We start from the raw sequence: 56518 nt of genomic DNA on the forward strand, positions 1-56518 counted from the left end.
GGGCGGGCGGCTCAGCCGGCGGCGCGAACCGGGTTCGGAGGGGACGATGGCCCGGTGACCGCACTGCCCACCGTCGTCGAGCCCCCGGCCCTCGACCCGGCGGCCCTCGACGACCTCGCCGCGCTGGTGGACGACGGCGACATCGTCGTCCTCTCCGGCGCGGGGCTGTCCACCGACTCGGGCATCCCCGACTACCGCGGTGCCACCGGCTCGCTGCGCCGGCACACGCCGATGACCTACCAGACCTTCCTGCGCGACCCCCGCGGCCGGCACCGCTACTGGGCGCGCAGCTTCGTCGGCTGGCGGCAGATCCGCGCCGCCCGGCCCAACGCCGGGCACCGCGCGGTCGCCGACCTGCAGGCCGCCGGCCTGGTCACCGGCGTCATCACGCAGAACGTCGACGGGCTGCACCAGGCGGCCGGGGCGCGCGACGTCCTGGAGCTGCACGGCGGCCTGGACCGCACGGTCTGCCTCGCCTGCGGGGACGTCGCGGACCGGGCCGCGCTCGACGAGCGGCTCCGGGCGGCCAACCCGCACTTCGGGCCGCACGCCGACGAGGTCAACCCCGACGGCGACGCCGAGCTGCCCGACGAGGTCCTCGACGGGTTCGTGATGGTCGACTGCCTGGCCTGCGGGCGCGGGCCGCTCAAGCCCGACGTCGTGTTCTTCGGCGAGACCGTGCCCCGCGACCGGGTCGACACCTGTTTCGCGATGGTCGAGCACGCCGGTGCCCTGCTGGTCCTCGGCTCCTCGCTGACCGTCATGAGCGGCTACCGGTTCGTGCTGCGGGCGGAGAAGCTCGGCATCCCGGTGGGCCTGGTCAACCTCGGCCCCACCCGCGGGGACGCGAAGGTCGACGTCCGGGTCGACGCCCCGCTCGGCACCGTCCTGCCCGACCTGGCCCGCCGCCTGGTCGCGTGAGCCGCGAGGCCGGCCGCACCGCCGGGCGGTTGGCCCCACGCCGGCCCGGGAAGGACCGACGGCGATGCAGACCTTCCTGCCCGTCGCCGACTTCGAGGACAGCGCCCGGCTCCTGGACTCGCCCCGCCTCGGCAAGCAGCGGGTCGAGACCCTGCAGGTGCTGCGCGCCCTCGAGCTGCCCGACTACGGCTGGGTGTCGCACCCCGTCGTCCGGATGTGGCGGGGGCGGACGCCGGCGCTGGTCGCCTACGGGCTGGCGATGGTCCGGGTGTGGCGCGAGCGCGGGTTCGCCGACAGCACGTACCCGCTGATCTCGGAGTTCGCGCCCGACGTCGCCGGCGTGCCCCAGGCGGAGCTGGCCGGCGCCGGGTTGCTGCCGTCGTGGGTGGGGGACGAGGCGCTGCACCTCTCCCACCGGTCCAACCTGCTGGCCAAGGAGCCGGACTTCTACCGGCCGCGGTTCACCGAGCGCTTCGGTCCGGAGCCGGACGACCTGCCCTACGTCTGGCCCGAGCCGGACGACGTCCCGCCGGCGCCCGCACCGCAGGGCGTCCGGGTCTGGGTGGTGCGACCCCGGGCGCACAACGAGCTCGGCGCGTGCCTGGCCGCCGGGGTCGTGGGGCTGGGCACCCAGTCCGGCATCGACGTCGACGCCACCGGTCTCACCCCGGCCGAGCTGCGGGCGCTGTCGAAGGAGATCTCTGGGCGGCGCCCCGCCAAGGACCTGCGCCAGCTGTCGGCCTTCCTCGACGAGGTCCGCCCCGGCGACCGGGTCGGCCTGCCGATCGAGCACGGCGCCGGCCTGCTGCTCGGGGAGGTGGTGGGGGAGTACCTCTTCCAGGGACGGGAGCTGCTGCCGCACCGCCGTCCGGCTCGCTGGGACCGTGTCGTCCCCCGGTCGGCGGCCCGCCCGCCGGCCACCCTGCAGGACCCCCGCGCGCTGTTCGAGGTCGTCCTCGACCCCGCGCACGTGCCCGCGTAACCGGGCGGCGCGCCCCCGGCCCGCCGTGCCAGGGTGCGCGCGTGGCCAGACCCTCCGTGCTCACCAGCCAGTCCGCCGACTTCCCGCGGTGGTACCAGGACGTCGTCGCGAAGGCGGAGCTGGCGGAGAACGGCCCCGTCCGCGGGACGATGGTGATCCGGCCCCACGGGTACGCCATCTGGGAGCGGCTGCAGCGCGAGGTCGACGACCGCATCAAGGACGCCGGCGCCCGCAACGCCTACTTCCCGCTGCTGATCCCGGAGCCGTACCTGCGCCGCGAGGCCGAGCACGTGGAGGGGTTCAGCCCCGAGCTCGCGGTGGTCACGCACGCCGGCGGCACGGAGCTGGAGGTCCCCGCCGTCGTGCGGCCGACCAGCGAGACGGTCATCGGCGAGTACATGGCCAGGTGGGTGCAGAGCCACCGCGACCTGCCGCTGCTGCTCAACCAGTGGGCCAACGTCGTCCGGTGGGAGCTGCGGCCCCGGTTGTTCCTCCGCACGACCGAGTTCCTGTGGCAGGAGGGCCACACCGCGCACGCCACCGAGGCCGACGCCGCCGCCTACGCCCGGCGGGTCCTGCGCGAGGTCTACGCCGACGTCATGACCGGGGTGCTCGCCATCCCGGTGGTGCCGGGGCGCAAGACCCGCCGGGAACGGTTCGCCGGCGCGGTCAACACGCTGACCGTCGAGGCGATGATGCGCGACGGCAAGGCCCTGCAGATGGGCACCAGCCACGAGCTGGGGCAGAACTTCGCCCGGGCGTTCGGCATCGACTTCCTGGGTGCCGACGGCGAGCGGCGGCTGGCCTGGACGACGTCGTGGGGTTCCTCCACCCGCATGGTCGGCGGGCTGGTCATGAGCCACGGGGACGACGCGGGCCTGCGGCTGCCGCCCCGGCTGGCACCGGTGCAGGCAGCCGTGGTGGTGGCCCGCCCCGGGGAGGGCGTGACCGAGGCCGCCGGGGCACTCGCCGGCGACCTCCGGGCGCGCGGCGTGCGGGTGGAGGTGGACGACCGGGTCGACGTCCCCTACGGGCGCCGGGCCGTCGACTGGGAGCTCAAGGGCGTCCCGGTGCGCATCGACCTCGGCCCGCGGGACCTCGCCGAGAGGCGGGCCGTCGTCGTCCGCCGGATCCCCGGCACGTCCACGCCGGCCCCGCTGGCCGACGTGCCCGAGGTCGCCCTCCGCGCGCTCGGGGAGGACCAGGCGCGGCTGCTGGACGAGGCCCGCGCCCGGCTCGCCGAGCGGACGGCGGACGTGGCGACGGCCGAGGAGGCCCTCGCCGCCGCCCGCGACGGGTGGGCCCGCATCGGCTGGGACCGGCTCGGCCCGGAGGGCGAGGCACGGCTGGCCGAGCAGGGTGTCACCGTCCGCTGCCTGGTCCGGCCGGACGGCGGGCTGCCGGACGACGACGACGAGCCGGGCTCCCTGGCCGTCGTCGGCCGCGCCTACTGAGCCGGCCGGCGCGCAGGGGCCGGGTGGCTCACCGCTGGGACGGCGCCCGCCGCCGCTCCTCCTGGTCCAGCCGGCCCTGCACCCACAGGATCAGGCAGCGCAGGGCGGCGTGTCCCTCGGGGGAGGCGAAACCCTGCTCGAACCTGGCGGCCTCGACCAGCTCGCCGCTCCGGACCGTGCCCCCGCCGTGGAACCGGTCGAGGACCTGGCCGGTCAGCGAGGGACTGCGGAAGAGCCCCGCGATGCCGAGCGCCACGGAGTCCGAGACGGTCATGCTCACCGGGGGGTGCGGCAGCGCCGCTCGCCGCTCCAGCAGCCGGGTCACCTCGGCGGCGACCTGCAGGTCCGGGGCGGGGCGCGCCCGCACGGTGATCATCACGTGGAGCTCCCTCCCGGTCCGGTACGTGCTCACCGAGCATCCGTGGCCGAGCGGGATCGCGGAAGACGACGCGGGGGTGGCTCCCTCCGAACGGGTGGAACGGCGGGGGACGGGCCGGTGCTCACGCGTCCGGCAACGGCACGTTCTGCAGCCGCACCTGACCACGGGCGACCAGCTTGCCGTCGGCGCGGGTGAGCAGCACCTGCCACAGCTGCTGCGTGCGGCCCTGCTGGACCGGTTCCGCGACGACGTCGAGCCGCTCCTCGGTGCAGGCGCGCAGGAAGTCGGTGTTGTTGTTGACGCCGACGGCGAACTGGCCGCGGTCGACCACCGCCGCGCTCGCGCCGATGCTGGCGGCGGACTCGACGACGGTGCAGTACAGCCCGCCGTGGACCACGCCCCACGGGGTGTGCTGGTCCGGCCCCACCTCCACCGTGCCGGTCACCCGGGTGCCGCTGACCTCGTCCACGGTGAAGCCGGTCGCGGCGACGAACCGGCTGGCGGAGGTCAGGTCGACGGCGGGCAGCTCGGCGCTCACGCGTCCCACACCAGGCAGAAGGGGTGGCCCACCGGGTCGGCGTAGACGCGGAAGTCGCCGCCGCTGCCGGGCAGCCTCCGCGCGCCGAGCGCCAGCGCCTTCGGCTCGGCCTCCTCGATGTCGGCCACGCGGACGTCGAGGTGGAACTGCTGGGGCCGGTCGGGGTCGGGCCAGTCCGGCGGCTGCAGGTCGGGCGCCTGCTGGAACGCCAGGCGGTGGCCCTGCCCGGTGACGACCACCCAGTCGTCGCCCGGCTGGCCCTTGCTGACCTCCATGCCGAGCAGCTGCGCGTAGAAGGTGGCGAGCGCGTGGGCGTCGGGTGCGTCGATGACGACGGAGTGCAACTGGCCGATCATGACCCCATCCTGACCGGCTGTCCCGGCTCCGACCAGCGCGGTTCCGGCCCGTTGCCGCCGTGATCCGGCCAGCGGGGCAGGATCGGGGGCGTGGCCCCGTCTCCCTCCCCCGCCCCGCAGCTGGGCTCCCTGACCTGGCTCCCCGCCGCCGACCGCCCCGATCTGCTCGCCGCCCCGGTCGCCGCGGCGCTGGGAGACCTGGCCGCGCCGTCCTGGGTGGCGGAGATCGACGACGCGCTCGCCGACACCGCCGCGTTCACCGAGGCCTACGGGGTGCCACTGGAGGCCTCGGCCAACTGCGTGGTGGTCGCGGCCCGCCGGGCCGGTCAGACGATGCTGGCCGCCTGCCTGGTGCCGGCCAGCACGCGGGCCGACGTCAACGGCCTCGTGCGCCGCCACCTCGGGGCGCGGAAGGCCTCGTTCGCACCCCAGGACGTCGCGGTCGCCGAGAGCGGCATGGCCTACGGCGGGATCACGCCGATCGGCCTCCCGCCGTCCTGGCCGGTGCTGGTCGACCCGCTGGTCGTCGCCGCGGACGTGGTCGTGGTGGGCTCCGGTACGCGCGGCAGCAAGCTGGCGCTGCCGGGAGCGGCGCTGGCCGCGCTGCCGGCCGCCGTGGTGCTCGACGGGCTGGGCCGCCCGCCGGTCGAGCCGCCCCCGCCGGCCGCCGCGGCCCGCACCGAGCGGGCGCCGGACGACCGGGACGTCGGCTGGGGCGAGCGGCCCGACGACCGCTCCGCGGACGACCGGCGCTACCTGGAGGACCGCCCTCCGCACTGGGGCAGCGTCTGACCGGTCACAGCTGCCCGGGCAGCGTGGTGGTGCCGGGGCCGGAGGGATCGGAGCCGGGGCCGGCGCCCTGCTGGGCGCGCAGCAGGTCGCGGATCTCGATCAGCAGCTCCACCAGGGTCGGCTCGGCCGGCCCGGCCTCCTCGCCCCTCTTGCGCCGCTCGATGATCGTCTTCATGGGCAGCACCACGGCGAAGTAGACGACGGCCGCGGTGATCGCGAACGTGATGACCTGGCTGAGGAACGCGCCCCAGGTGAACGTCTGACCGTTGACCTCCAGGGAGCCGCCGAGTTCCCCGCCGCCACCGACCAGGCCGATCAGCGGGGTCAGGAACGAGTCGGCGAACGAGGCCACCACGGCGGTGAAGGCGGCGCCGATCACCACCGCGACCGCGAGGTCGACCACGTTGCCGCGCAGCAGGAAGTCCTTGAAGCCCTTCAGCATGGCTCCCATCCAGCCACAGGGACGCGGTGGCGGCGTCAGGCCGCGTCGGCGCGTCCGGGGCGCGGCCGCGGCGGCGGCCGGTGGGTGGGCTCACGCCGGCGGGAGGCTGAGGGTGAGCGTCGCGCTGCTCGCCGCGGCGGCCAGGAGGGCGGCGGTGGCGTCGTCCACGGCGAGCAGGAGCAGCCCCTCGCCGGTGCCGTCGGGCCCCGGGGCCGCCAGGACCAGCGCGCCGGCGGCCACGACGGCGGCGCGCTCGGCCCCCGGGGTGGTGGCCAGGACGTCGACCCGGTCACCGGGGCGGACGAGGGCGCTGACCGCGAGGTCGGCCGGCCGCACCGGCGCGGCCACCTGCCCGCCGGGGAGCAGTGCGGTGAGGCCCGCGCCGACCAGGCGGGCGTCGGTGACCGGCTCGCCGGCCCGCAGCCCCGCCGCGAGGGTGGCGCCGACGAGGCCCTCCGGGCCGGCCGCGGCCCCGCCCGGTCGCAGCGCGGGTGGATAGCGCGCCAGCGTCAGGTCGCCGGCGGTGAGCACGGCCCCCGGCGGCAGGTCGTCGGCCGCCACGACCACCGGGACGGTGGCCGGCGGGCCGGCTGCCGCAGGCTCGGGGGCCGGCCGCAGCGCCAGGACCAGGGCGGTGCCCGCGAGCAGAGCGGCGAGCAGCTGCCGGGCGGCGTGCAGGAGGGAGCGGGGACGGCGGAGGCGGACCATGCACACACGCTGACGGCGGCCGGGCCGCGGAGGACCGGCTACCGGGCGGTTGTGGAGGAGCGGTCGGCCTGTGGACGGCGCCCTCGCGGGATCAGCCGGCGGCGGCCTTGCTGGTGGAGGCGCCGGAGGACGACGAGCTGCCCGACGTCGAGCTGCTCGAGGAGCTGCTGGACGACGAGGCTGCCGCGGCCGGCTCCTTCTTCGACGAGCTGCCGGCCGACTCGCCGGCCGAGGAGCCGGACCGGCTGTCGGTGCGGTAGAAGCCCGAGCCCTTGAAGACCACGCCGACCGAGCCGTAGACCTTCCGCACCGGGCTGCCGCACTGCGGGCACTCGCTCAGCGCGGGGTCGGTGAAGGACTGCACGACCTCGAACTCGTGCCGGGTCTCGGCGTTGGTGCAGGCGTACTGGTAGGTGGGCACGGCGGAGCGCTCCTCGTGGGACGGGCCGGGCTGGCACTCGTGCCCGGCGACTGCCAATGATGCGCGCCGATCCGCCGTCCGTCCACGTCTGCCGGCGAGCGTCACGATCGCGCCACCCGAGGGTGTGGGTGCCGCCCGGGGCTCGGCCCCTGTGCTCGGCCCCTGTGCTCGGCGCCGGTGCTCGGCTACGAGGCCAGGGACCCCTCGGCCGGCTCGTCGATCGCGGCGAGCCGCTCCAGGGGCAGGTCCAGTGCCCGGGCCAGAGCCGCGACGGTGAAGAACGCCGGCGTCGGGACCCGGCCGGTCTCGATCTTGCGCAACGCCTCGAGGCTGACTCCGGAGACGGCGGCGATCTCCGCGGGGCTGCGGTCGCCCCGCGCCGTCCGGAGCAGTGCACCCAGCCGGCGTCCGCGCTCGCGTTCGGCTGCCGTCAGCGGCGGTCGCACCATGGCCGTGATAGTAATACCGGGATAGGAATACCAACTCGAGGAGCCGGTCATGGTCGAGCTGCGCACGCCGGGCGAGATCGAGGCGATGCGGGCGGCGGGCGCGGTCGTGGCGCGCGTGCTCGCCGCCGTGTGCGCAGCCGCGGCGCCGGGGGTGCGGCTGCGCGAGCTCGACGAGGTGGCCCGGCAGGTGCTCGCCGAGGCGGGCGCGGGGTCGCCGTTCCTGCACTACCGGCCGAACCGCTCGATGCCGCCGTACCCGGGGGTCGTCTGCACGTCGGTGAACGACGTCGCGCTGCACGGCATCCCGACCGCGCGGCGCCTGGCCGACGGCGACCTGCTGAGCGTCGACGCCGGCGCCACCCTGGACGGCTGGGTCGGGGACTCGGCGGTCTCCCTGACCGTGGGCGCCGGCCGCGCGCAGGACGAGGCGCTGATCGACACCACCGAGCGCGCGCTGGCGGCGGGCATCGCCGCGGCCGTGCCCGGCGGCCGGCTGGGCGACGTCTCCGCCGCGATCGCCGCCGTCGGCCGCGCCGCGGGGGTCGGCATCGACACCACGCACGGCGGGCACGGCGTCGGCCGCCGCATGCACGAGGAGCCGCACGTGCCCAACGAGGGCCGGGCGGGGCGGGGGCTCCGGCTGCGCCCGGGGCTGGTCATCGCCATCGAGCCGTGGTTCATGGCCGGCGGCGACGACACCTCGTGGACCGACGACGACGGCTGGAGCATCCGCACCGCCGACGGCAGCCGCGCCGCGCACGTCGAGCACACGGTCGCCGTCACCGAGGACGGCCCGCGCGTGCTCACCGCGCCCCTCCGCGCGGCGACGACCCCGGGTCATCGCTGAGCGAGTCGCCTCGTCTGCTCCCTGACCGCGGCCAGGAAGGTGTCGAGCGCGGGGGCGGTGGGCTGGTCGCGGGTGAGGACCACCAGCCGGCGGCCGACGACGGCGCCGGCGACGTCGCGGACGGCCAGGGCGGGATCTGCGGCCGGGAGCGTGAGGGCGGGCATCAGCGCGACGGCCCCCGCCGTGCGCACGAGCTCGAACTGGACGTCGGCGTCGTTGGAGCGGTGCCGCAGGTCGGGCTCGTAGCCGCCGAGGGAGCGGCAGGCGCCGACGACGAGGGCGTGGTGGCCGGTGCCCGCGGCCGCGGAGACCCAGACGTCGTCGCGCAACTCGGCCACCGCGACGGGTCCGCCGTGCCGGGCGCAGGGATGCGCGGCGGGGAGCACCAGCTTCAGCGGCTCCTCGTGCAGCAGCTCGGACCTGATCCCGGCCGGCCGCGGTCGCGGGTGGCCGTCGTACTCGTCGCTGATGACGACGTCGAGCGTGCCCAGTCGCAGCTCGGGCAGCGCCTGCTCGAGTTCCAGCTCGGAGATCTCCACCCGTACCCGGGGGTGGTCGGCCAGCAGGCGGACCACGGCGGGGATCAGCATGCGGCGGGTCGCCGACTGCAGGCCGCCGGCACGCACCGTGCCGCGGACCTCCCCGGTCAGGGACGCCAGGTCCGTCTGTGCCGCCTCGGCGGCCGACAGGAGGACGTCGGCGTGCCGGGCGAGCAGGCGGCCGGCGTCGGTCAGCCGCACCCCGCGGCCGGCCTTCTCCAGCAGTCGCGCCCCCGTCTCCCGCTCCAGGACGGCGAGCTGTTGCGACACCGCGGAGGGGGTGTAGCCGAGGGCCGTGGCGACCGCGGCGAGGGTGCCGCGTTCGGCCAGCTCGCGCAGCATCCGCAGGCGGCGGAGGTCGAGGCTGACCATGCAGCAACGCTAACGTGTCAGGTTCAGAAACCGTCACTGGACGTGAACGACGAGGACGTCGAGTCTCACGTCGTGGGTCCCGCACTGTGCCTGCTCTCGGCGGCGTGCTTCGGCGCCATGGCGGTCTTCGGCAAGTTCGCCTACGCCGCCGGCGTCTCGCCCGACGCGTTGCTCCTGCTCCGCTTCACCTCCGCGGCGGTGCTGCTCGGCGGCGTCCTGCTGGTGCGACCGGAGCTGCGGTCGGACCGCGAGGCGCCGGCGTCCGGGGCGCTGACCCGGCGGTTCGTGCTGACCGGTCTGGGGCTGGGGGTGTTCGGCTACGCCACGCAGGCGACGCTGTTCTTCGCCGCGCTGGAGCGGATCGACGCGTCACTGGTGGCGTTGGTCCTCTACACCTACCCGGCGCTGGTCACCGTGGCCGCCGTCCTGCTGGGGCGGGACCGGCTGACTCCGGCGCGCGCCCTCGCGCTGGTCGTCGCGTCGGGCGGCGCGCTGCTGGTCCTGCTCGGTGCCGGCGCGCTGCGGTTCGACGCGCTCGGTGTCGGGCTGGCCCTCGGCGCCGCGGTCACCTACACCATCTACATCCTCGTCTCCGACACGGCGGTGCACCGCGTTCCGCCGGTGGTCCTGTCGGCGCTGGTGATGACCGGGGCCGCGGCGGCACTCGCCGGACGGGCCGCGGCGACCGGTGGCGTGGACCTCGGCTTCGGCCCGGGCGGGTGGCTGTGGGTCTGCTGCATCGCCGTGGTGTCCACCGTCGTGGCGATGCTCGCCTTCTTCGCCGGCCTGCGCCTGACCGGCGCGTCGACCGCGGCGATCCTGTCGACGCTCGAACCCGTCGTCACCACCGTGCTGGCCGCGCTCACCCTCGGGGAGTTCCTCACCCCGGTGCAGCTCCTCGGCGGCCTGCTGGTGCTGGCCTCGGTCGCCGTCGTCCAGCTCCGGCCCCGGCCCGCCGGCTCAGGGCCGGCCGACGTCCCGCCCCGCCCGCCGGACGCCTCTGACGCCTGGGCGGGCGGTCAGCGGCCCGTGCGCTCGCGGTAGCGCGCAGCCCGCTTGGCGGCGGCCGCGCGGCGGCGCTCGCTGTCGCGCAGGTCGCGCTGGTGGGCGGAGCGCTCGCGGTGGGCGGTGGCGGTGCCGACCGGGTAGCCGGCCTTCACGACCCGGTTCTCCGTGGTCTCCGGCATGTAGGCCAGCGAGTAGAGCAACCCGAGCGCGATGCCACCGCCGGCGACCGCGGCGCGCAGACCCAGCGGGGCCGGCAGGAAGACCACGATCAGCGCGATCGGGATCGACATCTGGACGAACGTCCGGGCGATGTGCCGCGCCCACCACGTGCCGGTGGTGGTGTCGAACAGCACCCAGCCGCGGTGGCGGGCGGGAAGTCCGCCACCGAAGGCGTACCAGAGCCAGCGGTGGGGAGCGGGCCGGACGACCGGCTCGGTCGTGTCCTGCTCGGGCGCTGTCATGAGGCCTGTGTGCTCCTGCTCGACGACGGTCACCCCATCATGGTCCCGCGAAACGATGGGTGTGCAAAGGGTTGGGGCACCAATCATCGGCGCCCCGGCCGTGCTCCTCGTCACGCAGCGGGCCGGCGTCAGGCGACCCCGGCCTCCGGTCCGGCCTGCCGGCCGGCGTCGGGGTGCGCCAGTGCCTGCTGGGAGGCCGCGATGACCTGGGTGAGCGCCTCGTGCAGGCTCATCAGCCGCTCGACCGGCATGCCGAGGCGCTCGACGATGCCGGCCGGGATCCGCTCGGCCTGCTCGCGCAGGGCCGTGCCCTTGTCGGTGAGCGCCAGTGCCAGGTTCCGCTGGTCCTTCGGGTCGCGCTCCCGGCGCAGCAGCCCCGCCGCCTCCAGCCGCTTGAGCAGGGGCGAGAGCGTCCCGGGGTCCAGTTGCAGGAGGCCGGACAACTCCTTGACGGAGAGGGTCCCGTGCTGCCAGAGCGCGAGCATGACCAGGTACTGCGGATGGGTGAGGCCCAGCGGCTCGAGCACCGGCCGGTAGACGGCGACCACGTTGCGGGCGGCCACCGACAGGGCGAAGCAGACCTGCCGGTCCAGGGCGAGCACGTCCTCGGGTCCGGGGAGGGCGGCGGGCGTCTGGCGGGTCGTCACCACCCCAGCCTAGGACTCGCGGCGCCCAATGGTTGGGCCACCAACCGTCGTCGGCCGACAGGGAGTGATCCGACCGGCGCCCGCACGGCGCACCGTTGTGTACGTTTGTTCTCATGAGCTCCCGGCCCGACGCGGGCGACTCCCGGGCCATGTGCGAGCGGATGCTCGCCGGCGACCTCTCCATCGCCGACGACCCGGAGCTCGCCGAGGCCGGCAGCCGCGCGCTGGACCTGGCCGCCACGCTGGACGCGTCCGGCCGGTGAGCGCCGTCCCCGCCCCGGCGCGCCGGGCCCGCCGGGCCCGCCGGCACGATCCGGGACGACGCGACCGGCTGGTCGACACCACCCTCGACGTCATCGCCGCTCATGGCGTCGCCGCCGCCACGCACCGGGCCATCGCCCGCGCGGCCGACGTCCCGCTGGGATCGCTGACCTACCACTTCGGCTCCCTGACCGAACTGCTCGCCGCGGCGTTCACCCGGCACGTCGACACCGTCGCGGAGCGCTTCGACGAGCGCATGCGCGCCGCACCGGACCGGGCCGCGGCGCTCGAGGCGCTGGCCGAGCACCTCACCGGCGACCTGCTCGGTTCCGGCCGCGACCTCGTGCTGGCCGTCGAGCTCTACGTCGCCGCGGCGCGCGACCCGGCGCTGCGCGCGGTCACCGAGGACTGGATGTGCCGCAGCCGCCGCAGCATGGAGCGCCACCTCGACCCCGTCACCGCGCGGGAGGTCGACGCCCTGGTGGAGGGGCTCGTCCTGCACAGTGCGCTGTCCACCGACCCGATGGACGCCACCCAGATCCGTTCCGCCCTCACCCGGCTCGCCGGCTGAGGGACGACCCCGAGGACACCGTGCAGACCACCACGCCCGACGCCGCGCGCCTGCGCCGTGCCCGCGTCGCCGTCGCCGCCTGCTTCTTCACCAACGCCGTCTTCTACGCGGCCCTCGTGCCGCGCCTGCCGGAGGTGAAGGCGCAGCTCGGGCTGAGCAGCACGGCCCTCGGCGCGGCCCTGGCGGCCGTTCCGCTGGGCGCGCTGCTGGCCGGCCTGTCCTCGGCGGCGTTCATCCGCCGGTTCGGCTCCGGCCGGGTCGCCTCGTCCGGACTGGTGCTGCTCGGCGTCATGGTGTGGACGGTCTCGGTGGCGCCCAACTGGCTCGCCCTCGCCGCGGCGCTGCTGGTCATCGGCGCCCTGGACGCGATCGTCGACGTCGCCCAGAACGCCCACGGGCTGCGAGTGCAGCGGCTCTACCAGCGCTCGATCCTCAACGCCTTCCACGGCATCTGGAGCATCGGCGCGGTCGCGGGTGGCGTGCTCGGCTCGGTCGCCGCAGGGCTGGGCGTGCCGCTCGTCGCGCACCTCGCCGGCTCGGCCGTCGTCTTCGGTGCCCTGGCGTTGGTCGCCTCGCGGGCGATGCTGCCCGGGCGCGACGAGCCCGAGCCCACCGCCGACGAGCACCCGCGGGAGCGCCCCCGCCGGCGAGCCGCCCTCCCGGCCCTCGCGGTGCTCGGTGTGCTGGCCGCGTGCGGCGCGTTCGTCGAGGACGCCGGAGCCTCGTGGAGCGCCCTGTACCTGCGCACCGAGCTCGCGGCCGGCGCGGCCACGGCGGGGCTGGGCTTCGTCGCCCTGTCGGTGGCGATGACCGTCGGGCGGCTCACCGGCGACCGCGTCGTCGACCGGTTCGGCCAGCGCCGGGTGGCGCGGGCCGGCGGGGCCGTCACCGCGGCGGGGATGGGGCTGGCCCTGGCGTTCCCGTCGGTACCGACCACGGTGGCCGGGTTCGCCCTGGCCGGCCTCGGTGTCGCCACCCTGGTGCCGGCCGTCTACGCCGCCGCTGACGAGCTGCCGGGGCTGCCGCACGGGATGGGGCTGGCCGCGATCAACTGGCTCCTGCGGATCGGCTTCCTCGTCTCGCCCCCGCTGGTCGGTGCCGTCGCGGACGCCGTGAGCCTGCGCGCCGCCCTCCTCACCGTCGTCCTCGCCGGGATCGTCACGCTGGTGCTCGGGCGGGCCCTGCCGCGCCGGGCGGTCCTCGACCGGCCGGTGGCGGAGCCGGCGGCCGGCTGACGGGCCGTGTGCGGGACGGTGTCGATCCGATACTCATCGTTCCGACACGCGATCCGGCGAGGCGTCGGCGCAGGGACCTTTGTCCTGACTTCCCCGCGTGCTCTTTCGCAGGGTGTGAGCGCTCACCTCTCATGGTTGCGCGCTCCGACAACGGGGCCTGACCGCACGGGGGACTTCCTTGCCGCTCGCCGAGCTCGACCAGCCCAGTCCGCAGCACCAGTCCGTCGCCGTCGACCGGCGCACGCTCACGCCTCCCCGGGTGCTGGTGGTCGACGACCACCGCACCTTCGCCGAGATGCTCTGCATCGCCCTGCAGGCCGGCGGGATGGAGGTGGTCGGCACCGCGCACTCCGCCGCCCAGGCGGTCGCCATCGCGGAGGACACCCAGCCCGACGTGGTCGTCATGGACATCCAGATGCCTGGCCGGGAGGACGGCCTGTCGGCCACCCGCCGACTGCGTCAGGTGGCCCCGGACGCCGTCGTCGCGGTGGTCACGGCCCACCGGGACCCGGGATGGGTGGTGCGCGCCACCCAGGCCGGGGCGTCAGCCTTCATCCCCAAGGACGGCTCGCTGGCCGAGATGATCGACGTCCTCACCCGTGTGCAGCTCGGCCAGATGCTGGTGGCCCCCTCCACGTTCTCCGCCGCGCCGACCGCCGGCAGCACACCCGCGCAGGTGGCCGAGCCGCGCCCGCACCTGACCCGCCGGGAGCAGGAGGTGCTCGACTGCCTGGGCCGCGGCATGCAGGTCAAGTCGATCGCCCGCGTCCTCGGCATCACCGTGGAGACCTGCCGGGGCTACGTGAAGTCCCTGCACACCAAGCTCGGTGTCCGCTCGCAGCTCGAGGCGGTCGTCAAGGCCCAGGAGCTCGGCCTGCTGTCCACGTGAGCGCCCCGCGCCGGGGCGCGCCGCGCGACCGCCGGTAGTCGGTCCGGTCCGGACGGCTGCCGCGCGCCGGGCCCCGGGCGGACGCGCCGGCGACGGCGCCCGCGGGACGTCGTCCGGGCGCGGGCCGGACCACACTGCGCTCTCACGGGAGCCGGGCCGGAGACCGGAGAGGTGGGCCGGATCATGACCGAGACGCTGAGCGGCGGCATCGAGACACTGCGCTCCCAGGTGAGGGGCCCGGTGCTCGCAGCGGACGACGCGGGCTACGACGAGGCCAGGACGCTCTGGAACGCCGGCATCGACCGGCGGCCGGCCGTGATCGTCGAGTGTGCCTCGACGGCGGACGTCGTGACCGCCGTCCGCTTCGCCGAGACGGAGGGCCTGGAGATCGCCGTCCGCGGTGGCGCACACAGCGTCCCCGGACACTCCTCGGTCGACGGGGGCCTGGTCGTCGACCTGCGGCGGATGAACGCGGTGACCGTCGACCCCGACGCCCGGCGGGCTCGGGTGCAGGGCGGCGCGCTGCTGCGGGACCTCGACCTCGCCACGCAGGCGCACGGGCTCGCCGTCCCGGCAGGCATGGTCAGCCACACCGGCGTCGGCGGGCTGACCCTGGGCGGCGGGATGGGCTGGCTGTCCCGGATGGCCGGCCTCAGCATCGACAACCTGGTGTCGGCCGAGGTCGTGGTCGCCGACGGCCGGGTGCTGCGGGCAGCGGAGGACGAGAACCCCGACCTGTTCTGGGCCCTCCGCGGTGGCGGCGGCAACTTCGGTGTCGTCACGGAGTTCGAGTTCCGGCTGCACGAGGTGGGCCCGACGGTGCAGTTCGGGCTGTTCTTCTGGGACCAGTCGCGGGCCGGCGAGGCGCTGCGGCTGATGCGGGACGTCCTGGCCGATCTGCCCCGCACGATGAACGCCCTCCCGGCGGTCGCGCTGACCGCCCCTCCGGCGCCGTTCGTGCCGGCCGAGCACCAGGGCACGCTGGGGCACGCACTCGTCCTGGTCGGCTTCGGTGACCCGGCCGAGCACGAGCAGGTGACCCGGCGCATCCGCCAGACCCTCCCGCCGCTGTTCGACGTGGTCGCGCCGATGCCGTACACGGGGCTGCAGCAGCTGCTGGACGAGGCGAACGCGTGGGGCTTCCACGCCTACGACAAGAGCGGCTACTTCGCCGAGCTCACCGACGACGTGATCGACGTGCTGGCCGAGTACGCGCCCCGCAAGACCTCGCCGCTGTCGGTGCTGCTGTTCTACCGGCTCGACCAGGCCTACTCCGAGGTCGGTGAGGACGACACCGCCCTCAGTGGGGGGCGGACGCCGCGCTACACCGGGTTCTTCATCGGGCTGACCCCCACGGCGGACATGCTCCCCGCGGAGCGCGAATGGGTCCGGTCCCTGTGGCAGGCGCTGCGCCCGCACATGATGAGCGCCGGCGGCTACGTGAACGCCGTCGAGGGCCGCGACGCCGCCGAGGTCGAGGTCGTCTACGGGCCGAAGTACCAGCGCCTGGTCGCCCTGAAGGCGAAGTACGACCCCCGCAACGTCTTCCACCGCAACGTCAACATCCCGGCGCCGAGCATCCCCACGCAGCGCGGCTGACGGCCGCGTTCCGGGGTGGCCCGTCCGCCGGGTGGGCGCAAGTACGGTCCCCCTCGTGGCGCAGGAGTGGCTGGACGAGGAGCAGCAGCGGACCTGGCGGGCGTGGCTGACCGCCGCCGAACTGGTGCCGCGGGTCCTCGACGCGCAGCTGCAGCGGGACGCCGGCATCAGTCACGCGGCGTACGTCGTCCTCGCGATGCTGTCGGAGGCGCCGGGCCGCAGCCGGCGGATGAGCGACCTCGCCCGCCGGGCCAACCAGTCGCAGAGCCGCCTGTCGCACACCGTCGCCCGGCTGGAGGAGCGGGGCTGGGTGCGGCGCGAGCGCTCGGCGGACGACGGCCGGGGCAACCTCGCCGTCCTCACCGACGCGGGGTGGGACGTCGTCCGGTCGGTGGCTCCCGGTCACGTCGACGCCGTCCGGGCCGCGCTGTTCGAGCCGCTCACCCGCGAGCAGACCCGCGCCCTCGGCGAGGCGCTGGAACTCGTCGTCGACCGGCTGGACCCCGACCACAGCCTGCGCGTCGAGCACGGCGCGGACGCGTCCTGACCGGGGAAGGCCGGGCGCCCGGCGCGCGTTGCCGCCGGTGATGTCCGAGCCGCTGCCGCTGTCCGTCCTCGAGCTGGCCACCGTCGGCTCGGGGCAGTCCACCGCCGAGGCCCTCGCGGCCACCACCCGCGTCGCGCAGACCGCCGACCGGCTGGGGTTCTCACGCCTCTGGGTGGCCGAGCACCACAACATGCCGGCGGTGGCGAGCACCAGCCCGCCGGTCCTGATCGCCCACCTGGCCGCGGTCACCGAGCGGATCCGGGTCGGCTCGGGCGGCGTCATGCTGCCCAACCACGCGCCGCTGGTCGTCGCCGAGCAGTTCGCCGTCCTCGAGGCCCTGCACCCGGGCCGGATCGACCTGGGCATCGGCCGCGCCCCCGGCACCGACCAGCAGACCGCGGCGGCGCTGCGGCGCGACCCCGCGGCGCTGTCGGCCGACGACTTCCCGCAGCACCTCATCGACCTGCTCGGCCTGTTCGGCGACCCGCGGGTCGAGGGGGGCCTCGCCGAGCGCTTCCGGGCCACCCCGGCGGCGGAGTCCGCGCCCGCGGTCGTGCTGCTGGGGTCCAGCAGCTTCTCCGCGCAGCTGGCCGGCCACCTCGGGCTGCCGTTCGCCTTCGCCCACCACTTCGGCGGCCCGAACGTGCTGACCGCCGTCGGCCTCTACCGCGAGACCTTCCGCCCCTCCCCGGTGCTGGAGGAGCCGTTCGCCATCGTCACCGCGAACGTGCTGGCGGCCGAGACCGAGGATGAGGCCCGCCGGCTCGCGCTGCCCGGTCAGCTCATGCGGCTGTCCCTGCGGATGAACCGGCCCCGGGCGCTGCCCAGCGTCGAGGAGGCCCAGGTCGACCCGGAGCGGGCCGCCGCCGAGGCGATGCCGAGCAACGCGGTCATCGGGGACGTCGCCGGCGCCGTGGCACAGCTGCGCCGGCTGGCCGCCGACACCGGCGCCGACGAGCTGATGCTGTCGGCGTCCACGCACGGGGTCGCGGAGCGGCTCCGCAGCCTGGAGCTCGTCGCCGCCGCGTGGGGCCTGGCGGGGGCGGAGAGCCCCGCGGCCTGACAGGACGGCGACGCCTCAGCGGCCGAGGTGGCGGTAGCGGTGCAGCCGGCTGCGGAAGCGCTCGCCGTCGTCCCGCCCGAGCAGGTTGGCCAGCTCCTCGCCGAGCACCCGCCCCAGCCGGCGGCAGAACTCCACCGGCTCGTCGGCGGCGTCGGGCCGCTCGGGCACCACGCGGTCGACGATGCCGGCCCGCCACAGGTCGGTGGCGCGCACGCCCTGGGAGGCGGCCATCTCACCGGCGCGGTCGATGGTGCGGTGCACGATCGCCGACGCGCCCTCCGGCGGCAGCGGGCCGAGCCACCCGTTGGCCGCGGCCAGCACCCGGTCGGCCGGCACCAGCGCCAGCGCCCCGCCGCCGGTGCCCTGGCCCAGCAGCACCGCCAGCGTCGGGGCCTTGAGCATCACGAGGTCCTGCAGGCACCGGGCGATCTCGGCGGCCAGCCCGCCCTCCTCGGCCTCCTTCGACAGCGCCGCGCCCGGGGTGTCGATGAGCGTCACCAGGGGCAGCCGCAGCTCGGCGGCCAGCCGCATGCCGCGCCGGGCCTCCCGCAGCGCCGCCGGGCCCAGCGGAGCGGTCAGCGACTGCCCGCGCCGGTCCTGCCCGAGCACCACGCAGGGCGCCCCGCCGAAGCGCGCCAGGGCCAGCAGCAGGCCGGGGTCCTTCTCGCCGGCGCCGGTCCCGGACAGCCCGACGATGTCGGTCGCCGCCGTCCGCAGCAGCCGGCGGACGCCGGGCCGCTCCTCGCGCCGCGACGCGGTGACGACGTCCCAGGCGCTGCGGTGGTCCTCGGGGTCGTGGGCGTCGGTGCCGTCCTCGGGCCGGGGCCGCTCGGCGTCGCGGACGTCGAGGTGCCAGGTCTGCCGGGCGGCCAGCACCCGCAGCGCCCGGTCGGCGACGTCGGCGATCTCCTCGTGCGGCACGACCGCGTCGATGAGCCCGTGGGCGGCCAGGTTCTCGGCGGTCTGCACGCCCTCGGGGAACGGCTCGCCGTAGAGCGCCTGGTAGACCCGTGCGCCGAGGAAGCCGATCGAGGCCCCGGGCTCGGCGATGGTGACGTGCCCGGTCGAGCCCCACGACGCGAGGACGCCGCCGAAGGTGGGGTGCCGCAGGTAGACCAGGTAGGGCAGCCCGGCCTCCTTGTGCCGGGCGATCGCGGCGGTGATCCCGATCATCTGCAGGAAGGCGACGGTGCCCTCCTGCATCCGGGTGCCGCCGGACACCGGGGCGGCCAGCAGCGGCAGCCCCTCCTCGGTGGCCCGCTCCACGGCCGCGATGAGCCGTTCGGCGGCGGCCACCCCGATGGAGCCGGCGAGGAAGCCGAACTCCCCGGCGATGACCGCCACCCGCCGGCCGCGCAGCAGCCCCTCGCCGGTGATGATCGCCTCGTCCTGGCGGGTCCTCTCCGCCGCGCGGGCCAGCTCGTCGGCGTACTCGGGGGAGACGTCGCCCACCGTGATGGGGGAGTCCCACGTCTTCCACGAACCCGGGTCGAGGACGAGGTCCCGCAGCGATCGGGCGTCCAGCGGCTGGCTCACTGCTGGAGCCAGGCGCGGATCGCCTCGTTGGACGAGCCGAGCACGGGCGGCGCGCTGTGGTCGCGACGGGTGGTCTCGGTCTCGCCGTCCGGGCCGGGGGCGAAGAAGCGCAGCGGCGGGCCGGGCAGCTGGAGCCGGCCCAGGGTCTCGTGCTCGACGTCGACCAGCAGGCCCTGCGAGCGGGTCTGGTCCCAGGTGTAGACCTCGTCGATCGTGCGGACCTTCCCGGCCGGGATGCCGGCGGCGGCGAGCCGGCCCAGCAGCTCCTCGGGGGAGATGTCGGCGAAGGTGCGCTCCAGCAGCTCGATGACCTGCTGCCGGTTGCCCACCCGCTCACCGTTGCTGGCCATCCCGGGCGCCTCGGGGTCCAGGTCGAACTCGGCGCACAGCTTGCGCCACAGGCCCTCCGAGCCGCAGGACAGCTGCACGCTGCCGCCCTTGCAGTGGAAGAGGCCGTAGGGGGCGATCGACGGGTGGTGGTTGCCCTGCGCGTGACCGACCTTGCCGGCCACCGTCCACGCCGTCCCCTGGAAGGCGTGCACGCCGACGATCGCGGCCAGCAGCGACGTGCGCACCACCTGCCCGCGGCCGGTCCGCTCGCGCTCGAGCAGCGCGGCCAGCACGCCGTAGGCGCCGTACATGCCGGCCAGCAGGTCACCGATCGGGACGCCGACCCGCTGGGGGTCCTCCGGGCCCGAGCCGGTCAGCGACATCAGCCCGCCCTCGCCCTGGGCGATCTGGTCGTAGCCGGCCCGGCCGCCCTCGGGGCCGTCGTGGCCGAACCCGCTGATCGACAGGGTGACCAGCCGCGGGTTGAGCGACTCCAGCACGTCGGTGCCGAAGCCCAGGCGGGCCAGGGTGCCGGGGCGGAAGTTCTCCAGCAGCACGTCGGCCCGGCGGATCAGCTCGGTGAGCAGCGCCTTGTCACCGTCGTCCTTGAGGTCGAGGGTGATCGACTCCTTGTTCTTGTTGGTCGACAGGAAGTAGGTCGACTCCCGCTCGCCCTGGGCCGGGTCGACGAACGGCGGGCCCCAGCCGCGGGTGTCGTCCCCGCTGCCGGGGTTCTCCACCTTGATGACGCGGGCGCCGAGGTCGCCGAGCATCATCCCGGCGTGCGGCCCGGCGAGGGCTCGGGTCAGGTCGACGACGAGGACGCCGTCGAGCGGTCCGGTCACGAGGGCTCCTCGCTGGCGCTCGTCGCACTCGCTCCCAGCGGTGCCGTGTCCTTGCACGACCTCGCGAGCTCGGTCATGGGCAGTTCTCCGTTCCGGTCAGAACCACGACGGGACGACGACGAACACCAGCCAGGCCAGCAGCGGCCCGACGGCGACGACGATCCCGGCGTAGGCGAGGATCTGCTTGTAGAAGCGGTCCTTGTCGACGTCCTGGGCGTTGGCCAGCACCAGCGCGCCGTTCGTGGAGAACGGGCTCACGTCGACGATGGTCGAGGACACCGACAGGGCCACCACGACGCCCACGGCGCCGATGGTCCCGGCCTGCAGGAACGGCACCGCCAGCGCGATGGCGACCCCGATGATCGCGACCGACGACGCGAACGCCGACACCACCGCGCCGATGTAGCAGAGCAGCAGGGCCACCAGCAGTGGGGCGCCGAGGCCGGTGACCGCCTCGCCGACGTAGTCGATCGCGCCGGCCTCCTGCAGGACGAACACGTAGGTCAGCACGCCGGCGATGAGCAGCACGGTCGACCAGCTGATCTGGCTCACGGCGTTCTTGTGCCGCGCGGCGGCGAAGAGGGCGAGCAGAGTCGCGACGGTGATGGCGACGAACCCGATGTCGAGGTCGAACACCAGCGCCAGGACGGCGACGGTCGCCAGGCCGATGAGGGTGAGGATCTGGTCGAGCGTGACCTTCGGGGTCTCCTCCGGGGCGCCGCCCGCGCCGCCGCCGGAACCGGTCGTCCGCTCGCCGCCCGTGCCGCCGCCGACCGCGGGGCCGGGAGCCGCACCGTGCCCGCGGACGACGGTGGCCTCCGCGGGCTCGGCCTCCGCCGGCACCGTGGCGGCCACCTTCCGGCCGATGAGCTGGCGACCGCCGAGCACGAGGAAGAGGACGACGGCGATGGCGAGGTTGAAGAAGAGGCTGCCGAGGAAGACCGCGATCGGGCTGCTGGGCAGGCCCTCGTCGTCGACGATCGTGTTGACCGTGACGCCGTAGACGCTGATCGGCGAGAACCCGCCGCCCTGGGCCCCGTGGATGACCATCATGCCCATGAGCAGCGGGTTGATCCCGTGGCGGACGGCGAAGGTGAGCGCGATCGGGGCGATGATCGCCACCGCCGCGGGGGAGAGGGCGCCGATCGCGGTCAGCAGCGCGGTGACGAAGAACATGATCCAGGGGATCGCCGCGACGTGGCCGCCCACCAGGCGCACCGCACCTCTGACCAGCAGGTCGACGGTGCCGTTGTTCTGCGCGATCGCGAACAGGTACGTGACACCGATCAGCGTCACCACCAGCTCGGCGGGGAAGCCGGTCAGGATGTCGTCGGTGGTCAACCCGACCGACAGCGTCCCGACGATGAACGCCGCCGTGAAGGCCAGCGCGCCCATGTTGATGGGCAGGAACGTCGCGATCGCGAAGATCACGACGAGCGCGAGGATGGTGACGATCTCGGGTGACACGGGCGCTCCCGTGGCGTCGGTGGCGTGGGCGTGATCATGCTCTCAGGCCCCGAGCGGTACCGCCTCCCAGCCCCCTGACGGCGTCACCACCGCGGTCACCCGGTGGTCGTGCGGCTCGGCGGGCAGGTCGTCGACCAGCTCGTCGTCGAACACCAGCGCCACCAGCCGGGCGCCGGGACGGGCGTGCCGCAGCGCCCGGTCGTAGTAACCGCCGCCGCGCCCCAGCCGCACCCCGTCCCGGGACACCGCCACCGCCGGGACGACGACGACCTCCGCGGTGCCGATCGCCGTCGGGCCCAGCCGGGGCCCCACCGGCTCCTGCAGCCCGAAGCGGCCGGGTGCCAGCCGGCCGGTGTCGACGGCCCAGGACAGCTCCCGGCCGGTGGCGGGCACCACGGGCAGCAGCACCCGCGCCCCGAGCCGGGTGTACGCCGCCGGGAGCCGGCCGGCGCCGGGCTCGGTGGGGTCGGGCACGAACGCGGCCAGCGTGTGGACGCCGGCCAGCCCGCGCAGCAGTGCGGTGGTGACCGCGGCCGCGGCGGCGGCGCGCTCGGCGGCCGGGCGGGCGGAGCGGCGGGCGAGCAGCCGCGTGCGGAACGCGGCCTTGCGGGCGGCCACGTCGTCCGCAGGGGTCACCGCCGCAGGCTAGCCACGCGAGCGGTGCGCCGCCCGGCGTCCCCCCGAGCGGCGTCCCGGCTGCTGGCTAGGCTCCCGCCATGCCGACTTCGAGCTCCCGCCCGGCGCGCAAGGCCGTCATCCCGGTCGCGGGGATGGGCACCCGGTTCCTGCCGGCCACCAAGGCGGTTCCCAAGGAGCTGCTCCCGGTCGTCGACCGACCGGCGCTGCAGTACATCGTCGAGGAGGCCGCCCGCGCCGGGCTGGCCGAGGTGCTCATGGTCACCGGCCGCAACAAGGCCGCGATCGAGGACTTCTTCGACCGCCACCCCGAGCTCGAGACGGCGCTGGAGAAGAAGGGTGACGCCGGCCGGCTCGCCGCGGTCCAGGAGTCCACCGACGTGGCCCAGGTGCACTTCGTCCGGCAGGGCGAGGCGCGGGGCCTGGGCCACGCGGTGCTGCAGGCGGCCGCGTTCGTCGGTGACGAGCCGTTCGCCGTGTTGCTCGGCGACGACCTGATCGACGCCCGCGACCACCTCCTCGAGCAGATGCTGCAGGTTCAGGCCGAGCACGGCGGCTCCGTGGTCGCGCTGCTCGACGTCGGCCGGGAGAACATCGACAAGTACGGCGCCGTCGCCGTGGAGCCCGGTGGCACCGACGTGGTGACCATAACCGGCCTGGTGGAGAAGCCGCCGGTGGACGAGGCGCCGAGCAGCCTGGCGATCATCGGCCGCTACGTGCTGGCGCCGGAGGTCTTCGGCGTGCTGCGGGAGACCGCCCCGGGCCGCGGCGGGGAGATCCAGCTGACCGACGCGCTGGCCACGCTGGTCGAGCGCGGGGAGCCGGTGCACGGCGTGGTGTTCGACGGCCGCCGCTACGACACCGGCGACCGCCTGGACTACCTCAAGGCGGTCATCCAGCTGGCCGCCGAGCGCGACGACCTCGGCCCGCCGCTGCGGGCCTGGCTGACCGACTTCGTCGCCGACCTGCCCGCCGAGGGCGCGTCGCAGGGCTGAACCGAGCGCTTCAGGGGGGAGCATCGTCCTCCGTGGTGGACATGACCGGGGACGAGACGAGCGGAGCGCCCGCAGGGCAGCGCGACACCACGGCGATGGACCTGCGTCAGGGCACCGTGCTGCGCGAGGCACCGGCGGTGGTCCACGAGACCACGGCGATCGACCGTGGGCAGGTGCCGCCGCCACCCGCGGCCGGCGAGCCGCCCGCGCCGCGCACGGTCGAGCAGCACCTCGACGAGATCCTCTCGGCCGTGCCGCAGCCGGACGCGATCGAGCTCGCCGTCCTCGACGCGCAGGGCCTGCTCTGCGCCGAGGAGGTCGTCAGCCAGCGCGCCCTGCCCGCCTTCGACCAGGCCGCGCTCGACGGCTACGCCGCCCGCGCTCTCGACGTGGAGGGCGCCTCCTTCGAGGAGCCGGCTCGCCTCGCGGTGGTGGGCGAGACCGTCGCGGGCCCGAGCGGCCCGTCGTCCATCGGCCCGGGCATGGCGCAGAAGGTCAGCGCGGGCGCGATGCTGCCCGCCGGCGCCGACGTCGTCGTCCCGGCGGTGTGGACCGACCGGGGCGTGGTCACCGTCGCCGTCCACGCGCCGGTCGAGCCCGGCGGCTACGTGCGTCGCGCGGGGGACGACGTCGCGCCGGGCACCGCCGCGGTGCAGGTGGGGACGCCGATCGGGCCGGCCCAGATCAGCCTGCTGGCCGCGGTGGGGCGCGACCGCGTGCAGGTGCGCCCGCGGCCTCGGGTCGCCGTCCTGTCCGCCGGGAGCGAGCTGGTCGACATCAGCACGCCGCCGGGCCCTGGGCAGGTCGTCGACGTCAACAGCTACGCGCTGGCCGCCGCGGCCCGTGACGCGGGCGCGGAGGCCTACCGGTCGGGGATCGTCCCCTCCGACCGGCGCCGCATGTCCGAGGTGCTGGAGAGCCAGCTGCTGCGCAGCGACCTGGTGCTCGTGTCGGGCACCTTCGCCACCGAGGGTGACACGGTGCAGGAGGTCATGGCCGAGCTCGGCCGGATGCACTTCTCGCCCGTGACGATGCACCCGGGCCCGGTGCAGGCGTTCGGCCGGCTGGGCCGCGACTCGGTGCCGGTCATCTGCGTGCCGGGTGAGCCGGTCGCCGCGCTGGTGGCCTTCGAGGTGTTCGTGCGCCCGGCGATCCGGCTGATGCTCGGCAAGCGCCAGCTGTTCCGCCGCACCGTGCAGGCGATCGCCGCCGAGCAGCTCCTCTCGCCGCTCGGGTACCGCCAGTACCTGCACGGCCAGGTGATGCGCCACCCCGACGGCGGCTACGTGGTCGAGCCGCTCGGCGGCGGCGACGAGGCGATGCTCGCCCGCATGGCGCGGGCCAACTGCCTCATCGTGATCGACGAGGACGTCACCGAGGTGGCCGCCGGCGGGCTGGTCACCGTCATGCCCCTGCTGCTCGGCGGCTGACGGGACCCCGTGGCCGACCCCGCCCTGCACCCCGGCTGGCCCGCGCGGCTGGCGTGGGGTCCGGTGGAGCTGCTCCCACCGCGCCGCGGCGACGCCGACGAGTGGAGCCGGGTCCGGCTGGCCAACGAGTCCTGGCTGGCCCCGTGGGAACCCAGCGCCCCGTCGTCGTGGGCGGCCCGGCACTCGCCGCAGTCGTTCCGGGTGATGCGCCGCGCCGTGCTGCGCCGGGCCGCCGCGGGGACGACGCTGCCGTTCGTCGTCCACGTGGACGGGCGGCTGGCCGGGCAGGTCACCATCGACAACGTCGTCCGCGGGGCGTTGCGCTCGGGGAGCCTGGGCTACTGGATCGACCGCGCCGTGGCCGGGCGGGGCGTCGCGTCACTGGCAGTGGCCCTGGCGTGCGACCACGCGTTCGGGCCGGCGCAGCTGCACCGGTTGCAGGCCGACATCCGGCCGGAGAACGGCCCGAGCCGGCGACTGGTGGAACGCCTCGGGTTCCGTCACGAGGGATTGCTGCGCCGCTACCTCGACATCGACGGCGACTGGCGGGACCACCGGTGCTACGCGCTGCTCGCGGAGGACGCCCCAGAGGGGGTCCTCGCGCGATGGCGTGCGCGTATACCCCGCTGAGGCTCATACCATGCACGGGTCGCGTGGATGGGTGACTCTTTGTCGACACGCCGTCCCGACGGCACTCCAGTCACACAACACCTCAGTGACACGCCCGCGCGCCTCCCTCGAACGGGGTGGTCCAGGCCTTAACTTCGCCGGGCGAGTGACTCATGTGACGGGTGGTGTTCTGATGGGATCCGGCGTGCTTCTGGCCGCTCTGGTCGTGCTGTGGTTCGTCGTGCTGGTGCCGATGGTGGTGACCCGCGGTGACTCGCAGACCGTCCCCGCCGACGCGGGGCGGACGCTGCAGCGGCGGCGCGCGGTGGACCCCGTGCTCCACGCCGAGACCGAGCGGGTCTCCGTCGACCGGGCGGCGCTGCTGACCTCCGGCGAGCTCCGGGTCGACGTGCACGCCGTCCGGCGCCGCACCCTGGCCGGCCTGGTCGCCCTGACGCTGCTGGCGCTGGCCGGCGCGATCCTCTACAGCCCGTGGCTGTGGATCGCCCAGGGCCTGCTCGACGTGGCCGTCGTCGGCTACCTGATGGTGCTGCGCGCCGCCGCCCGTCGCGAGCGGCTGGCCGCCCGCCGCGCCGCGCGCGCCGCCGCCCGTGCCGCGCGCCGGCCGGCAGAGCGCCCCGCGGCGCGCCCGGTGCCGGCACCCCGTCCGGCGGTGGAGGAGGTCGAGGAGGCGCCCGTCGCCGAGGAGGTGCACCACACCGTCGGCCTGCCGCACCCGAGCCTGCCGCTCGCCCCGGTGCACCCGCTGCGCCCGGGCCGGGTGGTGGCGGCCCGCGCCGCGGCGCCCGCGGGCTGGCAGATCAGCGCGGTCGTGGGCCTCGACGACGACGACATCGGCTTCGCCGACATCGACGTCTACCAGCCCCGGAAGGTCGCCAACGGCTAGGGCGACGCTCCGGCGCCGCCCCCCGTGGCGGCGCCGGAGCACGCGGACGGTAAGCTCTCCGTTCGTCAGGGGCTGTGGCGCAGACCGGTAGCGCACCTCGTTCGCATCGAGGGGGTCAGGGGTTCAAATCCCCTCAGCTCCACCCGACAGCCCAGCAGCCCCGCCCGGGTCCCCCCGGAGCGGGGCTGCTGCGTCTCTGCCGACCGCTGCGCGCCCGGGTGACCACGCACGGTGCCGCACCGCACGGGTCCCCGGGGTCCGCGTTTGTGGCGCGCCGACGCGTTGGGGGAGCGTCGCTGCCCATGAGCCGGCATCAGGCCCGTGCCACCGTCACGCACCTCGGCGTCGCGACGGCGGTCGTCCTCGGCACGTCCGTGGTGACCGCCGCCCCGGCCGCGGCCGTCCCGGTGCTGGCGCCGGGGTTCGTCGTCCAGGAACTGCCGAGCGGGCAGGACGAACTGCTCACCGACTTCGCGTTCCTGCCCGACGGCAGCTACGTGACCACCGGCAAGAACGGCCGGGTGGCCTGGGTGTCGGCGGCGGGGGAGGCCCGCACCCTCGCCGAGCTGCCGGTCGTCACCCGCAACGACCTGGGCCTGGTGGCCGTCGCGCCCGCCCCCGACGGCGCCACGCTCTACACCGGACGCGCGCTCGACGTGGACGGGCAGTGGATGCTGCGGCTGAGCGCCTGGACCCTCGTCGGCGGCCCGCAGCCGACCGGGCTGGCCGACGAACGGATCGTGCTCGAGCTGCCGGCGACGTCCGACGCGCACGGCCTCACCGGCCTGCTCGCCGCCCCCGACGGCACCCTGTGGGTGACCATCGGGGACAGCGCGGGCTACGTGGACGCCGACCCGCTGGCCCTGCGCGCCCTCGACCCCACCACCGGCTACGGCAAGCTCCTGCACGTCCTGCCCGACGGCAGTGGGGTGCCCGACAACCCGTTCTTCGACCCCGCCGACCCGTTCGCCTGGCAGAGCCGGGTCTACGCCGGCGGCTTCCGCAGCCCGTTCCGGCTGAGCCTCGACCCGGTCACCGGTGCGCCGGTCGTGGGCGACGTCGGCTGGACGGCGTGGGAGGAGGTCGACGTCGTCCGCCCGGGTGCCGGCTACGGCTGGCCCTGCTGGGAGGGGGACGGTCCCACCCCCGGCTACGCCGAGCTGCCCGGGTGCCAGGGCGTGCCCAACACCGCCCCCCTGTGGACCTATCCGCACGGGCCGGCGGGCACCGCGGTCACCGGCGGCTTGGTCTACACCGGCACGGCCTACCCGCCGGAGTACCAGGGGGCGTACTTCTTCGGCGACTACTCGGCCCAGCGGGTCTACACCCTGCGCTCCGACGCGGCGGGCCAGCTCGTGCGCCCGCCCGAGGCCGACGGCTTCGCCGCGGAGCTCGGGGCGCCGGTCGCCTTCCGGCCGCACCCGGAGAACGGCGACGTCGTGTGGGCCGACATCCGGGGCAGCGTGCTGGACCGGCTCGTGTACGCGCCCGGCAACCGCCCCCCGACCGCGCAGGCCGCGGCCACGGTGGACGCCCCGACGCGCACCGTGACCTTCGACGGCAGCGGCTCCAGCGACCTCGACGGCGACCCGCTGACCGCGCGCTGGGACCTCGGCGACGGCGCCGTGGCCGACGGCCCGCAGGTCGTGCACTCCTACGCCGGCTCCGGGGTCGAGCCGTTCACCGCGACGCTGACGGTCACCGACCCCGGCGGGGCGCAGGACACCGCCACGATGACCGTCGTCCCGGGGAACAGCCCGCCGGTGCTGACGCTCAGCGCACCGCCGCCCGACCGGCGCTGGGTGCCGGGGGAGCTGGTGCAGGCGTCGGCGACGGCGGTCGACGCCGAGGACGGGCTGCTGACGGTCCGGTGGACCGAGGTGCTCGTGCACTGCAGCGGCGGAGGCTGCCACGAGCACCCGGGTGAGACGGTCGAGGGGCCGGACTACTCCCGGCCGTTCGTCGACCACGGCGAGGGCACCCGCATGGAGGTCACCGTGACCGCGACCGACAGCGCCGGTGTCCCGGCCTGGGAGGTCTTCGTCCTCGAACCGCAGTCGGCGGTCTGATCGGCGCTGCCGGAGGTCAGCCCATCGTCCGTGCCCGCACCCGTGCCGCGGTCGTCGCGCCTGCCCGCGTGGTCGTCGCGGCGAGTCGTCGGGCCACGAGCGACGCCTCGTGGACGCGCCGGGCCGCCCGCTCGGCAGCGGTCGGTGGCCGCGGTGCCCAGGGTCGCCGGGCCCAGAGCCGTCCGGTCCAGGTCACGTGGGCGAGCTGTCGCCGCGCCCGGGACCGCCGGACCACGGCGACGAGCGCCGCCAGGCCCGCGACCGCGCTGACCACCGGTACCGACCGGCGGCGGGCGGCGGGGGCCGCGTCGTCGACGCCGGATGGCGAGGCCGCTGCGGGGGCGCTCGTGTCGTCGGCCGGCAGCAGGCTCTCCGACGTCTGGCGCGAGTAGTCGATCCCGTAGTGCCGGTAGAGCTGTTCCTCCTGGGCCTCGGACAGCCGGTGGGTGTCGCCGACCGACGGCGCCCCGACGACCTGCGCGCGGTTCACGGTCACGCGCACCTGGTCTCCGGTCTCGGCCGCGTCGACGACCGGGACGACCGCGCTGGCCTCGTCGACCTCCACGTACATCCACTCCGGGAGCCCGGTGGCCTCGTCCGCCAGGACGGCGGTGCAGGGGCCGATCGGGGTGCCCTGGCGGTCGACGACCGTCCGCCCGACCCAGTTCCGTGCCGCGTCTCGTGCAGGTAGACCCATCGCTGCTCCCGGTGTCTGGGGCGCTCCCGTGGCCGCGGTGCGACGCCGGGCGCCTGCGGTCGGTGGCGCCCCTTCCCGATCCGGGACGCCGCGATCGGTGGTACCCGGGGCGCCGCCGGGGAACCCGCCGTCGTCGTCCCTGGACGGCGGTCGGCCGACCCGGGCTCAGGCGGTGCCGCGGAAGTCCGGCTGGCGCTTGTCGATGAAGGCACGCACGCCCTCCCGGCCCTCCGGGTCGGCGGCGGACTCGGCGATCAGCCGCGCCTCGTCGTCCAGCTGCTGCTCGAGGGTCCGGACGGCGGCCTGCCGCACCAGCGCGCGGGTGCGCACCATCGCCCGCACCGGGCCGGCCGCCACCGCGTGCGCCAGTGCGATCGCCGACTCGTGCACCTCCTCGTCCTCGACCAGGCGGGCGACCAGGCCGAACATGTGCGCCTCCGCCGCGGTCAGGGCGCCGTTGGTCAGCATGAGCTCCAGCGCCCGCGGGGCCCCCAGCGCGCGGGTCAGCGCCCACGAGCTGCCGCCGTCGGGGGAGTAGCCGATCGCCCCGTAGGCCGGGCGGATCTTGGTGGAGCGGGCGCAGACGACGATGTCGCAGGCGCCCATGAGGCCGATCCCGGCGCCGGCCACCGCGCCCTGGACCCCGGCGACGACCGGGACCGGGCAGTAGAGCAGGGCCCGGATGACCTCGTGCCAGTCGTGCGCGAGCTGCCCGACGTAGCCGCCGGGGTCCTCCACCGAGGAGAACGCGCGCACGTCGCCGCCCACGCAGAACCGCTCACCGTTGCCCAGCAGCAGCACCGTCCGGGCCGACCCGGGCCGCGCCTGCAGCGCGGCCGCGAGCTCCGCGGCCATCGCCGGGTCGATGGCGTTGCCGGTCTCCGAGCGGTCGAGGGTGATGCGCCAGACGTCGCCGTCGGCCTCGGCGAGCACCCGGGGTCGCTCCTGTGCGCTGGTCATCGCCGTCTCCTCCGTGCCGGTGCGTCGTCCTCGACCGTCACCGTACGGAGGATGCGGGGCTCAGGCGCGGGTGCGGACGGCCCCGGCCTGCAGGTCGGCGCCACCCGGTGTCAGAACCATGATGGGAACCACATGCGGTCCAGCCACTCCGCGTGCGTCAGCGGCTGCCCGCTGAGCACCGGGTAGAAGAAGACGAACGTCGCCGCGACGATCCCCACGTAGGTGGCCACCACGCCGAGCCCGAGCTGGCGGCGCCACGGCTCGGCGCCGGGCCGGCCGAGCACGTCCTGCAGCACCAGCACGACCGCGAGCACGAAGAACGGCACCACCGGCGCCATGTAGAAGATGAACATCGTGCGCTCGGGGTTGAGGAACCAGGTGCCCCACCCGGCAGCGATCGCGGTCGCCAGGACCAGCGCGGCGGGGTCCCGGCGGGCGACCAGCCGCCAGGCCAGCCAGACCAGCGCCGGTGCGAAGGCGAACCACAGCGTCGGGGTGCCCAGCATCAGGATGTAGCGGACCACCTGCTCACCCGCGGCGTCGGTGAGCCCCTGCGGGTTCCACAGCAGGATCGGCCGCCCGTCGACCAGCCACGACCACGGCCCGGACTCCCACGGGTGCGGCGTCGACAGGCTGTTGTGGAACCGCAGCCACTCGGCGTGCTGGTGCCACAGCGAGCGCAGCGCGTCGGGCACCCACGGGAACGCCGTCTCCGGGTTCTGCTGCGCCCAGACCTTGCCCTGCGACGTCTCGCCGAGGAACCACCCGGTGAAGCTGGTCAGGTAGGTGAGCACCGGCACCACCGCCAGCGCCCAGAGCGCCCCGGGCAGCCCGCGGCGGGCGGCCACGAGGGTGGGACGGCGGACGCCGGCCTCCCGCCAGGCCGCACGGTCCCAGAACACCGACAGGACGGCGAACAGCGCGAGGAAGTACACCCCGCTCCACTTCACCGCGCACGCGCACCCGAACAGGGCCCCAGCGGCCAGGCGCCAGCCGCGCGGGCCGAGCGCGAACCCCGCCGCCAGCCCGCCGGCCACCCGGATGCGGGCGCGCACCCGGTCCCGGTCGACGACCAGGCAGGCGACCGCGCCGAGGACGAAGACCTGGAGGAAGACGTCGAGCAGGCCGATGCGCGACAGCGAGAACGCGAAGCCGTCCAGCGCCAGCAGCAGCCCGCCGATCAGGCCGAGCAGCGTGGAGCCGGTGAGCCGCCGTCCCAGCCGGGCGAGGACGACGACCGAGACGGTGCCCGCGACCGCCGACGGCACCCGCCAGCCGAACGAGTCGTAGCCGAACAGGTGGATGCCGCCGGCGATGAGCCACTTGCCCAGCGGCGGGTGGACGATGAACGTGTAGCCGCGGTTGTACTCGTGGCCCCACTCGAGCAGCTCCCGCGCCTCGGGCGGGTAGTAGGCCTCGTCGAAGAGCAGGTCGGACGGGTAGCCCAGGTCCCACAGCCGGCTGACCAGCGTCGCCCCGCCGAGCACCGCGGCCAGCGCCCAGGACAGCCACCGGTCGGGCGGCAGCGGCGGCGTCCGGTCGCGGCGCGGGCGCGGCAGTGGCCAGCGGCGGACGGGCGTCGGCCGGGGCTCGTCGGGCCCCCGGTCCGTGCGCTCGGGAGCCAGCACCGCCATGGGGGCCAGGGTAGTGAAAGGACCCCCCTGCCCCCCGGCACTCGCAGGCTCGCGCCGGGCCCCTGAGGGGGCCGACGGCACTCGCCGTGACAGGCTCGGACGTGTGAGTGGACGTCTGGTGCTCGGCGGCGCCCCCCTGGGACAGCCCGGCGACGTCGGCCCGCGACTGCGGGAGGTCATGGCCACCGCCGACGTCCTCGCCGTCGAGGACACCCGCCGGCTGCACCGGCTGGCCGCCGACCTCGGGGTGACGCTCGCCGGCCGGGTGGTGACGTTCCACGAGTCGGTGGAGCGCGCGCGGCTGCCCGGCCTGCTGACCGCGCTGACCTCCGGCGCGACCGTCCTGCTGCTCACCGACGCCGGGATGCCGTCGGTCTCCGACCCCGGCTACACCCTGGTGCGGGCGGCGATCGACGCCGGCGTCGAGGTCACCTCGGTGCCCGGGCCCTCGGCGGTGACGACGGCGCTGGCGGTCTCGGGCCTGCCGGTCGACCGGTTCTGCTTCGAGGGGTTCCTGCCGCGCAAGGGCGGGGAGCGACGGTCACGGCTGGCCGGGCTGGCCGACGAGCGCCGCACGATGGTGTTCTTCGAGTCCCCGCACCGGCTGGCCGACGCCCTGACCGACGCGGTCGCGGCGTTCGGCGCCGAGCGCGAGGCCGCCGTCTGCCGGGAGCTGACCAAGACCCACGAGGAGGTCCGCCGCGGTCCGCTGGCCGAGCTGGCCGCGTGGGCCGCCGAGGGCGTGAAGGGCGAGATCACCCTCGTGGTGGGCGGGGCGCCGGCCGGGCCGGTGTCGCTCACGCCGGTGGAACTGGCCGCGGAGGTCGCGGCGGAGGAGGCGGCGGGCGCCACCCGCAAGGACGCCATCCGCGCCGTCGTCGTCCGGACCGGGCTGCCCCGCCGCACCGTCTACGACGCCGTGGTCGCCGCGAAGTCCCCCTGACGGCTCGCGCGGGGCGGCCCCACGTTCTGTGCACGAACCGGCCTCTCGTGGGGGTGGGGACGACGATCTGTGCACACCCCGCGGGGTGCAGGTGCCCGCACCGCGACATGTGCACAGACCGTGCGCTCCGGGGCGCCCGGACGGCGATCTGTGCACAGCGCGCGGGCTGGGGACGCTCCCGGACCCTCGGTCGCCCAGCGCTGCAACGGTCGGCGCATGCCCGTCGTCCCTCGTGTCCCGCCCCTGCTCGTGGGCAGGCCCTTCCGCGGCAGCGAGGCGGTCGCGCACGGTGTCGTGACGAGCCACCGGCTGCGCGGTCCGGCGTTCCGCCGTCTCTTCCACGACGTCTACGTCGACGCGACCACGCCGGTCACGCACCGGCTGCGGGCCGTCGCCGCGGCCGGGCTGATCGTGCCCGGTGCCGTGGTGTCGGGGCCCAGTGCCGCAGTGCTGTGGGGCGTCGATCTCGCCGGCCCGGAGGACGACGTCGAGCTCACGGCGCCACCGGGCTCCTCCGCCCGTCGCGTGGCCGGCCTGCGGGTCCGGCGGGCGCGCCTCGACCCCGAGGACGTGTGCTGCCGCGGGCGCGTCCGCCTGACCGGCCGCGTGCTCACCGCCGTCCGCGTCGCGTCGCTGCTGGCCGACGACGAGGCCGTCGTCGCGCTCGATCGCATGGTCGTCGCGGAGATGGTGGACCTCGCGGCCGTGCGTGACCGGGCGGCGCGCCCCGGGGCGGCCTCCCCGCGGGTCCGGCGGATCTGTGCGCGGGCCGACGGGCTCGCGGGGTCGCCGCAGGAGACCAGGGTGCGGCTGCTCATGGAGCGTGCCGGGCTGCCGGCCCCGGTCGCGCAGTACGTCGTGCGGCACGAAGGGCGCTTCGTCGCCGAGGTGGACTTCGCGTGGCCGGGGCTCCGGGTGGCGGTCGAGTACGACGGGCTCTGGCACGCCGAGGCGGGGCAGTTCGGCAAGGACCGCCGGCGGCTCAACCGGCTGCGCGAGGCCGGCTGGACGGTCGTCTTCGTGACCGCGGCGGACCTGCGCGACCCGCTGCGGCTGGTGGCGATGATCCGGACGGCGCTCGGCCGCTGACCACGGTTCGTGCGCAGATCGTGCTCACCGAGTCGACGAGAGCACGATCTGCGCACCAACCGTGCCCGGGTGGGCGGCCCCGGCACCGCCTCTTCAGAGCCAGCCGTTGCGCTTGAAGCCCCGGTAGAGCAGGACGCAGGCGCTGACGATCACCAGCAGCACCAGCGGGTAGCTGAAGCGCCAGTGCAGCTCGGGCATGAACTCGAAGTTCATCCCGTAGATGCCGGCGATGGCCGTGGGGACGGCGATGATGCCGGCCCACGCGGAGATCTTGCGCATGTCCTCGTTGTCGGCCTGGGAGGTCCGGGCCAGGGAGGCCTGCAGGATCGACGTGAGCAGTTCGTCCAGGGCCGCGATCTGGTCCCGCACGCGGATGGCGTGGTCCTCGACGTCCCGGAAGTAGGAGCGCATGGCCTCCGGGACGGCGTCGATGCGCCGCTCGGCCAGCTTCTGCAGCGGCACCTCCAGCGGGGAGACCGCCCGGCGCAGCGACATGAGCTCCCGCTTGAGCTGGTACAGCCGCCCGATGTCGTCGGTGCGCCGGTCGCTGAACACCGACGCCTCCAGCTCGTCGACGTCCTCCTCCACGGCGCTGGCCACGTCGACGAAGGTGTCGACCACGTGGTCGGCGACCGCGTACAGCACCGCCGCCGGGCCGTGGCAGAGCAGGTCCGGCTGCTCCTCCATGCTCCGGCGCAGGTCGGTCAGCCCGCCGTGCTCCCCGTGCCGCACGGTGATCACGTAGTGGGGACCGAGGAACACCATGACCTCGCCGGTGTCGACGACCTCGCTGGTCGCGGTCAGCCGGTCGTGCTCCACGTAGGTCGCGGTCTTGAGCACCATGAACAGTCCCTCGTCGTACCGCTCGAGCTTGGGCCGCTGGTGGGCGAAGACGGCGTCCTCGACCGCCAGCGGGTGCAACCCGTACCGGTCGGCGATCGACCCCAGCTCCACCTCCGTCGGCGCGTACAGCCCCAGCCAGACGAAGCCGCCGAGCGCGACCGCCTCGTCGAGCGCGTCGTGCGGGTGGACCGGTTCCTGGCGCTGACCGGCGACGTAGATCCCGCAGTCGACCACCGGGCTGACCCCGTCGGGCCGGGACGGCGTGGTGCGCGGCCGGCCCGCCGGGCGGGGACGCGGCGACGGCTCGGCCGGCATGCCCCCGGGGGTGCTGCGCGGGGTCTCGGTGCCGGTCATGCGCACTCCTCAGGCGGTCTGTCCGAGGTGTCAGCGTAGGCATGCGGGCTGATCGCGCCCGTGCGACGCTGCCGGGGGCGAGCAGTGCCGGCGGAGGTGCCGGCCCGCGAGGAGGGGACGCCGTGGCCGTCAACACGCGCCGGGTCAAGTCCGTCGAGGACTCCATCCGCGACACCGACGAGCCCGAACACCGGCTCAAGAAGAACCTGTCGGGCCTGGACCTCACGGTCTTCGGGGTCGGGGTGATCATCGGCACCGGCATCTTCGTGCTCACCGGCATCGTCGCCCGCGACCAGGCCGGCCCCGCGGTCGCGATCTCCTTCGTGATCGCCGGCGTGGTCTGCGGGCTCGCCGCACTCTGCTACGCGGAGTTCGCCTCGACCGTGCCGGTGGCCGGGTCGGCGTACACGTTCTCGTACGCGACCTTCGGCGAGTTCATCGCGTGGATCATCGGCTGGGACCTCGTCCTCGAGCTCGCCCTGGGCGCAGCCACGGTCTCGGTGGGCTGGTCGGGCTACCTCAACCAGCTGCTCGGCGACGTCGGCACACCGCTGCCGTCGTCGATCGCGGGAGAGACGGCGACGGTGAACATCCCGGCGATCGTGATCACGCTGGTGATGACCGGCGTCCTGATCCTGGGGATCAAGCTCTCCTCGCGGGTCACCGCGATCATCGTGGCCATCAAGCTGGCCGTCGTCCTTCTCGTGATCGTCGTCGGGCTCTTCTACGTGACGGCAGACAACTACTCGCCGTTCGTCCCGCCGGCCGAGCCCGCGCCCGCGGGGGAGGGCGGCTGGCTGCACACGCCACTGATCTCGGTGCTCACCGGGTTCAGCCCCGGCCTCTACGGCTGGGGCGGGGTCCTGGCCGGCGCGGCGATCGTGTTCTTCGCCTTCATCGGCTTCGACATCGTGGCGACCGCCGCCGAGGAGACCCGGGACCCCAAGCGGGACATGCCGCGCGGGATCCTCGGCTCGCTGGCCATCTGCACCGCCCTCTACGTGGCGGTCTCCCTGGTGGTCGTGGGCATGCAGAACTACACCGAGCTGAGCGCGACCGCACCCCTGGCGGGCGCGTTCTCGGCCAACGGGATGCCGGTCTTCTCGAGCATCATCTCGCTCGGCGCGTTGGCCGGGCTCACGTCGGTCGTCATGATCCTGATGCTCGGTCAGTCCCGGGTGCTGTTCGCGATGAGTCGTGACCACCTGCTGCCGCCCGGCTTGGCGAAGGTCCACCACCGGTACGGCACCCCGTACCGCATCACGATCGCCACCGGGATCGTGGTCGCGCTGCTCGCCGGGTTCGTCCCGCTCACCGCGCTCGCGGAGCTGGTGAACATCGGCACGCTCTTCGCCTTCTTCCTCGTGTCGATCGGCGTCTGGGTGCTGCGGCGCACCCGTCCGGACCTGCACCGGTCCTTCCGGGTGCCGTGGGTGCCGGTCCTGCCGATCGTCTCGGCGTTGGCCTCGCTGTGGCTCATGACGAACCTGCCCACCGACACCTGGCTGCGCTTCCTCGTCTGGATGCTGCTCGGCATCGGCATGTACTTCGTGTACGGCCGCCGACGCAGCCGGATGGCCACCGGAGAGCGGCCGCCGGCTGCCGAGAACATCGCCCGCCGCTGACTCCCCCGGAGGGGTGAGGCCCCTCCCCACGGGCGTTCAGCGGGCTCCCGCCCGCGCCGACCCGACCGGTGACCGTCGTCCCCGGCCAGGGAGAGCTGCACCGTGCCCGATCCGAGCACCACCCCCACGGCGCCCGTGCCCGGTCGGCCGCGGCCGCCGGTGGCGGTGCTGGCCGCCGCCGGGCTCGCCGGGCTGGAGGCCGTGGCGCTGGTCGCCGGTGCGCTGACCGGCCTCGACGGCCTCCTGCTCGTCGGCTCGCGGCCGTCCGGACCGGTGGTCGCCGCCGTGCTGCTGGGCCTGGCGACGTGGGTCGTGCTGTGCGCCGGCGGCGGGCTGCTGCTCGCCGACGGGTCCGGACGGCGCACGTACACGGGCGTGGCCACCGCCGAGATCGCCCTGGTCGCCGCCCTGCTGGTGCTGGCCCTCGGCACGCCGCTGCTCGACCCGCTGACGGCGTCGCTGCCACTGCTCCCGCTCGCGCTCCTCTTCCTCGGCGTGCCCGTGGGGAAGCTCCTGCTCGCCGGCGCACCGAGCGCCCTGGCGTGGTCGGCGACCGGGCCGCGCGCCGCCGCCTCCCGACCGGAGCCGGGGCCGGCCCGCCCCGTCCTGCGGGCGGCCACGCTGGGCGTCATCGGCCTGGCGCTGGTCGCGGTCGTCCTCGTCACACCGGTGCCGGGGACCCCGGCCGAGACCCCGGCGACGGCGGGCACCAGCCAGCCCTGAACCGGGTGGACGCCGCTTCCGTACTCTCGTCGGCGTGAGTGATCGGCACATCCTGACCGCCGTGGCCTGGCCCTACGCCAACGGTCCGCGGCACATCGGCCACGTCTCCGGCTTCGGCGTCCCCTCGGACGTCTTCAGCCGCTACCACCGCATGGTGGGGGACAGGGTGCTGATGGTCAGCGGCACCGACGAGCACGGGACGCCGATCACCGTCGCCGCCGACGCGGAGGGCATCACGCCGCGGGAGATCGCCGACCGCAACAACCGGATCATCGTCGGCGACCTGCAGTCGCTCGGGCTGAGCTACGACCTGTTCACCCGCACGACCACGGTCAACCACGCGCAGATCAGCCAGGAGATCTTCCTGGGGCTGCTGAAGAACGGCTACGTCTTCCCGCAGACGACGCTCGGCGCGATCAGCCCGTCGACCGGCCGCACCCTGCCCGACCGCTACATCGAGGGCACCTGCCCGATCTGCGGCTACGACGGCGCCCGCGGCGACCAGTGCGACAACTGCGGCAACCAGCTCGACCCGGTCGACCTGATCAACCCGGTCAGCCGGATCAACGGCGAGACCCCGAAGTTCGTCGAGGAGGAGCACTACTTCCTCGACCTGCCGGCGTTCACCCGGGCGCTGGGCGACTGGCTGGCCACCCGCACGAGCTGGCGGCCCAACGTCCTCAACTTCAGCGTCAACCTGCTCGACGACCTCAAGCCGCGCAGCTACACCCGCGACATCGACTGGGGCGTCCCGGTGCCCCTCGACGGCTGGCGCGACCGCCCCGACAAGCGGATCTACGTGTGGTTCGACGCCGTCGTCGGCTACCTGTCGGCGTCCATCGAGTGGGCCCGCCGCTCCGGCGACCCGGACGCCTGGCGGCAGTGGTGGCAGACGCCGGACTCCGACGCCTACTACTTCATGGGCAAGGACAACATCGTCTTCCACTCCGAGATCTGGCCCGCCCAGCTGCTCGGCTACAACGGCGAGGGCGACAAGGGCGGCACCCCGGGCTCGCTGGGCCGGCTCAACCTGCCCACCGAGGTGGTCTCCAGCGAGTTCCTGACGATGGAGGGGCGCAAGTTCTCCTCCTCCCGCCAGGTGGTCATCTACGTGCGGGACTTCCTGGCCCGGTACGACGCCGACGCGCTGCGCTACTTCATCGCCGCCGCCGGGCCGGAGACGCAGGACACCGACTTCACCTGGTCGGAGTTCCGCCGCCGCAACAACGACGAGCTGGTCGCGGGCTGGGGGAACCTGGTCAACCGCTCGGTCTCGATGGCGGCGAAGAACGTCGGCGCCGTCCCCACCCCCGGGGAGCTGACCGAGGCCGACCAGGCGCTGCTGGCGACGACGAAGGCCGCGTTCGGGCCCATCGGCGACCTGCTGGCCCGCAACCGGCAGAAGGCCGCCGCCGCGGAGACGATGCGGGTGGTCGGCGAGGCGAACAAGTACCTGTCCGACCAGGCGCCGTGGAAGCTCAAGGAGGACCCGGCCCGCCGGGACACCGTCCTGCACACCGCGCTGCAGGCCATCAGCGACTGCAACGCCCTGCTCACGCCGTTCCTGCCGCACTCCGCGCAGAAGATCCACGAGCTGCTCGGCGGCACCGGCGTGTGGTCGCCCGCGCCCCGGATCGACGAGGTCACCGACCTCGACGACGGCTCGCCCTACCCGGTCATCACCGGCGACTACGACGCCGCGCAGGCCGTGTGGGCGTCCCGGCCGCTGCAGCCGGGGACGCCGCTGGCGCCGCCCACCCCGGTGTTCAAGAAGCTCGACGAGTCGATCGTCGAGGAGGAACTGCGCCGGCTCGAGGGCGAGGAGTGAGTCGCTCGGCGAGCGCCCGCGCCAACCGGCGGGGGGAGCCGCCGCCGTCCCCGGAGCCGCTCCCGTCGCCGGCGATCGACAGCCACACCCACCTCGACATCGCTCTCGACAGCGACCGGCTGCCGGACGCCGCCGCGGTGGACGCCGAGATCGCCGCCGCCGTGGCCGTCGGCGTCCCGCGGCTGGTGCAGGTCGGGGTGGACGTCGGCTCCTCGCGGTGGTCGGCGGAGCTCGCGGCCCGGCACCCCAACGTGCTGGCCGCCGTCGCGCTGCACCCGAACGAGGCGGGCGCCGGCGCGGCCACCGACGACGCCCTGGCCGAGATCGACCGGCTCGCCGCGCTGCCGCGGGTGCGTGCGGTGGGGGAGACCGGGCTGGACCGCTTCCGCACCGGCCCCGAGGGCTGGGCGGCGCAGGAGGCCTCGTTCCGGGCGCACATCCGCATCGCCAAGGAGCGCGGCGTCGCCCTGGTCATCCACGACCGCGACGCGCACGAGGAGATCCTCCGGGTGCTCGAGGACGAGGGCGCTCCCGAGCACACCGTCTTCCACTGCTTCTCCGGCGACGCCGCCTTCGCCAAGGCCTGCGTCGAGCGCGGCCACGTGCTCTCCTTCGCCGGCACCCTGACCTTCGGCAACGCCGGCTACCTGCGCGAGGCCGCCGCCCTGACCCCGCTCGACCAGCTGCTCGTCGAGACCGACTCGCCGTTCCTCACCCCGATGCCGCACCGGGGCCGGCCCAACGCCTCCCGGCTCGTGCCGCTCACCGTGCGGGCGCTCGCCGAGGTCACCGGGGCCGAGCTCGACCAGCTCTGCGAGGCCCTGACCAGGAACGCGGAGCGCGTCTTCGGCTCCTGGGACGACGGGATCCCGGCGCAGCCCTGACGCCGGGAGGACGGTCCTCCCGCTCCCAGCCGAAGCGTGGACACTAGGGGCGTGGGCCGCCTCATCGCCGTCGTTCTCTTCATCGCCGTGCTGGTCCCCGGTGTGCTCCTCGCCCGCGCGTGGGCGCTGGCCGCCGGTCGCCGCGCGGTCGCGGTCGCCGCCGTCGAGTTCGCCACTCCCACGCCGGAGGGCACCGCGACGCTGCAGCGCCAGGCGCAGCACGGACGGCGGGTGCGCGCGCTGGGCTGGCTGCTCGGGCTGGTCGGCATCGTGGTGAGCATCGTGCTGTTCGCCGAGGCCTCGGTGTTCCTCTGGGCCCCGGCCCTGCTGGTCGGCCTCCTGGTGGGCGTCGTGCTCGCCGAGACGACCCGGCCCCGGCCCCGCTGGCGGCTGAGCAGCCCGCCGCGCCGGCCGAAGTTCGCCGAGCAGGCCTCGCCCGTCCTGGTGTGGGCGATGCGCGTCATGGTCGCCGCCGAGGTGGTGGCCGCCGCCCTCATGTGGCAGCGCGACAACCTGCCCGCCTCCGTCGGGTGGGTCGCCCTCGTCGTCCCGCTGGCGACCTGGGTCCTCGCCGAGATCGCGCTGCTGCGCACCGTGGCGCGCCCCCTGCCGGCCGAGGGTGCCGACGTGCCCGTCGACGAGGCGCTGCGCACCTGGACCGCGCACCTGGTCACCGCCGCGACCAGCGTGCTGGCGCTCCTCCCGCTGGGGGCGCTGCTGCTGGCCGCCGGCATCGACCTGGGCGACCGCGTCACCGAGGGCGTCGACCTGCTGCCCGTGGCACTGGTCGCCGGTGGCTTCGCCGGGCTGGCCGCCGGGCTCGCCGTCGCCGTGTTCCTGCTCACCTGGCTGCGGCCGGTCCGCTCCACCGACCGCGCGCTCGCGCGCTGAGTCACTGCGGTCCTCCGGACCGCACCACGGCCACGTGCCGTGCCCCTGCTGCGCTGAGCCCTCCCCGTGTCCCGGTCGGGAGCCCCTGCGGGCCCCCGCGACCGGTCCACCCACGGTGCGGGCGGCCGCTCCTGCGGGACCTCGTGCGCTCCTGCGGTGCTGTGACGCCGCGGAAGCGAGGAGGACACCGCAGGAGGCTCCCGAACCGGTCCGCCGGGTGACCAGGGGCCGGCCCGATCGTGTGCCCCGTCACCCCTCGCCGGTGCGCTGAGCGGCGCCGTTGCCCCGTCGAGAGGGCAGCCACACTGTGCGATTGGTCACCCCACCAGCCTCACGCTGCGCACGCGTCCCACGCGTGGCAGCCCGGCACACAATCACTCGGTGTATCGGCGCGCCCACATGTCGCTACGTCGACCCGCTGGTTCACTGCTCACGCACCGTCGCCTGAGGTATCAGGTTCGTTATCGTGTCGTGACCAGCCGGGGTGGGGACCGACCCGGGCGGCACCGCGACCGGGAGCGATGAGCTCCCGGTCGACTGCCGTCCGAGCCGGGAACGCGCTCGGTGCCCACCTGCCGGTGGGTTCCTGCGCGGCCTCCTCTGCCCGGGTTCAGTGACCCCTGGAAGTGTCGTGTCCCGATCGCTGAAGCTCGCCCTCTACGTCCTCGTCCTGCTCGGACTCGTGGGCGGCACCCTGGCCTACTTCGCCGCCCAGAAGTCCCTGACGCTGACCGTCGACGGGCAGGCGCGTGAGGTCCGCACCTACGCCGACACCGTCGGCGAGGTGCTCGAGGAGGAGGGCCTGCAGACGCAGTCGCACGACGTCGTCCTGCCCGACGCCGAGGCCGGTGTCGAGGACGGCGACGCGGTCGTCGTCAACCGGGCCCGCCCCCTGCAGCTGACCGTGGACGGCGTGGCCAGCGAGGTCTACGTGACCGCGCTGTCGGTGGAGGAGGCGCTCGCGCAGCTGGGCTACCGCGCCGACGACCTCGTGCTCTCCGCCAGCCGCAGCGAGCGGCTCCCGCTCGACGGCATGGCGCTGTCGATCAGCACGCCCAAGGACATCACCCTGCTCGTCGACGGCACCGAGCGCGTGGTGACCACGACGGCCGCCACCGCCGGAGCCCTGCTGGCCGAGCAAGGCGTCACGCTGGGCCCGGACGACCGCACCAGCGTGTACGCCGAGCAGGCGCTGCTGGACCGCATGCGGATCCAGGTGACCCGCGTGCAGGTCAACGAGGTCACCGAGACCTCTGCCATCCCGCACGGCACGGTCGAGACCCAGAACCCCGAGGCCTTCGAGGGCGAGAAGACCGTCACCCAGAAGGGCGTGGACGGCGAGCAGGCGACCACCTTCCGGGTCACCGTCACCGACGGCGTCGAGACCGCGCGCGAGCAGCTGACCACCACCGTCACCCGCAAGCCGGTCGACGAGCAGGTCACGGTGGGCACGAAGGAGCGCCCGGCCGCCCCGGCGGTCGCCGGTGGTGGCGTCTGGGACCAGCTCGCCAAGTGCGAGGCGGGCGGCAACTGGGCCATCAACACCGGCAACGGCTACTACGGTGGCCTGCAGTTCAACCTCGGCACGTGGCGGGCCCACGGCGGCACCGGCCTGCCGAGCGACGCCAGCCGGGAGGAGCAGATCGCCGTGGGTGAGCGCGTCCAGGCCACGCAGGGGTGGGGCGCCTGGCCGGCCTGCGCCCGCAAGCTCGGTCTCCGCTGAGCACTCCCGAGCCGGCCTCCGAGCTGCTGGGCCCGGCCGCGATCCGCGACCTGGCCCAGCAGCTCGACCTGCGTCCGACCAAGACGCTGGGGCAGAACTTCCTGCACGACGCGAACACGATCCGGCGGATCGTGCGCACCGCCGAGGTGACCCCCGAGGACGTCGTCCTCGAGGTCGGTCCCGGACTCGGCTCGCTCACCCTCGGCCTGCTGCCGGCCACCGCGCGGGTCACCGCGGTGGAGATCGACCCCCGGCTGGCCGCGCTGCTGCCGCGCACCGTCGCCGAGCGGGCGCCCGCCCTCGCCGACCGGCTGACCGTCGTCGAGGCCGACGCACTGCGGGTCCATGAGCTCCCCGGGCCGCCGCCCACGGCGCTGGTGGCCAACCTGCCGTACAACGTTGCGGTGCCCGTGCTGCTGCACCTGCTGGAACTGCTGCCCACGCTGCGCCGCGCCCTGGTGCTCGTGCAGGCCGAGGTCGCCGAGCGGCTCGCGGCCGCGCCCGGCGCCCCGGCCTACGGCGTGCCGTCGGTCAAGGCCGCCTGGTACGGCGAGGTCCGCCGCGCCGGCAACGTGGGCCGGCGCGTCTTCTGGCCGGAGCCCAACGTCGACTCCGGCTTGGTCGCGCTGGTGCGCCGGCCGCCGCCGCCCGGGGACCGTGCCGCGACGTTCGCCGTCGTCGACGCGGCCTTCGGCATGCGGCGCAAGGGCCTGCGGGCCGCGCTGGCGCGGTGGGCGGGCGGCCCGGCCGCGGCCGAGGCCCGGCTGCGGGCCGCCGGCATCGAACCGGCCACCCGGGGCGAGCAGCTGTCGGTCACCGACTTCGCGCGGCTGGCCGCCACCCCGCCGGTGGAGCCGGGCGCATGAGCTGGTCGTCCTCCGGCGGGCCCGGGCGGATCGCCGGGGACGGCGCCGTGGTCGCCCGCGCGCCGGCCAAGGTGAACGTGCACCTGGCCGTGGGCCCGCTGCGCGCCGACGGCTTCCACGAGCTGCGGACGGTCTACCTCGCCGTCTCGCTGTTCGACACGGTGACCGTCCGCCCCGGCTCCGGGCTGGCGCTGAACGTCACGGGTGAGGGCACCACGGGCACCGGTCCGGACGCCGTCCCCACCGACCGCCGCAACCTCGTCTGGCGGGCCGCCGAGCTGCTCGCCGAGCGCGCCGGCGTGTCCCCGGACGCCACCATCACGGTCGACAAGTCCATCCCGGCCGCGGCGGGGCTGGCCGGTGGCAGTGCCGACGCCGCCGCCGCGCTGGTCGCCCTGGACGCCCTGTGGGGCACCCACGCCACCCGCGGCGAGCTCGCCGCCCTGGCCGCGCAGCTGGGCAGCGACGTCCCGTTCAGCCTGCACGGCGGGGTCGCGCTGGGCTCGGGTCGGGGCGAGCAGCTCTCCCCGGTGCTGGCCCGGCGGCGGTGGGACTGGGTGCTCGGCATCGCCGGCGAGGGCCTGTCGACCCCGGCGGTCTACGCCGAGCTGGACCGGCTGCGGGACGAGGGGCGGGTGCCCGACGGCGGCGAGCTGGCCTCGCCCGAGCCGGTGATCAGCGCGCTGCGCAGCGGTCCGGTGTCGGCGCTCGCCGCCGCGCTGGCCAACGACCTGCAGCCGCCGGCGGTGTCGCTGCGGCCGGCCCTGCGCCGCGCGCTGCGGGCAGCCACGGACGCCGGCGCGCCCGCGGCGATCGTCAGCGGGTCCGGGCCGACGGTGGCCGCGCTCGCCGACGACGAGGACGCCGCCGTCCGGCTGGCCGCCGAGCTGGCCGGGGTGGGCGTGTACCGCACCGTCCGCGCGGTGCACGGACCGGTGCCCGGGGCCCGCCTGGTCGGGTGACCCTCAGGCGCTGGGGAGCTCCGAGGGCCGGCTGACCAGGCGGGGAGCCGGCTCCAGGTGGGCCAGGCCGTTGTAGGACAGGTTGACCAGGTGCGCGGCCACCTCGCGCTTGCCCGGCGAGCGGGTGTCCAGCCACCACTGACCCACCAGCGCCACCATGCCGACCAGCGCCTGGCTGTAGAGCTCGGCGAGCCGGCGGTCGTAGCCGCGGGCGTCGAACTGGGCGGCGAGGATGTGCTCGACCTTGCGCGCCACCTCACCGATCAGCGACGAGTAGGTGCCCCCCGACGCGCCGCTGACCGGGGAGTCCCGGGACAGGACGCGGAAGCCGTCGGTGTCCTCCTCGATGTAGTCGAGCAGGACCAGGGCGGCCCGTTCCAGCAGCTCCCGCGGGGTGCCGCCGGCGGCCAGCGCGGAGGTGAAGCGGTCCAGCAGCCGCTGCATCTCGCGGTCGACGACGACGGCGTAGATGCCCTCCTTGCCGCCGAAGTGCTCGTAGACGACGGGCTTGCTGACGTCGGCGCGGGCGGCCAGCTCCTCGATGGAGGTGGCCTCGTAGCCGCGCTGGGCGAAGACCTCCCGGCCGACGTCCATCAGTTGCTGACGCCGCTGGGCGCCGGTCATGCGCACCCGGGGCCGAGCCACGCTGCTGGGCATGGCCCCCATGGTGCCCCGTGCCGCCCCCGCCGCGGGGGTCCTGTGCGGCGTCGGCGGCCCGGGTGGGGGACCGGCCGCCGTCAGGACGCGGCCGCGGCAGGGACCCGCCGCTTCGCGGCCAGCCGGACCGGGTCGGGCCACTTCACGCTGTGCGCCCAGCCGAGCTTCTCGAACACCCAGATGACGCGGGCGCTGATGTCGACCTGGCCGCGCAGCACGCCGTGGCGGGCGCAGGTGGGGTCGGCGTGGTGCAGGTTGTGCCACGACTCCCCACCGCTGAGCAGCGCCAGCGGCCAGAAGTTGGTCGCCCGGTCCCGAGAGGCGAACGGCCGGCTGCCGACGACGTGGCAGACGGAGTTGATCGACCAGGTCACGTGGTGCAGCAGCGCCACCCGCACCAGGCCGGCCCAGAAGAACGCCGACCAGGCACCGGCCCAGCTCTGCGTGACCAGGCCGCCGATCACCGCCGGCAGCGCCAGGCTGAGGAAGGCCCACACCACGAACAGCCGGCTGGTGCGCCGCAGGGCGACGTCCTTGAGCAGGTCGGGCGCATAGCGCTCGGGGTTGGTCTGCCGGCGGTCGAACAGCCAGCCGAGGTGCGCGTGCCACATGCCCTTGAGCAGTGCCCGCGCGTCGGTGCCGTAGCGCCACGGAGAGTGCGGGTCACCGGCGCGGTCGGAGAAGGCGTGGTGCCGACGGTGGTCGGCGACCCACTGCACCACCGGGCCCTGGATCGCCATGCACCCGGTCACCGCGAGCGCGATCCGCAGTGGGCGGTTGGCCTTGAACGACCCGTGGGTGAAGTGCCGGTGGTAGCCGACGGTGACCCCCAGCAGGGTCAGGTAGTAGAAGCCGACGGCGAGGCCCACGTCGAGCCAGGACAGCCCCCACCCCCAGACGGCGGGCACCACCGCGGCCAGGGCCAGGAACGGCACGATCACGAACACGTAGAGCGTGATCTGCTCCAGCGCGCCCTTCACCTCGCCCAGTGCGTTCGCCGGGAGGCCGGCGTCCGGGTCGGCGGAGCGCGGCGGTGCGGTGGGCCGGGTGAGTGCGGGCGCGGACAAGCGGCCTCCTGGTGGTGGGGGACCGGTGGGCACCGCGGCTCTGGGGTGCCGGGGAACCGGCCTGCGAGGCCGTAACCTACGTCACCGTAGGGAGTGCCGCCTGTCGGGACCACCCGGTCGGGCGGTGCCCGCGATCCCGGGGCGCCCTAGGCTTCCGGGGGACGCCGACCGGTGTCCGCGCCGCCGGTGCGCCGGTGACGCACGCAGTGGGGGATGGGGTAATCGGCAGCCCGCCGGCCTTTGGAGCCGGGAAGTCTCGGTTCGAGTCCGAGTCCCCCAGCAACGCCGTCCGAGCCCTAGGCACGAGGAGACCCGTGACCGTCCCACCCCCGCCGTCCGTCGCCGCCGTCGTCGTCCTCGCCGCCGGGCAGGGCACGCGGATGAAGTCGTCCACGCCGAAGGTGCTGCACACCCTGTGCGGGCGCAGCATGCTCGGGCACGTGCTGGCCGCGGCCGAGCCGCTGTCGGCCGGGCACACCGTCGTGGTCGTCGGGGCCGGCCGGGAGCAGGTCGAGGAGCACCTCGCCGCGGTCGCGCCCGCCGCGCGGCCGGTGTTCCAGGCCGAGCAGCGCGGGTCCGGGCACGCCGCCGCCGTCGCGCTGGACGCCGTCCCCGAGGTCGACGGTCCGGTGCTGATCGTCAACGGCGACGCGCCCCTGCTGCGCCCGGAGACGATCGCCGCGCTGGTCGACGAGCACCGCGCCGCAGGCAGCGTGCTCACGGTCCTCACCGCGGAGGTGGCCGACCCCACGGGCCTCGGCCGGATCGTGCGGGACGCCGAGGGTGCGGTGCAGGCCATCGTCGAGGAGCGCGACGCCACCCCCGAGCAGCGCGCCATCCGGGAGATCAACGCCGGCGTCTACGTCGGTGACGCGGCCGCGCTGCGGCGCATGCTGGGCTCCCTCGGCGAGGAGAACGACCAGGGCGAGCAGTACCTGACCGACGTCCTCGGCCTCCTCGTCGCCGAGGGCGCCCGGGTCGGCGGCGTGCGTGCCGAGGACCCCGACGACGTCCTCGGCTGCAACGACCGCCGCGAGCTGGCGGCCCGCCGGCGCACCCTCAACGACCGGGTGCTCGACGACCTCATGCGCGCCGGCGTCACCGTCGTCGACCCCGCGACCACCTGGGTCGACGTGACGGTCACGGTCGCCCCCGACGCGGTGCTCGAGCCCGGCGTCCAGCTGCAGGGGACGACGTCGGTGGCCACCGGCGCCGTCGTCGGGCCGGACACCACGCTGCGGGACACCGAGGTGGGGGAGGGCGCCTCCGTCGTCCGCTCGCACGTGCTGGGCGCCGTCGTCGGGCCCGACGCCACCGTCGGCCCGTTCAGCTACATGCGCCCCGGCACCCGGCTGGCCCGCGGGAGCAAGGTCGGCGCCTTCGTCGAGACGAAGAACGCCGAGGTCGGCATCGGCTCCAAGGTGCCGCACCTGTCCTACGTCGGCGACGCCACCATCGGCGAGGGCGCGAACATCGGGGCGGCGACGGTCTTCGTCAACTACGACGGCGTCGCCAAGCACCGGACGACGATCGGCGACCACGTGCGGATCGGCTCCGACACGATGCTCGTGGCACCGGTCACGGTGGGCGACGGCGCCTACACCGCGGCCGGGTCCGTGATCACCTCGGACGTGCCCCCGGGGGCGATGGCTGTGGCGCGGGCCACCCAGCGGAATGTGGCAGGCTGGGTGCGCCGCCGGCGTCCAGGGACGGCCGCGGCGAAGGCCGCGGAGGCGGCCGGGGGTGCGGAGGCCGCCGGCGCGGCCGACACTCGAACGCAGGCGTCCGAGTAGGCCGGTCGACGGCACGTTCCCAGAGACGACGACCACTAGGGGCAGTTGAGCCGATGAGCGCCATCCGGCAGACCACCAGCAAGAGCCTGATGCTGTTCTCCGGCCGGGCCTACCCGGAGCTGACCGACGAGATCGCCGGCCACCTCGGCGTGACCCCGACGCCGACGGCGGCGTACGAGTTCGCCAACGGCGAGCTGTTCGTGCGCTTCGAGGAGTCCGTACGCGGCTGCGACGCCTTCGTCGTGCAGAGCCACACCGCACCGATCAACACCTGGCTCATGGAACAGCTGATCATGGTCGACGCCCTGAAGCGGGCCTCGGCCAAGCGGATCACCGTGGTCGCGCCGTTCTTCCCCTACGCCCGGCAGGACAAGAAGCACCGCGGCCGCGAGCCGATCTCCGCCCGCCTCGTCGCCGACCTGTTCAAGACCGCCGGCGCCGACCGGCTCATGACCGTCGACCTGCACACCGCCCAGATCCAGGGCTTCTTCGACGGGCCGGTCGACCACCTCTTCGCCCTCGACCTGCTGGTCAAGCACGTGTGCGAGCGGTGGGGGGACCGCGACATCACCGTCGTCTCGCCGGACTCCGGCCGCGTGCGCGTGGCCGAGCGGTGGACCGACAAGCTCGGCGGCACCCCGCTGGCCTTCATCCACAAGACCCGCGACCCCATGGTCGCCAACGAGGTCGTGGCCAACCGCGTCGTCGGCGAGGTCGCCGGCCGGGTCTGCATCCTGGTCGACGACATGATCGACACCGGCGGCACGATCGTGAAGGCGGCGGAGACCCTCTTCGAGGCCGGCGCCGCCGACGTCATCGTCACGGCCACCCACGGCGTCCTCTCCGGGCCGGCGGTCGACCGGCTGAAGAACAGCCGGGTCAGCGAGGTCATCGTGACCAACACGCTGCCGATCGACCCGGCCCGCCAGTTCGACAAGCTCACCGTCCTCTCCATCGCGCCGCTGCTCGCGCGGGCGATCAAGGAGGTCTTCGAGGACGGCTCGGTCACGAGCCTCTTCGACGGCGCCTCGTGACCTGGGGCTGCTCGTGCGGGGGTTCCGCCCGCTCCTGCGGCGCTGCGGCACCGCGGGAGCGTGGCGGACGCCGCGGGAGCAGCCTCCTCTGCGTCGGGTACCCTCAGGTGGTTGCCCGGCGAGGGAGACGGCCCGTCCGTACTCCGTGATCGACGTGCGTGTGCCCCGGTCGGGGTGTGCCGCGCCGCGCGCCGGCCACCGACACCGACCCCTCCTGAGGAGCACACCACCGTGGCTGACTTCCGCCTCGTCGCCGAGGCCCGCACCGAGTTCGGCAAGGGCAGCGCCCGCCGCACCCGCCGGGCCGGCCGCGTCCCCGCCGTCCTCTACGGGCACGGCCAGGACGTCGTGCACCTGTCCCTGCCGGCCCGCGAGTTCGCCGCGGCGCTGCGCAACGGCGGCGCCAACGCCCTGCTCACCATCGTCCTGGACGGCAAGGAGGAGCTCGCGCTCACCAAGGCCGTGCAGCGCGACCCGCTGACCCGCCAGCACGAGCACGTCGACCTGCTCCTGGTCCGCCGCGGCGAGCGCACGACCGTCGACATCCCGATCGTCGTCGTGGGTGAGCCGGGCGTGGACTCCATCCCGAACCACCAGCTGAACACCGTCTCGATCGAGGCCGAGGCCACGCACCTCCCCGAGACCATCGAGGTGGACATCACCGGGCGCACCGCCGGCCAGAACATCGCCGCCGGCGACCTGGTCCTGCCGCGCGGCGCGACGCTGGTCACCGACCCGGAGGCCCTCGTCATCGGCTTCCTGGGCGCCCCGACCGCCGAGGCCCTCGAGGCCGAGCTCGCCGAGGCCGAGGCCGAGGCCGGCATCGAGCGCGAGGAGTCCGCCGAGCCCGCCGAGGAGGCCACCTCCGAGATCGAGGGTGCCGTCCCGGCCGACGCCGGCGAGAACACCGGCGTCCAGCCCTGAGCACCACCTCCGGGGCGACCGGGGGCGCCGGCACTGCCGGCGCCCCCGGCTCGTCCGTGTCCGAGGGCCCCTTCCTGATCGTGGGCCTCGGCAACCCCGGCCCCTCCTACGCCGGGAACCGGCACAACGTGGGCGCGATGGTGCTCGACCTGCTCGCCGACCGCGCCGGCATCCGGCTCTCGCCCGGGAAGGGCAAGCGGGCACGGACGCTGATCGGTGAGGGCCGGCTGGCCGGCCGCCGGGTCGTGATGGCCCGCCCCACCAGCTACATGAACGAGTCCGGCGGCCCCGTCCGCGGCCTGCTGGACTACCACTCCATCCCGCCCACCGACCTCGTCGTGCTGCACGACGAGCTCGACATCCCCTTCGCCAGCGTGCGGCTCAAGCGCGGCGGCGGCGAGGGCGGCCACAACGGGCTCCGCTCGATCTCCCGCTCCACCGGGACCAAGGACTACCTCCGGGTGCGCGTCGGCATCGGCCGCCCGCCCGGCCGGCAGGACCCCGCCGACTTCGTGCTCAAGGACTTCTCCGCCACCGAGCGCAAGGAGCTCGACCTCCTGCTCGTGGAGGCGGCCGACGCGGCCGAGGAGCTCCTGACCCGCGGTCTCGAGGCCGCGCAGAACGTCGTCCACCCCCGGAGCTGATGCGTCCCCCCAACCGGTGACGCGCCGGGGGACCCGCTCTCCTATCGGGTGAATGGGCCTGCTCCGCGTTGACCCCGTCAATGACGCTCTGTGATGGTTCCTCCGACGCCGAGCGGAGCTGGCGGGGAAACGTCCAGGTGACGGAGCTGTCCCATCCCCTGCCCAAGTGACCTCGGCTACAGGCTGTCACGCGCGCTCGGGGGAAACCGTGCTTCTCGACCACACGAGGGTCCGGCTGGGAACAGCCGCCCGGCCGCCCGTCGCGGACGCCGCGCCACGGCTGCGGCCCCGCTCCGGAACGCCGGCGTGGGTGCGGCGGTACTCCCTCGCGCTCACGGTCTTCGAGGTGCTCGCCGCCCTGGTGGCCGCGACCGCGGTCCTCGCCAGCCACCCGACCGGGTTCGCGCCCGGCACCGCGCTGTTCTGGGCCGCCGCCGCGCTGACCGTGGCATGGCCGATGCTGCTGCAGGCGACGGGTGCGCACGCCGAGCGGGTCTTCGGCACCGGCAGCGACGAGTACCGCGCCGTCGGCAAGGCCGGCTTCCTGCTGCTCGCCGCCGCGGGCTTCATCTCCTACGCCGCCCACCTGGACCTGAGCCGCGCGCTGGTCGTCGTCGCCGTCCCCGCCCTGACCCTCGGCACCCTGCTCGGCCGCTTCGCCGCCCGCTGCACCCTGCGCGCCCTGCGGGCCCGGGGGCGGTGCACCAAGCGGGTGGTGGTCGTCGGCCGGGGGACGGCCGTCCTCGAGCTGGTGGAGCGGCTGCGCCGCCAGCAGTTCGCCGGGCTGGACGTCGTCGCCACCTGCGTGCCCGCGGTCGACCGGGAGCGGGTGGCCGGAGCGGCCGACCTGCCCGTGGGCAGCATGGACGAGGTCGTGGCGCTCGCCGCCCGGCTGGGGGCCGACACCATCGCCGTCACCTCCGCCAGCGAGACCGCCGCCCAGTACCTGCGCCAGCTGTCGTGGCAGCTGGAGGGCACCGGCATCGAGCTGCTGGTCGCCCCCGGCCTGATCGAGGTCGCCGGCCCGCGGCTGCACATCCGTCCGCTGGAGGGGCTGCCCCTGCTCACCGTCGAGCAGCCGCGCTTCGAGGGCTGGCGGCGCGTGGTGAAGGGCGGCCTCGACCGCGCCGCCGCCGGGTTCGCCGTCGTCCTGATGGCGCCGGTGCTGCTCACCATCGCCGCGGCCATCAAGCTCACCAGTCCGGGGCCCGTCCTGTACCGCCAGGAGCGGGTGGGCGTGAACGGCCAGGCGTTCACCATGCTCAAGTTCCGCAGCATGGTCGTCGACGCCGACCGCCAGGTCGCCGACCTGATGGCGCAGAACATCTCCGACGGGCTGCTGTTCAAGATGCGCTCCGACCCCCGGGTCACCCCCGTGGGGCGGCTGCTGCGCCGGCTGTCGCTGGACGAGCTGCCGCAGCTGTTCAACGTGATCGGCGGCTCGATGTCGCTGGTCGGGCCGCGGCCGCCGCTGCCTGGCGAGGTCGCCCGCTACGACACCTCGGTGCACCGCCGGCTGCTGGTCAAGCCGGGGCTCACCGGCCTCTGGCAGGTCTCCGGCCGCAGTGACCTCCCCTGGGAGGAGGCCGTGCGCCTGGACCTGCGCTACGTGGAGAACTGGTCGCTCGCGATGGACCTGCTCATCCTCGCCAAGACCGTCCGCGCCGTCGTCAGTCGGTCCGGGGCGTACTGACCGTCACCGCCCTCCTCCCCGCGTGACCCCTGCGGGTGAGGGCGTCCGCTCTGCACTCGCCGCGGCGACGGTCGGCGGTGATCCTCACCAGGAGCGACGACACGACTGCGTCCTGCGCGCGACTCGTGTCGTCCCCGTTGCTGTGATCGGAGGCCAGGTGGACCGCTTGAGCATCGCCCTCGTGGGCACGCGCGGCGTGCCCGCGCACTACGGCGGGTTCGAGACCGCCGTCGAGGAGATCGGCCGCCGGCTGGCCGACCGCGGGCACCGGGTCGTCGTCTACTGCCGCACCGTGCCCGGCGCCGAGGAGCCGCCCCCGGCGGAACACCTGGGCATGGAGCTGGTGCACCTGCCGGCCGCCCGGAAGCGGTCCCTGGAGACCCTGAGCCACACCGCGCTGTCGGTGAAGCACCTGCTCGCCCACCGGACGGACGCCGCGATCGTGTTCAACGCGGCCAACTCGCCGCTGCTGCCGGCCCTCCGCGCGGCCCGCATCCCGGTCGCCACCCACGTCGACGGGCTGGAGTGGAAGCGGGCGAAGTGGGGTCGGGCCGGCCGCCGGTACTACCGCGTGGCCGAGGCGCTCGCCGTCCGCTGGTCCGACGCGCTCATCGCCGACGCCCAGGGCATCGCCGACTACTACCGCGACGCCTTCGCCGCGCCCACCACGCTGCTGACCTACGGTGCCCCGCGCATCGCCCCCGGCTCGCACCGGCTGGCCGAGCTCGACCTCGAGCCGCGCGGCTACCACCTGGTCGTGGCCCGGTTCGAGCCGGAGAACCACGTCGACCTCATCGTCGAGGGCTACGCCGGCAGCGAGGCGGCCCGGCCGCTGGTCGTCGTCGGCTCCGCGCCCTACGCCGACGACTACACCCGCCAGGTGCACGCCCTCGCCGACCGGCGGGTGCGCTTCCTCGGCGGCGTCTGGGACCAGGAGCTGCTCGACCAGCTCTACGCCAACTGCTGCACCTACCTGCACGGGCACTCGGTGGGCGGCACCAACCCCTCGCTGCTGCGCGCGATCGGGGCGGGCGCCGCGGTCATCGCCTTCGACGTCGACTTCAACCGTGAGGTCGTCGCCGACGCCGGCCGGTTCTTCCGCACCGCGGACGACGTCGCCCGGCAGATCGGCGCGGCCGAGGCCGACCCGGAGGGGACCGAGCGCGCCGGGCAGCGGGCCCGCGAGCTGGCCGCCGGCTACGACTGGGACGAGGTCGCCGCAGGCTACGAGGAGCTCGCCCGCGCCCTCGCCGGACGCCGCTTCCCGCGGCGCCGGCCCTCCGGACGACGGCGGCCCACCGCCGCCGACGCCCCGCTGCCGCGCGTGTCGACCGTGCCGGCCGTGGACGCGGACGCGGCCGTGGTCGTGCCCGCGCCGGCTCCCGCGCCCGCGGAGGAGAACCTCCGGGCAGGCCAGCAGTGACCGCCACCGTCGAACGGCCGGGCCGCCCCGCCGGGGAGAGCCTGCGCGACACCATCGGCCGTCTCTCGGCCGCGCAGAAGGGCGCCGCCGGGGCGCCGGCCTACTCGCGGTTCGTCAACCGCAAGCTGGGCCGGGTGTTCGCGGCGCTGGCCTTCCACGCCGGCCTCACGCCGAACGCGGTCACCGGCATCAGCGCAGTCTTCACCGCGACCGGCATCGCGCTGCTCGCGCTCGTCCCGCCGTCCCTGCCGATGGGGCTGGCCGTCGCCGCGTGCCTGGTGCTCGGCTACGCCCTCGACGCGGCCGACGGGCAGCTGGCCCGGTTGCGCGGCGGTGGCTCGCCGGCGGGGGAGTGGCTCGACCACATGGTCGACGCCGCCAAGGCCTCGAGCCTGCACCTGGCGGTGCTGATCGGCGCCTACCGCTTCGGCACGGCCGATGAGGCGTGGCTCCTCATCCCCCTCGGCTACTGCGTCGTCGACGCCGTCACCTACTTCGGCACGATGCTCAACGAGGCGCTGCGCGCCCAGCACGGCGTCGCGACCCGCGCCCAGCGCACGGGCCAGCGGGTCGGCGTGAGCCGCTCGCTGCTGACCCTCCCCACCGACTACGGCCTGCTGGCCTGCGTGTTCGTCCTGTTCGGCGCCCCGTCGCTGTTCGTGCCCACGTACACCGTCCTGTTCCTGGCGGCGGCGGCCTTCCTGGCTCTCGCCTCCGTCAAGTGGTTCCGCGAGATGGGCAGGTTGCCGCGATGAGCACCGACACCGATCCCGGGCGCAGCGCACCCGCACCCGCGCCGGTGCGCCGCCGGCTGCTGCTGGCAGCCGCCGCGGCGGTGCTCGTCGCCGTCCTGGTGGTGCTGTTGGTCCTGCTGGGGGACGACGAGGCGACGTCGGCACCGCCGGCCGGGTCGGCTCCCGCGACGCCCACCGCGGCGTCCGACGAGCCGGTCCCGTCGCCGCTGCCGACGCCCGAGCCCACCGGCCCGACCGAGGACGTCGACGAGGCGCCGGAGTCGCTGCCCGAGGTGCCGCTCGACGCGGAGGCCGCGGTCGGCAACGGCATCGTCGCCACCCTGCCGTCGATCGAGGCGATCGAGGGCACCGCCGTGGGGCCGGGCAACATCGCCGGACCGGCGCTGCGGATCACCGTGCGGATCGCCAACGGCACGGCCGAGCCGGTCGCGCTGGGCGGTGTCGCGGTGAACCTCTCCCACGGTCCGGACGCCACCCCCGCCTCGCCGCTGGACGACCCGTCCCGGGCGCCCTTCGCCACGGTGGTGCAGCCGGGTGAGTCGGCCGAGGGCGTCTACGTCTTCACGGTGCCGGCCGACGCCCGCGACTCGATCACCGTCGAGGTCGGCTACGAGGCGGGCGCTCCGCTGCTGCTGTTCACCGGCCCGGCGGCCTGACCCGGTGACCGCTGCCGCGACCCGCCCCTCCCTGCTCGTCGTCCACCCCGGCGCGGAGCTCTACGGCGCCGACCGGGTGCTGCTGGAGTCGGCGACGGCGCTGTCGAGCGCCTTCGACGTCACCGTCGCCCTGCCCTGCCCGGGGCCGCTGGTGGCGGAGCTCGAGGCGCGCGGCGTCCGGGTCGAGCTGTGCCCGATGCCGGTGCTGCGCAACTCGGCGCTGCGCCCGCGGGGTGCGCTGCGGCTCCTGGCCGATGCCGTGCGCGGCGTCGTGCCGGCGCTGCGGCTGCTGCGGCGGCACGGCGAGGCGGGGGTGTACGTCAACACCCTCACCCTGCCGTCGTGGCCGCTGCTGGCCCGGCTGGCCGGACGGCGGTCGATCTGCCACGTGCACGAGGCCGAGCGGTCCGCGCCCCGCCTGCTGCGCCGCGGGATGGCGCTGTGCCCGGTGCTGGCCGACCACGTGGTGGCCAACAGCCGGTTCACCCTCGAGGTGCTGGCGGAGGTGGCGCCGCGCGTGCGGAGGCGCAGCACGGTCGTGCTCAACGCCGTCCGCGGGCCGGCGCTCGCCGCTCCCGCGCGGGCGGACGTCGACGGGCCGCTGCGGCTGCTGTTCGTCGGCCGGCTGTCCCCGCGCAAGGGACCGCAGGTCGCCGTCGCCACGCTGCAGGAGCTGCTGGTGCGCGGGGTCGACGCCCGGCTGACGGTGGTCGGCGCGGTCTTCGAGGGCTACGAGTGGTTCGAGGACGAGCTGCGGCGGAGCGTGTCGGCCGCCGGTCTCGACGACCGCGTCGAGTTCCTGGGCTTCCGGTCCGACGTCTGGCCGCACCTGGCCGCCGCCGACGTGGTGCTCGTGCCGTCGGTGCAGGAGGAGTCGTTCGGCAACACCGCGGTCGAGGCGGTGCTGGCGGCCCGCCCGCTGGTGGTCAGCGCGCACAGCGGGCTGCGCGAGGCGGCCGCCGGCTACGCCAGCGCCCAGGCGGTCGAGCCCGGCGACGCGGTCGAGTGGGCGGACGCCGTCGCGCGGGTGGCGAAGGACTGGGCCGTGTTCCGGGAGGCGGCACAGGCCGACGCGGCAGCGGCCCGCCGCCGGTCGGCGCCCGAGCGCTTCGCGCGGGAGCTGGTGGCCGCGGTCGCCGCGCTGGATCCGCGTGCCGACGACCTGGCGGGTGCGGCGGGGTGACCCAGCGTCACCCGAACGGTGGTTGCAGTGCTGGTCACGGCCACGTTCGGGTGACGAGCCCCTTCCGGGGGATGACGGTGAGTGACGACTGCTGGTGGAGTGGCAGTTCACTCATCGTCCACGGGGGGAACACAGACGTGCCAGTGATCGGCTATGCGCCCGGCGCCTACGACCTCTTCCACATCGGGCACCTGAACATCCTCAAGCACGCGGCCGCGCACTGTGACCGGCTGATCGCCGGGGTCGTGTCCGACGAGATGCTGCTGCTGACGAAGGGCCGGGCACCGGTCATCCCGCTCGCGGAGCGCATGGAGATCGTCGGCAACCTCCGCTGCGTCGACGCCGTCCACGCAGAGGTCGTG

General features: G+C 75.1%; 58 protein-coding genes and 2 tRNA genes (1 of these 60 cut by a window edge). 40 read left to right on the top strand and 20 right to left on the bottom strand.

The window, feature by feature from the left end; genetic code table 11:
* The first annotated feature begins 54 nt into the window (after positions 1-54).
* The 3 genes from ACI784_RS04010 (at position 55) to proS (ending at position 3357) form a co-directional block, all read left to right on the top strand.
* Positions 55-921, top strand: a complete 867-nt coding sequence (locus ACI784_RS04010; protein WP_457012557.1) for an NAD-dependent protein deacetylase — start codon at positions 55-57, stop codon at positions 919-921.
* A 64-nt stretch (positions 922-985) separates the two neighbouring features.
* Positions 986-1903: an MSMEG_6728 family protein gene (locus ACI784_RS04015; RefSeq protein WP_457012558.1), complete on the top strand. Its 918-nt coding sequence runs from the start codon at positions 986-988 to the stop codon at positions 1901-1903.
* A gap of 41 nt (positions 1904-1944) precedes the next feature.
* Positions 1945-3357: a proline--tRNA ligase gene (gene proS / locus ACI784_RS04020; protein ID WP_457012559.1), complete on the top strand. Its 1413-nt coding sequence runs from the start codon at positions 1945-1947 to the stop codon at positions 3355-3357.
* 28 nt (positions 3358-3385) lie between these two features.
* On the opposite strand, the gene ACI784_RS04025 is transcribed toward proS, so the two are convergent.
* The 3 genes from ACI784_RS04025 to ACI784_RS04035 form a co-directional block, all read right to left on the bottom strand.
* Positions 3386-3769, bottom strand: coding sequence for a hypothetical protein (locus tag ACI784_RS04025; RefSeq protein WP_457012560.1), 384 nt, complete (start codon positions 3767-3769; stop codon positions 3386-3388).
* Between the two features lie 88 nt (positions 3770-3857).
* Complete coding sequence (locus ACI784_RS04030; RefSeq protein WP_456921592.1) at positions 3858-4274, bottom strand: PaaI family thioesterase; 417 nt, start codon at positions 4272-4274, stop codon at positions 3858-3860.
* A complete protein-coding gene (locus ACI784_RS04035; protein ID WP_457012561.1) occupies positions 4271-4630 on the bottom strand; it encodes a VOC family protein in 360 nt (119 codons plus the stop codon). Before ACI784_RS04035 ends, ACI784_RS04030 begins: the two co-directional genes overlap by 4 nt.
* Before the next feature lie 90 nt (positions 4631-4720).
* Here ACI784_RS04035 and ACI784_RS04040 point away from each other — a divergent pair, with 90 nt between their 5' ends.
* On the top strand, positions 4721-5422 hold the full coding sequence (locus tag ACI784_RS04040) for a YbaK/EbsC family protein (protein WP_456921594.1): 702 nt from the start codon (positions 4721-4723) through the stop codon (positions 5420-5422).
* Positions 5423-5426: 4 nt separating this feature from the next.
* Here the strand turns inward: ACI784_RS04040 and mscL are convergent, their stop codons facing one another.
* The 4 genes from mscL to ACI784_RS04060 form a co-directional block, all read right to left on the bottom strand.
* Positions 5427-5873 (bottom strand): large conductance mechanosensitive channel protein MscL, encoded by a 447-nt coding sequence (gene mscL, locus ACI784_RS04045; protein ID WP_457012562.1) that lies wholly within the window; start codon positions 5871-5873, stop codon positions 5427-5429.
* An 81-nt stretch (positions 5874-5954) separates the two neighbouring features.
* Complete coding sequence (gene cpaB / locus ACI784_RS04050; RefSeq protein ID WP_457012563.1) at positions 5955-6572, bottom strand: Flp pilus assembly protein CpaB; 618 nt, start codon at positions 6570-6572, stop codon at positions 5955-5957.
* A gap of 91 nt (positions 6573-6663) precedes the next feature.
* Entirely contained in the window at positions 6664-6993 is a 330-nt protein-coding gene (locus ACI784_RS04055) for an FmdB family zinc ribbon protein (RefSeq protein ID WP_457012564.1), read from the bottom strand.
* A gap of 185 nt (positions 6994-7178) precedes the next feature.
* On the bottom strand, positions 7179-7442 hold the full coding sequence (locus tag ACI784_RS04060) for a helix-turn-helix domain-containing protein (RefSeq protein WP_456921598.1): 264 nt from the start codon (positions 7440-7442) through the stop codon (positions 7179-7181).
* A 49-nt stretch (positions 7443-7491) separates the two neighbouring features.
* On the opposite strand from ACI784_RS04060, the gene map reads away from it, so the two are divergent.
* On the top strand, positions 7492-8289 hold the full coding sequence (gene map / locus ACI784_RS04065) for a type I methionyl aminopeptidase (protein ID WP_457012565.1): 798 nt from the start codon (positions 7492-7494) through the stop codon (positions 8287-8289).
* Here the strand turns inward: map and ACI784_RS04070 are convergent.
* A complete protein-coding gene (locus ACI784_RS04070; RefSeq protein WP_456921600.1) occupies positions 8280-9200 on the bottom strand; it encodes a LysR family transcriptional regulator in 921 nt (306 codons plus the stop codon). The two genes, map and ACI784_RS04070, sit on opposite strands and share 10 nt — an antisense overlap.
* 72 nt (positions 9201-9272) lie before the next feature.
* Here ACI784_RS04070 and ACI784_RS04075 point away from each other — a divergent pair, with 72 nt between their 5' ends.
* Positions 9273-10244, top strand: coding sequence for a DMT family transporter (locus ACI784_RS04075; RefSeq protein ID WP_457012566.1), 972 nt, complete (start codon positions 9273-9275; stop codon positions 10242-10244).
* Here ACI784_RS04075 and ACI784_RS04080 read toward each other — a convergent pair.
* Together ACI784_RS04080 and ACI784_RS04085 are read right to left on the bottom strand one after the other, a co-directional pair.
* A complete protein-coding gene (locus ACI784_RS04080) occupies positions 10220-10669 on the bottom strand; it encodes a DUF5313 family protein (RefSeq protein ID WP_456921602.1) in 450 nt (149 codons plus the stop codon). The genes ACI784_RS04075 and ACI784_RS04080 overlap by 25 nt on opposite strands.
* Before the next feature lie 128 nt (positions 10670-10797).
* Positions 10798-11316, bottom strand: a complete 519-nt coding sequence (locus tag ACI784_RS04085) for a MarR family winged helix-turn-helix transcriptional regulator (RefSeq protein WP_456921603.1) — start codon at positions 11314-11316, stop codon at positions 10798-10800.
* A 113-nt stretch (positions 11317-11429) separates the two neighbouring features.
* Between ACI784_RS04085 and ACI784_RS04090 the strand changes: the two genes are divergently transcribed.
* The 7 genes from ACI784_RS04090 to ACI784_RS04120 all read left to right on the top strand — a co-directional run bounded on the left by ACI784_RS04090 (position 11430) and on the right by ACI784_RS04120 (position 17481).
* Positions 11430-11579 (top strand): hypothetical protein, encoded by a 150-nt coding sequence (locus ACI784_RS04090; protein WP_456921604.1) that lies wholly within the window; start codon positions 11430-11432, stop codon positions 11577-11579.
* Positions 11576-12148 (top strand): TetR/AcrR family transcriptional regulator, encoded by a 573-nt coding sequence (locus ACI784_RS04095; protein WP_457012567.1) that lies wholly within the window; start codon positions 11576-11578, stop codon positions 12146-12148. Before ACI784_RS04090 ends, ACI784_RS04095 begins: the two co-directional genes overlap by 4 nt.
* 20 nt (positions 12149-12168) lie before the next feature.
* Positions 12169-13383 (top strand): MFS transporter, encoded by a 1215-nt coding sequence (locus tag ACI784_RS04100; protein WP_456921606.1) that lies wholly within the window; start codon positions 12169-12171, stop codon positions 13381-13383.
* Between the two features lie 178 nt (positions 13384-13561).
* Positions 13562-14272 (top strand): response regulator transcription factor, encoded by a 711-nt coding sequence (locus ACI784_RS04105; protein ID WP_456921607.1) that lies wholly within the window; start codon positions 13562-13564, stop codon positions 14270-14272.
* Positions 14273-14455: 183 nt separating this feature from the next.
* A complete protein-coding gene (locus ACI784_RS04110) occupies positions 14456-15871 on the top strand; it encodes an FAD-binding oxidoreductase (RefSeq protein ID WP_457012568.1) in 1416 nt (471 codons plus the stop codon).
* Positions 15872-15926: 55 nt separating this feature from the next.
* Entirely contained in the window at positions 15927-16418 is a 492-nt protein-coding gene (locus ACI784_RS04115) for a MarR family winged helix-turn-helix transcriptional regulator (protein ID WP_457012569.1), read from the top strand.
* Between the two features lie 40 nt (positions 16419-16458).
* A complete protein-coding gene (locus tag ACI784_RS04120) occupies positions 16459-17481 on the top strand; it encodes an LLM class flavin-dependent oxidoreductase (RefSeq protein WP_457012570.1) in 1023 nt (340 codons plus the stop codon).
* A 15-nt stretch (positions 17482-17496) separates the two neighbouring features.
* On the opposite strand, the gene ACI784_RS04125 is transcribed toward ACI784_RS04120, so the two are convergent.
* From ACI784_RS04125 to ACI784_RS04140, 4 genes are all read right to left on the bottom strand, one after another.
* On the bottom strand, positions 17497-19017 hold the full coding sequence (locus ACI784_RS04125) for a carboxyl transferase domain-containing protein (RefSeq protein ID WP_457012571.1): 1521 nt from the start codon (positions 19015-19017) through the stop codon (positions 17497-17499).
* Positions 19014-20192 carry a CaiB/BaiF CoA transferase family protein gene (locus ACI784_RS04130; protein WP_457012573.1) on the bottom strand — a complete coding sequence of 393 codons (1179 nt, stop codon included), beginning with the start codon at positions 20190-20192 and terminating at the stop codon, positions 19014-19016. Before ACI784_RS04130 ends, ACI784_RS04125 begins: the two co-directional genes overlap by 4 nt.
* 96 nt (positions 20193-20288) lie before the next feature.
* On the bottom strand, positions 20289-21659 hold the full coding sequence (locus ACI784_RS04135; RefSeq protein WP_457012574.1) for an SLC13 family permease: 1371 nt from the start codon (positions 21657-21659) through the stop codon (positions 20289-20291).
* A 42-nt stretch (positions 21660-21701) separates the two neighbouring features.
* Entirely contained in the window at positions 21702-22295 is a 594-nt protein-coding gene (locus tag ACI784_RS04140; protein WP_456921614.1) for a 5-formyltetrahydrofolate cyclo-ligase, read from the bottom strand.
* A gap of 80 nt (positions 22296-22375) precedes the next feature.
* Between ACI784_RS04140 and galU the strand changes: the two genes are divergently transcribed.
* The 6 genes from galU to ACI784_RS04170 all read left to right on the top strand — a co-directional run bounded on the left by galU (position 22376) and on the right by ACI784_RS04170 (position 28305).
* Entirely contained in the window at positions 22376-23290 is a 915-nt protein-coding gene (gene galU, locus ACI784_RS04145) for a UTP--glucose-1-phosphate uridylyltransferase GalU (protein ID WP_457012575.1), read from the top strand.
* Positions 23291-23331: 41 nt separating this feature from the next.
* Positions 23332-24720 carry a molybdotransferase-like divisome protein Glp gene (glp, locus tag ACI784_RS04150; RefSeq protein WP_457012576.1) on the top strand — a complete coding sequence of 463 codons (1389 nt, stop codon included), beginning with the start codon at positions 23332-23334 and terminating at the stop codon, positions 24718-24720.
* Between the two features lie 9 nt (positions 24721-24729).
* Complete coding sequence (locus ACI784_RS04155) at positions 24730-25350, top strand: GNAT family N-acetyltransferase (protein WP_457012577.1); 621 nt, start codon at positions 24730-24732, stop codon at positions 25348-25350.
* Positions 25351-25534: 184 nt separating this feature from the next.
* Positions 25535-26236: a divisome protein SepX/GlpR gene (gene sepX, locus ACI784_RS04160; RefSeq protein ID WP_457012578.1), complete on the top strand. Its 702-nt coding sequence runs from the start codon at positions 25535-25537 to the stop codon at positions 26234-26236.
* Between the two features lie 68 nt (positions 26237-26304).
* Positions 26305-26378: transfer RNA gene (locus tag ACI784_RS04165), tRNA-Ala, on the top strand.
* 160 nt (positions 26379-26538) lie between these two features.
* The gene (locus tag ACI784_RS04170) at positions 26539-28305 is read left to right on the top strand and encodes a PQQ-dependent sugar dehydrogenase (RefSeq protein WP_457012579.1); all 1767 of its coding nucleotides are present in this window, start codon (positions 26539-26541) and stop codon (positions 28303-28305) included.
* A 16-nt stretch (positions 28306-28321) separates the two neighbouring features.
* Here ACI784_RS04170 and ACI784_RS04175 read toward each other — a convergent pair whose 3' ends face one another.
* From ACI784_RS04175 to ACI784_RS04185, 3 genes are all read right to left on the bottom strand, one after another.
* A complete protein-coding gene (locus ACI784_RS04175; RefSeq protein WP_457012580.1) occupies positions 28322-29002 on the bottom strand; it encodes a hypothetical protein in 681 nt (226 codons plus the stop codon).
* A gap of 165 nt (positions 29003-29167) precedes the next feature.
* Positions 29168-29962, bottom strand: coding sequence for an enoyl-CoA hydratase/isomerase family protein (locus ACI784_RS04180; RefSeq protein ID WP_456921621.1), 795 nt, complete (start codon positions 29960-29962; stop codon positions 29168-29170).
* A gap of 110 nt (positions 29963-30072) precedes the next feature.
* Positions 30073-31596 (bottom strand): dolichyl-phosphate-mannose--protein mannosyltransferase, encoded by a 1524-nt coding sequence (locus ACI784_RS04185; RefSeq protein ID WP_457012581.1) that lies wholly within the window; start codon positions 31594-31596, stop codon positions 30073-30075.
* Between the two features lie 103 nt (positions 31597-31699).
* On the opposite strand from ACI784_RS04185, the gene rsmI reads away from it, so the two are divergent.
* Both rsmI and ACI784_RS04195 read left to right on the top strand, forming a co-directional pair.
* On the top strand, positions 31700-32539 hold the full coding sequence (gene rsmI, locus ACI784_RS04190) for a 16S rRNA (cytidine(1402)-2'-O)-methyltransferase (RefSeq protein ID WP_457012582.1): 840 nt from the start codon (positions 31700-31702) through the stop codon (positions 32537-32539).
* Between the two features lie 216 nt (positions 32540-32755).
* The gene (locus ACI784_RS04195) at positions 32756-33628 is read left to right on the top strand and encodes an endonuclease domain-containing protein (RefSeq protein WP_457012583.1); all 873 of its coding nucleotides are present in this window, start codon (positions 32756-32758) and stop codon (positions 33626-33628) included.
* Positions 33629-33721: 93 nt separating this feature from the next.
* Here ACI784_RS04195 and ACI784_RS04200 read toward each other — a convergent pair whose 3' ends face one another.
* On the bottom strand, positions 33722-34825 hold the full coding sequence (locus ACI784_RS04200; protein WP_457012584.1) for a magnesium and cobalt transport protein CorA: 1104 nt from the start codon (positions 34823-34825) through the stop codon (positions 33722-33724).
* Positions 34826-34947: 122 nt separating this feature from the next.
* On the opposite strand from ACI784_RS04200, the gene ACI784_RS04205 reads away from it, so the two are divergent.
* From ACI784_RS04205 to ACI784_RS04240, 8 genes are all read left to right on the top strand, one after another.
* On the top strand, positions 34948-36450 hold the full coding sequence (locus ACI784_RS04205; RefSeq protein ID WP_457012585.1) for an amino acid permease: 1503 nt from the start codon (positions 34948-34950) through the stop codon (positions 36448-36450).
* 102 nt (positions 36451-36552) lie between these two features.
* Positions 36553-37173: a hypothetical protein gene (locus ACI784_RS04210; RefSeq protein WP_456921627.1), complete on the top strand. Its 621-nt coding sequence runs from the start codon at positions 36553-36555 to the stop codon at positions 37171-37173.
* 34 nt (positions 37174-37207) lie between these two features.
* Complete coding sequence (gene metG / locus ACI784_RS04215) at positions 37208-39001, top strand: methionine--tRNA ligase (RefSeq protein WP_457012586.1); 1794 nt, start codon at positions 37208-37210, stop codon at positions 38999-39001.
* The gene (locus ACI784_RS04220; RefSeq protein WP_457012587.1) at positions 38998-39885 is read left to right on the top strand and encodes a TatD family hydrolase; all 888 of its coding nucleotides are present in this window, start codon (positions 38998-39000) and stop codon (positions 39883-39885) included. Before metG ends, ACI784_RS04220 begins: the two co-directional genes overlap by 4 nt.
* A 51-nt stretch (positions 39886-39936) precedes the next feature.
* Positions 39937-40776 (top strand): hypothetical protein, encoded by an 840-nt coding sequence (locus ACI784_RS04225; RefSeq protein ID WP_456921630.1) that lies wholly within the window; start codon positions 39937-39939, stop codon positions 40774-40776.
* 631 nt (positions 40777-41407) lie between these two features.
* Entirely contained in the window at positions 41408-42499 is a 1092-nt protein-coding gene (locus ACI784_RS04230; protein WP_457012588.1) for a ubiquitin-like domain-containing protein, read from the top strand.
* Positions 42454-43365: a 16S rRNA (adenine(1518)-N(6)/adenine(1519)-N(6))-dimethyltransferase RsmA gene (gene rsmA, locus ACI784_RS04235; RefSeq protein WP_457012589.1), complete on the top strand. Its 912-nt coding sequence runs from the start codon at positions 42454-42456 to the stop codon at positions 43363-43365. The genes ACI784_RS04230 and rsmA overlap by 46 nt, the downstream gene beginning before the upstream one ends.
* The gene (locus ACI784_RS04240; RefSeq protein ID WP_456921633.1) at positions 43362-44327 is read left to right on the top strand and encodes a 4-(cytidine 5'-diphospho)-2-C-methyl-D-erythritol kinase; all 966 of its coding nucleotides are present in this window, start codon (positions 43362-43364) and stop codon (positions 44325-44327) included. Before rsmA ends, ACI784_RS04240 begins: the two co-directional genes overlap by 4 nt.
* Before the next feature lie 3 nt (positions 44328-44330).
* Here the strand turns inward: ACI784_RS04240 and ACI784_RS04245 are convergent, their stop codons facing one another.
* Together ACI784_RS04245 and ACI784_RS04250 are read right to left on the bottom strand one after the other, a co-directional pair.
* Positions 44331-44984: a TetR/AcrR family transcriptional regulator gene (locus ACI784_RS04245; protein WP_456921634.1), complete on the bottom strand. Its 654-nt coding sequence runs from the start codon at positions 44982-44984 to the stop codon at positions 44331-44333.
* Between the two features lie 80 nt (positions 44985-45064).
* Positions 45065-46051, bottom strand: coding sequence for an acyl-CoA desaturase (locus ACI784_RS04250; protein WP_457012591.1), 987 nt, complete (start codon positions 46049-46051; stop codon positions 45065-45067).
* 207 nt (positions 46052-46258) lie between these two features.
* Here ACI784_RS04250 and ACI784_RS04255 point away from each other — a divergent pair.
* The 11 genes from ACI784_RS04255 to ACI784_RS04305 all read left to right on the top strand — a co-directional run.
* A tRNA-Gln gene (locus ACI784_RS04255) sits at positions 46259-46331 on the top strand.
* A 34-nt stretch (positions 46332-46365) separates the two neighbouring features.
* Complete coding sequence (glmU, locus tag ACI784_RS04260; protein ID WP_456921636.1) at positions 46366-47844, top strand: bifunctional UDP-N-acetylglucosamine diphosphorylase/glucosamine-1-phosphate N-acetyltransferase GlmU; 1479 nt, start codon at positions 46366-46368, stop codon at positions 47842-47844.
* Between the two features lie 53 nt (positions 47845-47897).
* Positions 47898-48878, top strand: a complete 981-nt coding sequence (locus tag ACI784_RS04265; protein WP_456921637.1) for a ribose-phosphate diphosphokinase — start codon at positions 47898-47900, stop codon at positions 48876-48878.
* Between the two features lie 231 nt (positions 48879-49109).
* On the top strand, positions 49110-49802 hold the full coding sequence (locus ACI784_RS04270) for a 50S ribosomal protein L25/general stress protein Ctc (protein ID WP_456921638.1): 693 nt from the start codon (positions 49110-49112) through the stop codon (positions 49800-49802).
* A gap of 56 nt (positions 49803-49858) precedes the next feature.
* Positions 49859-50446, top strand: coding sequence for an aminoacyl-tRNA hydrolase (gene pth, locus ACI784_RS04275; protein ID WP_456921639.1), 588 nt, complete (start codon positions 49859-49861; stop codon positions 50444-50446).
* Between the two features lie 310 nt (positions 50447-50756).
* Positions 50757-52139 (top strand): sugar transferase, encoded by a 1383-nt coding sequence (locus ACI784_RS04280; protein ID WP_456921640.1) that lies wholly within the window; start codon positions 50757-50759, stop codon positions 52137-52139.
* A 157-nt stretch (positions 52140-52296) separates the two neighbouring features.
* A complete protein-coding gene (locus ACI784_RS04285) occupies positions 52297-53562 on the top strand; it encodes a DUF1972 domain-containing protein (protein WP_457012592.1) in 1266 nt (421 codons plus the stop codon).
* Complete coding sequence (locus ACI784_RS04290) at positions 53559-54317, top strand: CDP-alcohol phosphatidyltransferase family protein (protein WP_457012593.1); 759 nt, start codon at positions 53559-53561, stop codon at positions 54315-54317. Before ACI784_RS04285 ends, ACI784_RS04290 begins: the two co-directional genes overlap by 4 nt.
* Complete coding sequence (locus ACI784_RS04295; RefSeq protein ID WP_456921643.1) at positions 54314-54973, top strand: hypothetical protein; 660 nt, start codon at positions 54314-54316, stop codon at positions 54971-54973. The genes ACI784_RS04290 and ACI784_RS04295 overlap by 4 nt, the downstream gene beginning before the upstream one ends.
* Before the next feature lie 4 nt (positions 54974-54977).
* Positions 54978-56156, top strand: a complete 1179-nt coding sequence (locus ACI784_RS04300) for a glycosyltransferase (RefSeq protein WP_457012594.1) — start codon at positions 54978-54980, stop codon at positions 56154-56156.
* 137 nt (positions 56157-56293) lie between these two features.
* Positions 56294-56518 carry the beginning of an adenylyltransferase/cytidyltransferase family protein gene (locus tag ACI784_RS04305; RefSeq protein ID WP_456921645.1) on the top strand. 249 nt of this gene lie beyond the right edge of the window, so the window shows 225 of its 474 coding nt (coding positions 1-225); the start codon lies at positions 56294-56296; the stop codon falls past the right edge of the window.

This window comes from Geodermatophilus sp. SYSU D01186 (assembly GCF_054050215.1).

What these genes read in the sequence shown, in the direction of transcription:
- ACI784_RS04070 (WP_456921600.1), bottom strand. Translation starts at nt 9,200, where the DNA reads ATGGTCAGCCTCGACCTCCGCCGCCTGCGGATGCTGCGCGAGCTGGCC.
- ACI784_RS04295 (WP_456921643.1), top strand. Translation starts at nt 54,314, where the DNA reads ATGAGCACCGACACCGATCCCGGGCGCAGCGCACCCGCACCCGCGCCG.
- ACI784_RS04180 (WP_456921621.1), bottom strand. Translation starts at nt 29,962, where the DNA reads ATGACCAGCGCACAGGAGCGACCCCGGGTGCTCGCCGAGGCCGACGGC.
- ACI784_RS04200 (WP_457012584.1), bottom strand. Translation starts at nt 34,825, where the DNA reads ATGACCGGCACCGAGACCCCGCGCAGCACCCCCGGGGGCATGCCGGCC.
- ACI784_RS04175 (WP_457012580.1), bottom strand. Translation starts at nt 29,002, where the DNA reads ATGGGTCTACCTGCACGAGACGCGGCACGGAACTGGGTCGGGCGGACG.
- ACI784_RS04245 (WP_456921634.1), bottom strand. Translation starts at nt 44,984, where the DNA reads ATGCCCAGCAGCGTGGCTCGGCCCCGGGTGCGCATGACCGGCGCCCAG.
- mscL (WP_457012562.1), bottom strand. Translation starts at nt 5,873, where the DNA reads ATGGGAGCCATGCTGAAGGGCTTCAAGGACTTCCTGCTGCGCGGCAAC.
- ACI784_RS04035 (WP_457012561.1), bottom strand. Translation starts at nt 4,630, where the DNA reads ATGATCGGCCAGTTGCACTCCGTCGTCATCGACGCACCCGACGCCCAC.
- ACI784_RS04060 (WP_456921598.1), bottom strand. Translation starts at nt 7,442, where the DNA reads ATGGTGCGACCGCCGCTGACGGCAGCCGAACGCGAGCGCGGACGCCGG.
- glp (WP_457012576.1), top strand. Translation starts at nt 23,332, where the DNA reads ATGACCGGGGACGAGACGAGCGGAGCGCCCGCAGGGCAGCGCGACACC.
- ACI784_RS04170 (WP_457012579.1), top strand. Translation starts at nt 26,539, where the DNA reads ATGAGCCGGCATCAGGCCCGTGCCACCGTCACGCACCTCGGCGTCGCG.
- ACI784_RS04015 (WP_457012558.1), top strand. Translation starts at nt 986, where the DNA reads ATGCAGACCTTCCTGCCCGTCGCCGACTTCGAGGACAGCGCCCGGCTC.
- ACI784_RS04080 (WP_456921602.1), bottom strand. Translation starts at nt 10,669, where the DNA reads ATGACAGCGCCCGAGCAGGACACGACCGAGCCGGTCGTCCGGCCCGCT.
- ACI784_RS04240 (WP_456921633.1), top strand. Translation starts at nt 43,362, where the DNA reads ATGAGCTGGTCGTCCTCCGGCGGGCCCGGGCGGATCGCCGGGGACGGC.
- ACI784_RS04110 (WP_457012568.1), top strand. Translation starts at nt 14,456, where the DNA reads ATGACCGAGACGCTGAGCGGCGGCATCGAGACACTGCGCTCCCAGGTG.
- ACI784_RS04120 (WP_457012570.1), top strand. Translation starts at nt 16,459, where the DNA reads ATGTCCGAGCCGCTGCCGCTGTCCGTCCTCGAGCTGGCCACCGTCGGC.
- ACI784_RS04090 (WP_456921604.1), top strand. Translation starts at nt 11,430, where the DNA reads ATGAGCTCCCGGCCCGACGCGGGCGACTCCCGGGCCATGTGCGAGCGG.
- ACI784_RS04185 (WP_457012581.1), bottom strand. Translation starts at nt 31,596, where the DNA reads ATGGCGGTGCTGGCTCCCGAGCGCACGGACCGGGGGCCCGACGAGCCC.
- ACI784_RS04265 (WP_456921637.1), top strand. Translation starts at nt 47,898, where the DNA reads ATGAGCGCCATCCGGCAGACCACCAGCAAGAGCCTGATGCTGTTCTCC.
- map (WP_457012565.1), top strand. Translation starts at nt 7,492, where the DNA reads ATGGTCGAGCTGCGCACGCCGGGCGAGATCGAGGCGATGCGGGCGGCG.
- galU (WP_457012575.1), top strand. Translation starts at nt 22,376, where the DNA reads ATGCCGACTTCGAGCTCCCGCCCGGCGCGCAAGGCCGTCATCCCGGTC.
- ACI784_RS04195 (WP_457012583.1), top strand. Translation starts at nt 32,756, where the DNA reads ATGCCCGTCGTCCCTCGTGTCCCGCCCCTGCTCGTGGGCAGGCCCTTC.
- cpaB (WP_457012563.1), bottom strand. Translation starts at nt 6,572, where the DNA reads ATGGTCCGCCTCCGCCGTCCCCGCTCCCTCCTGCACGCCGCCCGGCAG.